Source organism: Bradyrhizobium sp. MI1.11 (genome assembly GCF_055811255.1).
In genome coordinates, this window is the sequence record NZ_JBVVPM010000022.1 from 1 (window position 1) to 57671 (window position 57671).

General features: G+C 64.5%; 49 protein-coding genes (1 of these 49 running past the window's edge). 13 read left to right on the plus strand and 36 right to left on the minus strand.

The features are described from left to right. Positions 1–43 precede the first annotated feature (43 nt). The 7 genes from AC0L30_RS21805 to AC0L30_RS21835 form a co-directional block, all read right to left on the minus strand. Positions 44–1240 (minus strand): integrase core domain-containing protein, encoded by a 1197-nt coding sequence (locus tag AC0L30_RS21805; RefSeq protein WP_473405186.1) that lies wholly within the window; start codon positions 1238–1240, stop codon positions 44–46. A 166-nt stretch (positions 1241–1406) separates the two neighbouring features. Then, the gene (locus tag AC0L30_RS21810; RefSeq protein WP_473405187.1) at positions 1407–2345 is read right to left on the minus strand and encodes an ABC transporter substrate-binding protein; all 939 of its coding nucleotides are present in this window, start codon (positions 2343–2345) and stop codon (positions 1407–1409) included. Next, complete coding sequence (locus AC0L30_RS21815) at positions 2342–3442, minus strand: LLM class flavin-dependent oxidoreductase (RefSeq protein ID WP_473405188.1); 1101 nt, start codon at positions 3440–3442, stop codon at positions 2342–2344. The genes AC0L30_RS21810 and AC0L30_RS21815 overlap by 4 nt, the downstream gene beginning before the upstream one ends. A 29-nt stretch (positions 3443–3471) precedes the next feature. Further along, positions 3472–4644 (minus strand): acyl-CoA dehydrogenase family protein, encoded by a 1173-nt coding sequence (locus tag AC0L30_RS21820; protein ID WP_007601092.1) that lies wholly within the window; start codon positions 4642–4644, stop codon positions 3472–3474. Beyond that, entirely contained in the window at positions 4638–5438 is an 801-nt protein-coding gene (locus AC0L30_RS21825) for an ABC transporter ATP-binding protein (protein ID WP_219683498.1), read from the minus strand. Before AC0L30_RS21825 ends, AC0L30_RS21820 begins: the two co-directional genes overlap by 7 nt. Continuing rightward, positions 5432–6454 (minus strand): ABC transporter permease, encoded by a 1023-nt coding sequence (locus AC0L30_RS21830; protein ID WP_007601088.1) that lies wholly within the window; start codon positions 6452–6454, stop codon positions 5432–5434. The genes AC0L30_RS21825 and AC0L30_RS21830 overlap by 7 nt, the downstream gene beginning before the upstream one ends. Further along, positions 6432–7535: an ABC transporter substrate-binding protein gene (locus AC0L30_RS21835; protein ID WP_473405189.1), complete on the minus strand. Its 1104-nt coding sequence runs from the start codon at positions 7533–7535 to the stop codon at positions 6432–6434. Before AC0L30_RS21835 ends, AC0L30_RS21830 begins: the two co-directional genes overlap by 23 nt. 466 nt (positions 7536–8001) lie before the next feature. Between AC0L30_RS21835 and AC0L30_RS21840 the strand changes: the two genes are divergently transcribed. Together AC0L30_RS21840 and AC0L30_RS21845 are read left to right on the plus strand one after the other, a co-directional pair. Continuing rightward, positions 8002–8982 carry an ABC transporter substrate-binding protein gene (locus AC0L30_RS21840; RefSeq protein WP_473405190.1) on the plus strand — a complete coding sequence of 327 codons (981 nt, stop codon included), beginning with the start codon at positions 8002–8004 and terminating at the stop codon, positions 8980–8982. A gap of 362 nt (positions 8983–9344) precedes the next feature. Further along, positions 9345–10439, plus strand: coding sequence for a catalase family protein (locus AC0L30_RS21845; RefSeq protein WP_473405191.1), 1095 nt, complete (start codon positions 9345–9347; stop codon positions 10437–10439). Positions 10440–10444: 5 nt separating this feature from the next. On the opposite strand, the gene AC0L30_RS21850 is transcribed toward AC0L30_RS21845, so the two are convergent. Next, positions 10445–13516 (minus strand): ATP-binding protein, encoded by a 3072-nt coding sequence (locus AC0L30_RS21850; protein WP_473405192.1) that lies wholly within the window; start codon positions 13514–13516, stop codon positions 10445–10447. A 202-nt stretch (positions 13517–13718) separates the two neighbouring features. Between AC0L30_RS21850 and AC0L30_RS21855 the strand changes: the two genes are divergently transcribed. Then, positions 13719–13898 carry a hypothetical protein gene (locus tag AC0L30_RS21855; protein WP_007601079.1) on the plus strand — a complete coding sequence of 60 codons (180 nt, stop codon included), beginning with the start codon at positions 13719–13721 and terminating at the stop codon, positions 13896–13898. A gap of 204 nt (positions 13899–14102) precedes the next feature. Here AC0L30_RS21855 and AC0L30_RS21860 read toward each other — a convergent pair whose 3' ends face one another. Next, on the minus strand, positions 14103–14540 hold the full coding sequence (locus AC0L30_RS21860) for a hypothetical protein (RefSeq protein ID WP_473405193.1): 438 nt from the start codon (positions 14538–14540) through the stop codon (positions 14103–14105). Between the two features lie 335 nt (positions 14541–14875). Here AC0L30_RS21860 and glgC point away from each other — a divergent pair, with 335 nt between their 5' ends. Genes glgC through AC0L30_RS21875 form a run of 3 tightly spaced genes read left to right on the plus strand, consistent with a single transcriptional unit; the run spans position 14876 to position 17886 of the window. Further along, positions 14876–16138 (plus strand): glucose-1-phosphate adenylyltransferase, encoded by a 1263-nt coding sequence (gene glgC, locus AC0L30_RS21865; protein ID WP_007601076.1) that lies wholly within the window; start codon positions 14876–14878, stop codon positions 16136–16138. After that, positions 16135–17589, plus strand: a complete 1455-nt coding sequence (gene glgA, locus AC0L30_RS21870) for a glycogen synthase GlgA (protein WP_473255976.1) — start codon at positions 16135–16137, stop codon at positions 17587–17589. The genes glgC and glgA overlap by 4 nt, the downstream gene beginning before the upstream one ends. 36 nt (positions 17590–17625) lie before the next feature. Continuing rightward, positions 17626–17886, plus strand: a complete 261-nt coding sequence (locus tag AC0L30_RS21875) for a SemiSWEET transporter (RefSeq protein ID WP_007601071.1) — start codon at positions 17626–17628, stop codon at positions 17884–17886. Positions 17887–17982: 96 nt separating this feature from the next. Here AC0L30_RS21875 and AC0L30_RS21880 read toward each other — a convergent pair whose 3' ends face one another. Beyond that, positions 17983–18777: a DODA-type extradiol aromatic ring-opening family dioxygenase gene (locus AC0L30_RS21880; protein ID WP_007601070.1), complete on the minus strand. Its 795-nt coding sequence runs from the start codon at positions 18775–18777 to the stop codon at positions 17983–17985. Positions 18778–18934: 157 nt separating this feature from the next. Between AC0L30_RS21880 and AC0L30_RS21885 the strand changes: the two genes are divergently transcribed. After that, positions 18935–19114, plus strand: coding sequence for a hypothetical protein (locus tag AC0L30_RS21885; RefSeq protein ID WP_007601069.1), 180 nt, complete (start codon positions 18935–18937; stop codon positions 19112–19114). A gap of 17 nt (positions 19115–19131) precedes the next feature. Here the strand turns inward: AC0L30_RS21885 and AC0L30_RS21890 are convergent, their stop codons facing one another. Both AC0L30_RS21890 and AC0L30_RS21895 read right to left on the minus strand, forming a co-directional pair. Further along, positions 19132–20592 carry a carboxylesterase/lipase family protein gene (locus AC0L30_RS21890; protein ID WP_473405194.1) on the minus strand — a complete coding sequence of 487 codons (1461 nt, stop codon included), beginning with the start codon at positions 20590–20592 and terminating at the stop codon, positions 19132–19134. An 81-nt stretch (positions 20593–20673) separates the two neighbouring features. Further along, entirely contained in the window at positions 20674–20919 is a 246-nt protein-coding gene (locus AC0L30_RS21895) for a hypothetical protein (protein WP_007601066.1), read from the minus strand. A 191-nt stretch (positions 20920–21110) separates the two neighbouring features. On the opposite strand from AC0L30_RS21895, the gene AC0L30_RS21900 reads away from it, so the two are divergent. The 3 genes from AC0L30_RS21900 to AC0L30_RS21910 all read left to right on the plus strand — a co-directional run bounded on the left by AC0L30_RS21900 (position 21111) and on the right by AC0L30_RS21910 (position 24596). Next, complete coding sequence (locus AC0L30_RS21900; protein ID WP_473405195.1) at positions 21111–23801, plus strand: flavin-containing monooxygenase; 2691 nt, start codon at positions 21111–21113, stop codon at positions 23799–23801. A 129-nt stretch (positions 23802–23930) separates the two neighbouring features. Beyond that, positions 23931–24203, plus strand: a complete 273-nt coding sequence (locus AC0L30_RS21905; RefSeq protein WP_018457466.1) for a hypothetical protein — start codon at positions 23931–23933, stop codon at positions 24201–24203. Positions 24204–24290: 87 nt separating this feature from the next. Continuing rightward, positions 24291–24596 (plus strand): hypothetical protein, encoded by a 306-nt coding sequence (locus tag AC0L30_RS21910; protein ID WP_354170671.1) that lies wholly within the window; start codon positions 24291–24293, stop codon positions 24594–24596. Positions 24597–24616: 20 nt separating this feature from the next. Here AC0L30_RS21910 and AC0L30_RS21915 read toward each other — a convergent pair whose 3' ends face one another. The 18 genes from AC0L30_RS21915 to AC0L30_RS22000 all read right to left on the minus strand — a co-directional run bounded on the left by AC0L30_RS21915 (position 24617) and on the right by AC0L30_RS22000 (position 45971). Further along, entirely contained in the window at positions 24617–24772 is a 156-nt protein-coding gene (locus AC0L30_RS21915) for a hypothetical protein (protein ID WP_198288273.1), read from the minus strand. Positions 24773–24883: 111 nt separating this feature from the next. Then, positions 24884–25399 carry a septal ring lytic transglycosylase RlpA family protein gene (locus AC0L30_RS21920; protein ID WP_354170668.1) on the minus strand — a complete coding sequence of 172 codons (516 nt, stop codon included), beginning with the start codon at positions 25397–25399 and terminating at the stop codon, positions 24884–24886. Between the two features lie 94 nt (positions 25400–25493). Further along, positions 25494–25718: a hypothetical protein gene (locus tag AC0L30_RS21925; RefSeq protein ID WP_007601051.1), complete on the minus strand. Its 225-nt coding sequence runs from the start codon at positions 25716–25718 to the stop codon at positions 25494–25496. Between the two features lie 30 nt (positions 25719–25748). Further along, positions 25749–26999: a DUF1501 domain-containing protein gene (locus AC0L30_RS21930; protein WP_473405196.1), complete on the minus strand. Its 1251-nt coding sequence runs from the start codon at positions 26997–26999 to the stop codon at positions 25749–25751. Positions 27000–27001: 2 nt separating this feature from the next. Then, the gene (locus AC0L30_RS21935) at positions 27002–28453 is read right to left on the minus strand and encodes a DUF1800 domain-containing protein (RefSeq protein WP_007601047.1); all 1452 of its coding nucleotides are present in this window, start codon (positions 28451–28453) and stop codon (positions 27002–27004) included. Positions 28454–28616: 163 nt separating this feature from the next. Continuing rightward, positions 28617–31136, minus strand: coding sequence for a M56 family metallopeptidase (locus AC0L30_RS21940; RefSeq protein ID WP_473405197.1), 2520 nt, complete (start codon positions 31134–31136; stop codon positions 28617–28619). Beyond that, the gene (locus tag AC0L30_RS21945; protein WP_007601043.1) at positions 31133–31525 is read right to left on the minus strand and encodes a BlaI/MecI/CopY family transcriptional regulator; all 393 of its coding nucleotides are present in this window, start codon (positions 31523–31525) and stop codon (positions 31133–31135) included. The genes AC0L30_RS21940 and AC0L30_RS21945 overlap by 4 nt, the downstream gene beginning before the upstream one ends. A 330-nt stretch (positions 31526–31855) precedes the next feature. Beyond that, the gene (locus tag AC0L30_RS21950; RefSeq protein ID WP_473405198.1) at positions 31856–33508 is read right to left on the minus strand and encodes an NAD-dependent malic enzyme; all 1653 of its coding nucleotides are present in this window, start codon (positions 33506–33508) and stop codon (positions 31856–31858) included. Between the two features lie 476 nt (positions 33509–33984). After that, complete coding sequence (locus tag AC0L30_RS21955; RefSeq protein WP_473405199.1) at positions 33985–34983, minus strand: tripartite tricarboxylate transporter substrate-binding protein; 999 nt, start codon at positions 34981–34983, stop codon at positions 33985–33987. Positions 34984–35081: 98 nt separating this feature from the next. Continuing rightward, complete coding sequence (locus AC0L30_RS21960; protein ID WP_473405200.1) at positions 35082–37412, minus strand: mechanosensitive ion channel domain-containing protein; 2331 nt, start codon at positions 37410–37412, stop codon at positions 35082–35084. A 1046-nt stretch (positions 37413–38458) separates the two neighbouring features. After that, positions 38459–39418 carry a polyphosphate kinase 2 family protein gene (locus AC0L30_RS21965; protein ID WP_007601037.1) on the minus strand — a complete coding sequence of 320 codons (960 nt, stop codon included), beginning with the start codon at positions 39416–39418 and terminating at the stop codon, positions 38459–38461. Continuing rightward, entirely contained in the window at positions 39378–40397 is a 1020-nt protein-coding gene (locus AC0L30_RS21970) for a branched-chain amino acid ABC transporter permease (RefSeq protein ID WP_473405201.1), read from the minus strand. The genes AC0L30_RS21965 and AC0L30_RS21970 overlap by 41 nt, the downstream gene beginning before the upstream one ends. After that, the gene (locus AC0L30_RS21975) at positions 40394–41275 is read right to left on the minus strand and encodes a branched-chain amino acid ABC transporter permease (RefSeq protein WP_027519515.1); all 882 of its coding nucleotides are present in this window, start codon (positions 41273–41275) and stop codon (positions 40394–40396) included. The genes AC0L30_RS21970 and AC0L30_RS21975 overlap by 4 nt, the downstream gene beginning before the upstream one ends. A gap of 13 nt (positions 41276–41288) precedes the next feature. Then, positions 41289–41993, minus strand: a complete 705-nt coding sequence (locus tag AC0L30_RS21980) for an ABC transporter ATP-binding protein (RefSeq protein WP_473256020.1) — start codon at positions 41991–41993, stop codon at positions 41289–41291. After that, complete coding sequence (locus tag AC0L30_RS21985) at positions 41993–42763, minus strand: ABC transporter ATP-binding protein (protein ID WP_473405202.1); 771 nt, start codon at positions 42761–42763, stop codon at positions 41993–41995. Before AC0L30_RS21985 ends, AC0L30_RS21980 begins: the two co-directional genes overlap by 1 nt. A gap of 31 nt (positions 42764–42794) precedes the next feature. Beyond that, a complete protein-coding gene (locus tag AC0L30_RS21990; protein WP_473405203.1) occupies positions 42795–44117 on the minus strand; it encodes an ABC transporter substrate-binding protein in 1323 nt (440 codons plus the stop codon). Positions 44118–44211: 94 nt separating this feature from the next. Continuing rightward, a complete protein-coding gene (locus AC0L30_RS21995; RefSeq protein ID WP_473405204.1) occupies positions 44212–44916 on the minus strand; it encodes an NUDIX hydrolase in 705 nt (234 codons plus the stop codon). Between the two features lie 29 nt (positions 44917–44945). Then, complete coding sequence (locus tag AC0L30_RS22000; protein ID WP_219683481.1) at positions 44946–45971, minus strand: ABC transporter substrate-binding protein; 1026 nt, start codon at positions 45969–45971, stop codon at positions 44946–44948. A 137-nt stretch (positions 45972–46108) separates the two neighbouring features. Here AC0L30_RS22000 and AC0L30_RS22005 point away from each other — a divergent pair, with 137 nt between their 5' ends. Then, entirely contained in the window at positions 46109–46558 is a 450-nt protein-coding gene (locus AC0L30_RS22005; protein WP_007601007.1) for a cupin domain-containing protein, read from the plus strand. Between the two features lie 44 nt (positions 46559–46602). Here the strand turns inward: AC0L30_RS22005 and AC0L30_RS22010 are convergent, their stop codons facing one another. Both AC0L30_RS22010 and AC0L30_RS22015 read right to left on the minus strand, forming a co-directional pair. After that, the gene (locus AC0L30_RS22010; protein ID WP_007601005.1) at positions 46603–47388 is read right to left on the minus strand and encodes an ABC transporter permease; all 786 of its coding nucleotides are present in this window, start codon (positions 47386–47388) and stop codon (positions 46603–46605) included. Next, positions 47388–48206, minus strand: a complete 819-nt coding sequence (locus AC0L30_RS22015; RefSeq protein ID WP_007601003.1) for an ABC transporter ATP-binding protein — start codon at positions 48204–48206, stop codon at positions 47388–47390. The genes AC0L30_RS22010 and AC0L30_RS22015 overlap by 1 nt, the downstream gene beginning before the upstream one ends. A 142-nt stretch (positions 48207–48348) precedes the next feature. On the opposite strand from AC0L30_RS22015, the gene AC0L30_RS22020 reads away from it, so the two are divergent. Together AC0L30_RS22020 and AC0L30_RS22025 are read left to right on the plus strand one after the other, a co-directional pair. Continuing rightward, positions 48349–49131 carry an ATP-binding cassette domain-containing protein gene (locus AC0L30_RS22020; protein WP_473405205.1) on the plus strand — a complete coding sequence of 261 codons (783 nt, stop codon included), beginning with the start codon at positions 48349–48351 and terminating at the stop codon, positions 49129–49131. Beyond that, on the plus strand, positions 49128–50687 hold the full coding sequence (locus AC0L30_RS22025; RefSeq protein WP_473366991.1) for a glycine betaine ABC transporter substrate-binding protein: 1560 nt from the start codon (positions 49128–49130) through the stop codon (positions 50685–50687). The genes AC0L30_RS22020 and AC0L30_RS22025 overlap by 4 nt, the downstream gene beginning before the upstream one ends. Before the next feature lie 34 nt (positions 50688–50721). Here the strand turns inward: AC0L30_RS22025 and AC0L30_RS22030 are convergent, their stop codons facing one another. The 4 genes from AC0L30_RS22030 to AC0L30_RS22045 form a co-directional block, all read right to left on the minus strand. After that, the gene (locus AC0L30_RS22030; RefSeq protein ID WP_473256011.1) at positions 50722–52434 is read right to left on the minus strand and encodes a sulfatase-like hydrolase/transferase; all 1713 of its coding nucleotides are present in this window, start codon (positions 52432–52434) and stop codon (positions 50722–50724) included. Positions 52435–52870: 436 nt separating this feature from the next. Then, entirely contained in the window at positions 52871–53722 is an 852-nt protein-coding gene (locus AC0L30_RS22035; RefSeq protein WP_473405206.1) for an SDR family oxidoreductase, read from the minus strand. 59 nt (positions 53723–53781) lie between these two features. Further along, the gene (locus tag AC0L30_RS22040) at positions 53782–54882 is read right to left on the minus strand and encodes a DUF2336 domain-containing protein (protein ID WP_007600994.1); all 1101 of its coding nucleotides are present in this window, start codon (positions 54880–54882) and stop codon (positions 53782–53784) included. Positions 54883–54933: 51 nt separating this feature from the next. Continuing rightward, positions 54934–57671, minus strand: the 3' portion of a protein-coding gene (locus AC0L30_RS22045; protein WP_246649119.1) for a bifunctional diguanylate cyclase/phosphodiesterase. Its footprint extends 646 nt past the window's final position; only the last 2738 of its 3384 coding nucleotides appear in the window; its start codon lies off the right edge, out of view; its stop codon occupies positions 54934–54936.

Sequence of the window (57671 nt, forward strand, 5' to 3'; positions counted from 1 at the left end):
TTTGCTTGTTTCTTTTTAATATTAAAAAAAACACGGGCTTTTCTCATCGGCCCCCTTTTTTTTTTTTTTTTTTTTCTTTTTTTTTTTTTTTTGGGGGGGGGGGGGGGGGGCCCCCCCCCCCCCCCCGCAGCTTGCGTGTTTTCTGGTCGATGATGCCGATCGGCACGTCGAAGAAGCGCACTTGCCAGGATCCGTCCTCGGTCTCCTCGACGGCAACGGCTTCGCCAACGAGAGCGCTGCAAATGTGGATGAGCTCGCCTCGCCATTTGATCTCGCCATTGGAGCGAACCTGGCGCACCGCGGCTTCGGCCGGGTAGTCGGGCTCTGGAAGCCGCCTTGGCATCGCACGAGGCGAGGGCTGATAGACGCTGGCGGGTGGGAGCTGGCCAAGCGACTCATGGGGCCGTTCTTCGTTGTAGTCGCGCACGAATGCCGCAAAGCGACGGGCCTGCGCGATCTGGTTTGGCGGCGGTGGCTGCATGGCTTCCAGAAGCGTGAGGTGGAAACGCTCGTGCCGGCCGTTCTGTTGCGGATGGCCGGGGTCAATCCGTTCATGGCGAATGCCAAGCTTGATCCACCATATCGACAGCGCGGTCAGACCGGTGATCCCGGTCGAGGCGAACGGCGAGCCGTTGTCGGAGCGGATGATCTCCGGCAAGCCGTACTCGCGAAACGCCCGTTCCAGCGGCGCTTGGCACTCGGCATATTGCGTACTGCCCGTCGCCGCCAGGCTGATCAAATAGCGGCTGAAGCCATCGGTCGCCGTGAACGGTTCGACGCGAGAGCCGTCGCCCAACCGGATCCAGCCCTTGTGATCGAGCGCCCAGACATGGTTGGCATGCTGAGGAACGGTCAGTTGCCTCATGCGCGGCGGCGCACGTCGCCGAACCCTGCGGTCGCCGACCAGTCCCGCCCGTTTGAGAATCTCCCCGGCCGTCGAGGCCGATGGCCAATCCACATCCCCTTGACGAGCCTCAAGCTTGCTCACGATCTTGCGCGGCCCCCAGCTCGGCCGCTCAAGCCGCAGCCCCACAATCGCATTCACGATGTGCCGTGGCGTCGCGCGCCCATGCACCCGCGCGGCATGCGAGCGATCCCCAAGCCCTCCAGGTCCTTCCAGCCGGTAGCGCTCCAACCATTTGTAACCGGTCTTGCGACTAATCTCGTAACGCTCGCAAAGCTCCGTCATCGTCCACAAGCCGGTTCGCTGTTCCGAAATGAAGTTAACCCGTTGGTCCATTGCGCAGCTCTCTCTCCAAGGCATCGGCTGATCCTCCCAGCCGACAGAGAACTGTCACCCATCCATCTGGTCTACTGTGTTACCTATCTATCCGGTCTGGACAGGCGAGCCACCCTCTCCCACAAGGGGAGAGGGTGAGCACCGCGTTCGGAACACGAGAGAACGACTACAACCCCGCCTTCGCAATCGCATCCGAGAACGAGCGATCCACGATCTCGGCCGCATCGAGCTTCTGCTTGATCAGGCCCCAGCGAAAATAGAGATCGATCGTGCTCTGCTCGTCCGCCACCACGCCGTCATCGATCGGCGCGATCCGGATTTTTGCGCGCGACAGCCAGTTCTGCGGCACGGCTGTCGGGATATTCATCAGCCTCCCCCAGGTCGCGGCATAGCTATCGACATTGTTCAGCGACCACGCCCGCGCCGCGGTGAGGCGCCGGATGAAGTCGGTCAGCTCCGCGCGCTTGTCGCGGATGGCATCGGGCCGCGCGACCTGAAAGCTCAGCCCGGGTGTCAGGCCTTCCGAAGTGATGACCCGGCGCGACTTGAACAGAACCTCCTCCTGGCTGACATAGGGCTCCCAGGTCGACCACGCGTCGACGGCGCCTTGCGTGTAGGCGATCTTGGCATCGGTCGGCGCCAGAAACGCAATCTGCACGTCAGCCGCAGCCCAGCCGTTCTTCTCGAGCGCGGTGAGAATCAGTTGATGCCCGATCGAGCCACGACCGGTCGCGATCTTCTTACCGCGCAAATCGGAAAAACTCTTGATCGGCGAATTCTCCGGCACGAGAATGGCAAGCCCTTCGCGGGTCTGCCGGATCGCGGCAATCGCTTTCACCGGCGCGCCGGAGGCGGCGGCGAAGGTGAACGGCGCGTCGCCGACGAGACCGGTCTCGATCGCCCCGGCGCTCAATGCTTCCAGCAGCGGCGCAGCCGCCGGAAACTCCTTCCACTCGATCTTGTAGGGGACGTCCTTGAGTACGCCGGCGGCTTCCATCACCGCCTGCGAATTGCCCTTCTGGTCGCCGACGCGCAGGGTGGTTTGCGCCGCCGCCAGCTCGACCGAGCCGAGCAGCAGCGCGCCGGCCAGCATCAGGCGGATCATTCCGCCGCCTCGCCGCGTGCGGTCTGGCGCTTGGCGATCAGCTCGCGCGTCAGCGGAATCAGCTCGCGGCCATATTCGATCGCATCGGGAAGCGGATCGAAGCCACGGATCAGGAAATGGCTGACGCCGAGGTCGTAATAGTCGCCGAAGACCTCGGCCACCTGCTCCGGCGTGCCGACCAGCGCGGTCGTGTTGCTGTTGGCGCCCGTGAGCTTTGCGATCTCGGTCCACAGCCGCTTGTCGATGCGGCTGCCCTGGTCGGCGAGCGAGAGCAGCCGCCGCGCGCCAGCCGTGGCATGGCCGTCGGCGGGCTTGCGATAGCCGGTCTTGTCCTGGAGCGCGGTGGCGCGCGCAAGAATCTCTTCCGCCTTTTCCCAGGCCTGCTTTTCGGTCGGAGCGATGATCGGCCGCACCGAGAGGCTGAAGCGCGGCGTCGGACGGCCCCGCCTGACGGCCGCATTGTGAACGCGCGAGGTGACGTCGCGCACCTGCGCATAGGATTCGCCCCACAGGGCAAACGTGTCTGCATGCTTGCCTGCGACGTCGATCGCCGCGTCGGAGCCACCGCCGACGAAGGTGTAGATGCCGGCCTTCTGCAGCGGCTTCACCTGCGAAAAACCGTTCTCGACGTTGTAGTACTTGCCGCTGTAGTTGAACGGCTTCTCGCTGGTCCATTCCAGCCGCACCACATCGAGAAACTCGCCGGTGCGAGCGTAACGCTCGTCCTTGTCGTCGAGCGTGTTGCCGTCTTGCCTCAGCTCGGCTGCATTGCCGCCGGTGATGACGTGCAGCGAGACGCGGCCTCCATAGAGTTGGTCGAGCGTCGCGAGCTGCCGCGCGAGCAGCGTCGGCGCGGTAAAGCCCGGTCGCTGCGCAATCATCACTTTCAACGACTTGGTGATCGTTAGCACATGCTGAGCGACCTGGAGCGCATCGGGCGTAGTCGAATGGAACGCCAGCAGCGCGCGGTCGAAACCCGCGAGCTCATGCGCCTTCGCCACCGTCTCGATATAGGCGGGATCGAGCACCGGACCCTGGCGCACGATGATCTCGGAAGCATTGCTGTTGGCGATAAAGCCGATGAACTCGATCGACATGATGTTCTCCCTGAATGTTTGGCGGAAGGCTAGAAGCCCAATGCGGCACGGCCGAGGCCGGTGCGCGTGGAATCGTCCTGCGGCGTGTGCACGCGGCCGCACAGGACGTCGCGATAGTGCCGCTCCAGCGGATTGGCGCGGGACAGGCCGTGATTGCCGGTCAGCGACAAGGCATCCTCGACCGCGGCGACGGCGTTGTTGGTCACGGTCAGCTTGATGACGTTGGACTCGGCCGCGGAAAGCGCGACACCGTCATCGAAATCACCGGCGAAGGATGCGATCAGCCGCGCATTGACGGCGAGCCGAGCCTCGATCGCGCCGAGGATCTCCTGCGCCCGCGGCAGGGTCGCAAGCGGCGCGCCCAGGCTGGCGGGCGCGCGCTGCTTCAGGAACGCGACTAGCCAGTCACGTGTAGCCCGCGCAACGCCATCATAGATCGCGGCGACGAAGATCGTGTGCACGGTCGCCTGCGCGACATCGGGTACGCGCCAGTCGGCCGGCTTGCGCACGTCGATCTCCGCATCGAGAGGAATCACGACGTCCTCGAAGATGACGTCGTGGCTGCCGCTGGCCCGCAAGCCGTGATGATCCCATGTCTCGACGATGCGCGTGCCCGGCAGGCCCGCCGGCACGAGGAACTGTCCGACGCGCGGCTCGGCTTCGTCCGTGCGCGCCCAGACCAGATACCATTTCAGGATCGGCGATCCCGTCGAATAGATCTTGTGCCCCGAGAGCCGCCAGCCGGTCTCGGTCCGACGTGCAATGGTCGCGGGCAGGCCGCCGCGCGCGGGCGAACCCAGTTCGGGCTCGACGCGGAGCGCGTTGACGAGCGAAAGGCCTTCGACGCTCTCGCGCGCAAGCTTGCGCGACAGCCGTGCCGGCCAGGTCGGGCTCCGTGCCATCACCAGATGGTTGATGTAGTGCATCGACAGCACCAGCGCGGTCGACGGATCGGCCTTGCCGACGATGCCGAGGACGCGTGCGGCATATCGCGCGCCCGCTCCGGCCCCGCCATGGGCCGCAGGCACCGTCAGCGACAGCAGGCCCGCCTCGGACAGCTCGCGAAAGTTCTCGAACGGGAAGCTGCCGGTGCGGTCGTGCTCGGCCGCCCGCGCGGCGAAAGCCTCGGCCAGCACCTCGGCACGTGCGATGTAGTCGGGCTCGTGATGGGCCGCGCGCCCCTTGGCGATCGAACTCACCATGTCGCGTCCAATCCGAGCAGGCCGAGAATCTGGCGGCGTAAATCGGCCAGATACGGATCGCCGCGATGGCGCGGATACGGCCGGTCGACGCGGATGTCGGCCTTCACACGCGCCGGGCGGTCGCTGAACACGATGACGCGATTGGCGAGCACCAGCGCCTCCTCGGCGTCATGCGTCACCAGCAGCGTGGTAAAGCCCTTGCGCTGCCACAGCGAGACCAGCTCGGCCTGCATGGTGATGCGGGTCAGCGAGTCGAGCTTGCCGAGCGGCTCGTCGAGAATGAGGATTTTGGGATCGTTGACCAGCGCGCGGGCCAGCGCGACGCGCTGCGCCATGCCGCCCGAGAGCTGGTGCGGATAGGCATTGCGGAAGGACGACAGCCCCACGAGATCGAGCGCGGCATCGACGCGATGACGCTGGCTCTTCAAGATGCCCTGTGCCTCCAGCCCCAGCGCGACGTTGTCCCAGACCGTGCGCCAGGGAAACAATGTCGGATCCTGGAACACGACAACGCGCGACGGGTGCGGTCGCGTGATGCGCGCCTCGTCCTCGCGGAGCGTTCCGGATTTGGGCTTGTCGAGGCCTGCGACGAGGCGCAGCAGCGTAGACTTGCCGCAGCCGGAGGGGCCGAGCAGCGCAACGAACTCGCCCGGTTCGACGGAGATGCTGACGTCGCTGAGCACCGGCAGATCGGCGCCGTCGATGTCGAAGGCGTGGCTGACCTGCTCGATGTCGAGCGCGGCGCCGGCGGCCGGGTGAGCGTCGATCTCAGTCAGTGCAGTCGCGGCTACCATTTGACGGTCCCCTTCTGCCAGACCAGCAGGCGATCGCGGATCGAAAACAGCAGCGTGATCGCGCCGGAGCAGAGCAGCGACATCACGATCAGCGCCGCATACATGTTGGCGTAGGCGGCCCAGCCCTGCGCCCATTGCAGGTACCAGCCGAGCCCGGCCTTGACGCCGATCATCTCGGCGACGACGAGCACGGCAAAGGACGAGCCGAGCCCCATGAACAGGCCGACGAAAACGTGCGGCAATGCCGCGGGAATCGCGACCTTCAGCACCAGGAAGGACGGCTTCGCCCCGAGCGTGCGCGCAACGTCGTAATAGGCGTTGCTCACACTCGCGACACCCGACCAGGTCAGCACGGTGACCGGGAAGCCGGTTGCGAGCGCGATCAAAAAGGTCGACGCGCTCCAGCTCGATGGGAAAGTGAAAAAGGCGATCGGCAGCCACGCGGTCGCCGGCAGCGGGCCAATGAACCGCAGCACCGGATGCACCCAATAGCCGACCGCGCGCGACCAGCCGATCGAGACGCCGGTCAGGAACCCGACCGTCGCGCCGATCAGATAACCGCCCAGTTGGAGCTTGACCGAGGCGAACACGCTGTCGAGCAGTTTTGGCAGATCGTCGGTGTAGACCTCGATGATCGACTGCGGCGGCGGGAAGAACGGCAACGGCAGCCAGGCGAATTTCGCCGTCGCGACTTCCCACAGGGTCAGGACAACGCCGAGCACGACGAGCCATGGCGCGCGCTGGCGTAAGGCGCGGCCCGCCGAGCCGAGGTAGTCGGCGCCGACGGTCCCGAACAGCGCGATGGCCGCGATGACAAACGCGGCAATGCCGAGCGAGTGGGTCCGCGACCAGTCGCCCACGTCCTCCCACCACAGGCAGGACAGGCCGAAGGCAATCCACGCCATACTCGCGAGAATGCCGGCACCGGATTCCCGGATCCAGCTCGCAAGCCACGGTGCGCGCGAGAGACGCGGCGCGCCGGAAGCAAGGCCGTCAGACAGCGAATACGTCGACATAGATGCGCTCCGCGAATCTGGCCGTGTCCGTGCTCTGCTTGAACACCTGCACGCTCTTGAGATCGTCGGCATAGGCCTTGAGCTCGCGCTTCAAGACTTCGCCGACGGGATGATGATGATGGGTATGGTAGCGCACCATGCCTTCGATATCCGCGAGCGACGCCGTCTTCGGCGCGTAAGGCTGGAACGATTTCGCCGTCACGGATGGATTCTGCGCGGTGAACATCGCGGCATCGAGCAGCGCCTGCGTCAGGGCGCGCGCGACCTGCGGCTCCTCGCGCACCAGGCTGCCGCGCAGGCCGAGAATGCAGCAGCTCTTGTCGCGATATTCGCCGTCGAGATTGGAGGCGACCTCCTTGTACTGGGTGTCCTTGAGCCAGAGATAACCCAGCGGGTCGGACGACAGGAAGGCCTGCACCTCGCCCTTCTCGACGGCGACGTTGAGAAGGTTGCCGGGATAGGCGCGCCAGTCGACATCCTTGTTCGGATCGATGCCTAGCTTGGCGAGCTGAATGGAGAAGAAATTCTTGTCAGGACCGCCGAGATCGCCGACCGCGACGATCCTGCCCTTGAGATCGGCGAGCTTGTTCACGCTGGAATCGGCGCGCGTCAGCACGCGCATGCAGCCACCATGAGTGCCGGCGGCGATCTTGACGTCAAAGCCCTGCTCCAGCGGCTTCAGCCAGCGGAGCGCCATGCCGAGCCCGGCATCGCTCTTGCCGGTCGCGATGGCCTCGAGCAGCTGGTCGGTCGAACCGGAATAATTGATGAGTTCGATGTCGAGATTGTGCTTCCGGAAGAAGCCGTGCTCGATGGCGACCGGCACCGGGGCGAGACAGACCGCGCCGGCGTTCCAGGACAGCTTGAGCTTGCGCGGCGCGCCGGTGAGCGCGGGCACATCCGACGCGGTCCGGCACAGCGGAAACTCCGAGAGATCGACGCCGGGCGCGATTGCCCGTGGCGCAAATGCCTGTGCCGCACCGAAGGCGCCGAGCGGCGCGGCGAAGGCCGCAGCTAACCCCGCCTGGAGCAAATGGCGCCGGTCGAGCCTCGATCCGCCGTGCTTGTCGTCGTCGTTCATCCGTTTCCACTCCTGCACTTGCACGGCTCCGCCATCGGCACAACGGCTTGCGTTGCGCCTGTCCCATGCGGAGCTGCGTCGAGAGAAAATCTTTTCGCCGGCGCCTGCTGCGCCGCCTTGATGCGATGCGCAAATCATGCGGCGCGTTCGCCGTGTCGTCAATGAAATGGAATTTCGAATGTAGCGCGAGGCGAAGTCATTCTCTCCATCGGCACCTGCGGGGACGATGAAAGGATTTCCACCGATGCATCGGTTGAAGGAGTGCGGGGCTACTCCCTCTCCTGCTTCATTCTTGCACAGCGCATACCGCACGTTCTCGAAATCAGCGCCCCTCTGGAACGTCCTTGCCGATCGCGCGCGCAATACGGTTGGCCATTTCATTGACTGGGCATCGCACAACCATAGACTTGATCGTCTCGCTGCATCGTTCGCTCACGCGTCGTGAGCAAAGCAACAGACAGGCCACATGAGCATCAACTCCCTCGATCATTCCGTCACGCGTCGGCTCGCTGCATCGCTGCTTGCCGCTGCCATCACCCTGTCGACTGCCGCGGCCTCGTTCGCGGCCGACGCAATCGTCCTGCGCGTCGGCGATCAGAAGGGCGGCAATCGTTCGCTGCTCGAGATCTCGGGCTACGCAAAGGATCTGCCTTACAAGATCGAGTGGTCGGAATTCCCCGCGGCCGCGCCGATCCTCGAGGCGCTCAACGCCGGCGCGCTCGACGTTGGCTACACCGGCGATCTCTCCTTCCTTTCGGTCTATGCGGCCGGCGCCCCGCTCAAGGCGATCGGCGGCACCAGGTCGAATGCCAAGACGCAAGCCATTCTCGTACGCCAGGATTCGCCGATCAAATCGGCCGCCGACCTCAAGGGAAAGCGCCTCGCCGGCACGCGCGGCGGCTGGGGCCAGTTCCTGATCGACGCCACGCTGGAGAAGGCGCAGATCAAGCTGGAGGATGCGACCTTCGCGCCGCTCGGTCCGGTCGACGCCAAGATCGCGTTGGTCGCGGGCTCGATCGACGCCTGGGCGGTGTGGGAGCCCTACGTCTCGTTCGCCACTTTGAAAGACAAGGCCCGCGTGATCGCCGATGGTGAGGGCCTGACGCCGACCATCACATTCATCGTCGCCTCCGACAACGCCATCGCCACCAAGCGCACGGCGGTGCAGGACCTGGTGCAGCGGCTGAACAAGGCGCGGCTGTGGTCGCTGGATCATCTCGGCGAATATGCCAAGAGCACGGCCGAGCTGACCAGGCTGCCGGAGGACGTGCTGCTCTCGGCCTATACCGCGCAGCGCACCAGCCCGATTCCGATCGACGAGAACGTCGTGAAGGAGGTGCAGGAGGCCTCCGACCGCTCGACGCGCTATGGCATCCTGCCGAAAAAGCTCGACGTGAGCAAAGCCGTCGACCGCAGCTTCACTGCTGCGGCCGCGGGATCGAACTAGACGGAGCCGGCGGGATGCCCGGGCTTCGTCTCAACGCAGGCCCGCTGCATCTCGCCGCGATCGTGCTCGCGCATTTCGCCTGCATGAGCTTGATCGTATGGCTGTCGCTTTAGATGCCGGCCAGGCCTTAAGGAAAAGATCAGGACAACATAAGGAGCCCATAAGGACTTACGAGACGCCGTTGGCCTAGCATCGACCGTGTGATCGCGTCGGTAACAGGATGCCTCATCCCCGGCCTGTCCAGGCAATCACAACTCGCTCTCGGGTTGCCGATCCCGACCGGACGGGCTTACAGTGGCATTCACCCTGCGGCCGTCGACGCTTGCAATGGGAAGGCGACCTTCGGGCTGGAGATCAGCGCCATGTCAGCCGATCAGTATCTTCGTTACGATCCGTCCGTCGAACAAATCCGGCCGGAGGAAGCGGCGGCCGTCGAGGAGATCGTTGCCTCGATTTCGCGAACGAGCGATCGCACTTTTCACAAAGACAAGCACGGAACCCGACAGCAGCACGCCAAGGGCGCCGGCTATCTCCGGGGCGAGCTGATCGTCTACGAGGATTTGCCGGATCATCTGCGCCAGGGCCTGTTCAAGCAGGCTGGCCACTTCCCGATCATCGTCCGCCTCTCCACCGCATTCAACAGGAGCGATCGCGTACGCTCGCCGCGGGGGTTTGCCATCAAGGTCTTGGGCGTGACTGGGGCCAAGGCGCTCGGCGACGACGATTCGACGAACCAGGATCTTCTGCTCGTCAATCACCCCAGCTATTTCGCGGATGCGATGGCCTATATGCGCGCACAGCACAACGTCGAGCGCACCCTGTTCCTGCCTGATCTGGCGTACGTACCCATAGGCTTTCTCGCGCGCGTGCTGGTCGCCGCATCGGACAGAACAGGCATTCCGATCCCGATCGTCTTGAAAGCGCTCGGTGATGCCGGCAGCAACATCCTCGGAGAAACCTTTCACACGGAGGGAGCATTGCGGTTTGGCGATTATATCGCAAGGCTTCGCCTGGTGCCGATCTCGGCGTCGGTTCGACAACTCACCGGCCAACCCTGCCACGATGCCGATCATGCCGTGCTGAACAGCGTCGTCGCCTTCTTCAAGGACAATGCGGCCGAGTACGAACTGTTTGCCCAGCTCTGCACCGACCTGGAGCGAACACCGATCGAAGATGCCTCGATTGACTGGCCCGAAGACGTCGCGCCGCCGCAAGCACTCGGCAAGATCACGCTTCCGCGCCAGACCGCCGACAGCCCCGCGCGTCGCGTCTATTCCGACGAGGTGCTTTCGTTCGACCCATGGCGATGTCTCGCCGCGCATCAGCCGCTCGGCTCGATCATGCGGTTGCGCAGGGATGCCTACAGTGCCTCCCGCACGCTGCGGCAGCAGCAAAATCATTTCAAGGTCAAGCAACCGCCCGGTGAACCGCGAGAGATTGCGGACCTGCCGAACTGAGCCGATCACCGTCCCTCATGATGAGGCCCTGTGTCCCGGCCTGCGTCGAAAAAAGACGCCGACCGCAGCGGATCGCCGGTATCAAGCGTCTCTGCCAGCGATGCGATCACCTGGCTGGAGCGGTCCCGCCACTTGGCAGCCCTTTGCGCTTGTCCGAGGCTTTCATAGACCACCGCGGTCGTGCGATAAACCCGCCAGGCGGCGTGCGGTAGCCTGGCATGGCGGAGAATCGAAGTGGCCGCCGCCAAATGCCCGCCGGCGAGTTGCGTATCCTGCTTCACGATCGCAATTCTCGCCATGGCCTCGTAGCACAGCGCGAGAAACGGCCGGTCGGGTGCCGCGCTCGTCACCTCGTGAAATTGGTTGGCCGAGCTCTGGGCGCGGTCCAGATCGCCAATCGCGATCCAATAGTCGCAGCAAGTCAGCAGATAGTGGGGGATGACCAGCGACTCCATCGGCACCCGGTCGACCTCCATTCGCCGCTCCATCGCATCGAGATGCTGCCGCGCCCGAGGCAGGTCGCCCATCCTGACATAAGCTCGCGCCAGCAGGTTCCTGCCAACGAAGAAGGTGAACGGATTGGCCTCGATCATCGGGCCGAGCGCATCCTCCGCACGCCGTGACGCGCTGCCATATTCCTCCGCCTCGGAATACAGCCATCCGATCGTGAGATGACACAGCGCGACGGCCTGCGGATTTGCATTCCGCTCCGAGATAGCCAACGCGGAGACGACGTTTCGTTGCGCCCGTCCCCATTCACCGAGATAGATCTGGGCAAACGCCTCGACCGATTCATAGAGGACGAACAGATAGACGTCACCGACCAGGCGGGCGAGCTCCTTTCCCCGGGTCGTCGCATCGCAGCAGGCCGGATAATTCGCGCGCAGAAACTCCAGCACCATCTCCATCGAGCAGCGTCGCAGCCGCATGCTCAGATCCTGCTCTCCGGTGATCAGCGCTGACGCATGCTCGGCAAGATCCGCATTCTCGCGATCCCAGCCGCGGAGCATCAGCTTCAAATTGGCAACGTTCCCCTGGACCAGAGCACTGAATGCGGCGTCGTCGATCGCCCTGCTCTTGACAAGGGCCTGTTCCGCAACAGGCAGGCTCTGGCGTCGATCGACGTAAAGACAAAATCTGCTGAGATCGACCAGCGCGTTCACCTCTTCGCGCACGTGCCCGTTCTCCGCCGCGTGCGCGACGACGGCGCTGAGATCCTGCAGGGAATTCAGGAAATCTCCACTGGCCCGCCAGGCCCAGGCGCGCTGAAGCAGCAACTTCAGACGTGTCGCCACCTGAAACTCCGGCGGCAGATGCGGCACCAGTTCCAAGGCGCGGGACAGGTAATTGGCGGCCTCGCGCGTGCTGAACCTTCGCGCCGAGCCCTCGGCCGCCGCGCCCAGATAATGCATCGCCTTCGGGAAATCGCGGCCCAGTTCGAAGTGGCGCGCGACAATCGCGGCGATCTCCGCAGCCTGCGGCCCGTAGCCCTGCTCGAGCCCCGCCCCAAGCAGCGCATGGGTTTTCGTGCGGCGCGCCGGCGCGAGCCGCTGGTAGAGGATCTCCTGGTAAAGCGCGTGCTGGAACGCATAGCGACCGGAGACGCCTCCGTTCGGCCACTCGGTCATGCCAGCCACGACGATAATGCGATCGGTCCGTGCCAGGTCCTCGCACATCTGCTCGACATCCAGCACGGGACGGTCCAGCGCACCGGCGATATGAAGCGCGGAAAACTCCGCTCCCGCCGCACTGGCGACCTCGAGCAGGCAGCGCTCGTCCACGGTGAGGTGATCGATCTGCTGCTTGATCATTCCTTCCAGATCGCGCGGCATGCTGTCATGCGAGGCCGCGTCTTCGCTGACCAGCCGCCAGCCCAATTCGTGCTCGACCAGCGCGCCTTGCGCCACGAGATGATCGAGCAGAGACGACACGAACAGAGGATGCCCGCCGGTTCGCGCGAAGATGCGCTCGACCAGCTCTCTGGCGAAATCGGCCGAGTTGAAGCGCAGCGAAAGATAGCGTTCGACGTCGATGCCGGTCAGTCGATCGAGCGCGAGCTCGGTGGCGTGTCCATGAATCCGCAAGTCCTGGTGAACGGCACGGATAGGATGTCCGCCGACGGCGACTTCCATCGGCCGGTAGGTGGCCAGCACGAGGATAGAAGCCCTCCGATCCCGGCGCGCAAGCCGGGAGAGCACATCCACGGTGGCAAAGTCGCTCCAATGCAGATCTTCCAGGATGATCACCCATGGTCGCGTGACAGCGAGATGTTCCATGAGATCGGCAAATTCGCGCAGCATGCGCTCCCGGGTTGCGCCAAAGACCTCATGCTGGAATGCGGCCCGGTCTGCTTCTCCGAGGAATCCGGGCATTTGCGCGAGCCAGGTCGGCGCGTGCTCGCGGATGGACGTCAGCAGCGATGCTCCGTCGGTTCGACGGCAGCACTCGTTCAGCGCTCCGATCAGCGGAAGAAAGGCCTCATGGGTGCCGAACAACTCGTTGCAGCTACAGTGCAGCACGCCCAGTCCCTGCTGGTTCATCCTGTCGAGCGTCATCTGCAAGAGGGTTGTCTTGCCGATCCCGGCCTCGCCGGTGATGAAGACGACCTGACGCTGTCCGGTACGAGCGAGTTGCAACGCCTTGTCCAGCGTGTCGAGTGCGCCCGTGCGCCCGACCCTCCAGTGCCGCCGTCGATCAACGACTTGCTCCGTGGCGGACGCCGCCGCCTCTTCGGGCGCCCGCTCGATCGCGGGCGAGTCGGCGGTCGCGACCGCCGCAATGAAGCGATAGCCGCGCCGCGTGACGGTCTCGATGTAATTAGGGGACTGCCTGTCGTCGCCGAGCACCGAGCGTAGCGCATTCACGGCAACGGCGAGGCTCGACTCGCTGACGTGCAGATCGGACCAGACTGCGTCGAGCAACTCTTCCTTGGTGACGAGTTCACCGGGCCGACCGACGAGATAGCAAAGAACCTCGAACGGCTTCGGCGCCAGCGCGATCCGCTCCCCGCCTCGCCACAATAGCGCGTTGGACCGGTCGAGGCGGAATTCACCAAAGGCAAGCGCGTCTGTACGCACGGCTCCGACCCCCGGATGATCCCTGATCTTAAGGCAAAGCTCAGCCAAATGTAAGGGCACGCTAAAGACCTGCGCCCTGCGCCGGTACTAGCGTCGGCCTGTCCATTTCAGAGACGCCGGTAAGTCGTCGGACGGCCTTTTCATCACGCTGTCATTTCAGTCGACAGGCAGTCGATGCCTGAATTTTGGCAAGGAGTTGGCCATGAGCATTTTAAAACATTTGGCGATCCCGCCTCTCGCTTTGGCCATTCGCCATTACGACGTCAGGGTCATATTGGGCGTCACCGTCCTCAGCCGCATCTTCCTCGTCGCCATCTACCTTGCGTGCGGCGGCCCGGGCCTGTCCGAGTTCGATCTCGCCAACACGATCGCGCTGCCATGAGCTCGGGACCGCTCGAATGGTGCATCGAGATCGCGATCATCGTCGCGATCTGCATCGGGATTGTCGCGGGCGGGCATGGCCGGCTCGTCGTCCCGCATCACCGGGTTCAACGCGCGCAAGCCGATCGGGCCGCTTGCGTCCAGCAGCCCCCAAACCTCTTCAGCGTCGCCGCCCTGCGGCGAGCGGGTCCGCCCGTTTGATCGATCACCAATACGCGCGGTGATAGTGCCGGTAATACGGCCGGTAGTAGCCGTAACGAGGGCCGAAATACGGGCGGTAAGGCCGATAGTAGCGCGGATAAGCATAGGCCGGACCATAGCCGTAATAGGCCGGCGCATAACCATAGCCGTAGCCATAACCCGGATATCCGTAGCCGCCGTAGTAGGGCCCACCGCCATAGTAGACATAGCCGTAAGGCGCGCTGCTGGCGATGGCTCCTGCGATGATCGCGCCAGCGGCAAGGCCGCCGAGACCCCATCCAAAACCTCGGCCGCGCCAGTGCACCTGCGTGACGTCATCGCCGACGGCGGCCTTCATGGTTGCGACATTGGTGGGCAGCGGAGCCGCCGCGGCTTGCTCCATTCCTCCCGCTATGACCGCAGCGGCGAGCGAACAGGCGACTGCCGTTTTCCAGATCCTCATCGTCTTACTCCTTTCTGACGTTTGGCTTGGACATGGATCGCAGCGCCATCCTCGGGCATCCTGGCGCGAGGTCAAAGCCTCGAGTTTTGCGTGCACCGCACAAGACGCATGCCTCCATTCTGATCAACCGGGTCCCGACGGGCTCGACAACCTCACCGCGTGTGACACCGGCAAGACGGTGTCTGGGGCCCGATCACCGCGGCAAAGCATTAAGCTTCCGGCGCATTCGCAACCAACAACCACCTTCCCGATTTACTATTCGTGCCGTTACTATCGGTTCCAAATGAGCGCGGCCGGGAGGCTTCTCGCGAGCGCCAGAGTTGTGGGAGAATGACATGAGTGCCGCGAGACCCGAGCCGCTTGCCCGTCAGGCGCTGGCGTTCGTCCTGGCCGGCGGACGCGGCAGCCGGCTGCTGGAGCTGACCGATCGGCGCGCCAAGCCCGCGGTCTATTTCGGCGGAAAATCCCGCATCATCGATTTCGCGCTTTCAAACGCGGTGAACTCGGGCATCCGCCGCATCGCCGTCGCCACCCAGTACAAGGCGCACAGCCTGATCCGGCACCTTCAGATGGGCTGGAACTTCTTCCGCCCCGAGCGCAACGAGAGCTTCGATATCCTCCCGGCGAGCCAGCGCGTCTCCGAAAACATGTGGTACGTCGGCACGGCCGATGCGGTCTACCAGAACATCGACATCATCGAATCCCATGCCTGCCGCTTCATCGTCGTGCTCGCCGGCGACCATATCTATAAAATGGACTACGAGGTGATGCTGCGCCAGCATGTCGACAGCGGCGCCGACGTCACCGTCGGCTGCCTGGAGATGCCGCGCCAGGAATCCTCCGGCTTCGGCATCATGCATATCGACGAGAACGGCTGGATCAAAGAGTTCCTGGAAAAGCCGAAAGATCCGCCGCCGATGCCCGGCAAGCCGGACGTCTCGCTCGCCAGCATGGGCATCTACGTGTTCGACGCGAAATTTCTGTTCGAGGAGCTCAAGCGCGACGCCGAGGATCCGAATTCCAACCACGATTTCGGCAGGGACATCATCCCCTACCTCGTCAAGAACGGCCGCGCCATGGCGCACCAGTACTCGACCTCCTGCGTCCGCTCCGGCAGCGACCCCCGCGCCTATTGGCGCGATGTCGGCACCGTCGACGCCTATTGGGCCGCCAATATCGACCTTACCGACGTAGTGCCCGAGCTCGATTTGTTCGACAGCGCCTGGCCGATCTGGTCCTATTCGGAGATCACACCACCGGCAAAATTCGTCCACGACGAGGAGAGCCGGCGCGGCCAGGCCGTGAGCTCGCTGGTCTCGGGAGGCTGCATCATTTCCGGCGCCTCGCTGCGGCGCTCACTGCTGTTCACCGGCGTGCGCGTCAACTCCTACGCCAATGTCGAGAACGCCGTGATCATGCCCTACGTCAATGTCGGTCGCGGCGCGCGCCTGAAGAACGTCGTGATCGATCGCGGCGTCGAGATCCCGGAAGGGCTCGTCGTCGGCGAAGATCCCGAATTGGACGCAAGACGCTTCCGCACCACCGAGCAGGGCATTTCGCTCATCACCCAGCCGATGCTCGACAGGCTCAATACATGACGCCTGTTCGCGTCCTCGCGGTCGCCTCTGAAGTTTATCCCATCGTCAAGACCGGCGGCCTCGCCGATGTCGCGGGCGCGCTGCCGATTGCGCTCAAGGCGCATGGCGTCGAGATGCGCACGCTGATGCCGGGCTATCCGGACGTGATGCGGGTGCTGGGCGGAGCCGACGAAATCCGGCGCTGGCCGGATTATTTCGGCGGACCCGGACGTCTGCTCGCCGGCTCGCATGACGGCCTCGATCTGTTCGTGCTCGACGTGCCGCATCTCTACGCACGGCCTGGCAACCCCTACGTGACGGTCGAAGGCGTCGACTGGGCGGACAATGGCGTGCGGTTCGCCGCGCTGTCGCGCATCGCGGCCGATATCGGCCACGGCCTCGTTCCTGCCTTCGTGCCCGACGTGGTGCATGCCCACGATTGGCAGGCCGGGCTGGCGCCGGCCTATCTGCACTACGACAATCGGCCGCGGCCCGCCACCGTGATGACCATCCACAACATGGCCTATCAGGGCAAGTTCGCGCCCGAGCTGATCGGTTCGATTGGCCTGCCCTGGCGCGCCTATGGCGTCAACGACCTCGAATATTTCGGCGGCATTAGTTTTTTGAAGGCCGGCCTGCAATTCGCCGATCGCATCACCACGGTCTCGCCGACCTATGCGCAGGAGATCCAGACCGACGAGGGCGGCATGGGGTTCGGCGGCCTGCTTCGCGCCCGCGCCAACGTGCTGAGCGGAATCCTCAACGGCATCGATGTATCCGTTTGGAATCCGCAAGAAGATCCGCACATCGCCTACCGCTTCGGCGCGGAGGACCTCACGTTCCGGGCCGCCAACAAGGCGGTGCTTCAGCAACAGTTCAATCTGGATTCCTCGGACGAAGCGCCATTGCTCGGCGTCATCAGCCGCCTGTCCTGGCAGAAGGGGCTCGATCTCCTGCTCGAGGCCATCCCGACCATTTTGCGCGAAGGCATGCAGCTCGCGCTGCTCGGCAGCGGCGACCGCGATCTCCAGGATCGCTATCAGGCCGTTGCGCGCGCGCACCCTGGCCGGATCGGAGTCGTGATCGGCTACGACGAGATCATGGCGCATCTGATCCAGGCCGGCTCGGACGCGCTCATCGTGCCCTCGCGGTTCGAGCCGTGCGGCCTCACCCAACTCTGCGCGTTGCGCTACGGCGCCGTGCCCATCGTTTCGCGCGTCGGCGGCCTCGAGGATACCATCGTCGATATCGGCGAGGCCGATAAATCGGGCCAGGACGCCACCGGCTTCAAGTTCGGTCCTGTGACTGCGGATGCTCTCGCCGGCACGCTGCGCAAGGCCAACATCGCCTTCCACGACAAGCTGACCTGGCGCCGCCTGCAACTGAGCGGCCTTGCGACCGACGTGTCCTGGCGCAACCGCGCCGGTGACTATGCCGCGCTCTATCGCGGCCTCATGACCGCGCGCGCCTGAGGCACGACATCGTCGAATCAATGCTATAGAGCCGTCATGGACCCGTTCTTGATCAAGCTGATCGGCTTTGCCGCCGCGACCTGCACCACCGTGGCCTACGCGCCGCAAGCCATCAAAGTGTGGAAGACCCGCTCCACCGGCGATATTTCGCTCGGCATGTTCCTGGTCATGGTGCTGGGGCTGGCGCTCTGGCTCGTCTACGGCCTGCTGTCGGGCGACGCGCCCCTCGTCGCCGCAAACGCCATCACCATCGTGCTCGCCGGCGGCATCCTGTTCATGAAGCTGAAATACGGGTGAGCTCGAAGCTGCGTAGGGCGGATTGGCCGAAGGCGTAATCCGCCGCCTTCATTGCGGCCCGATGGTGGATTACGCTTCGCTAATCCACCCTACGATTCATCCGAACACATACGACGCCATCGCGACATTCGCGACCTCGTCGACGAAGACGCGCTTGCCCGCGTCGCTGCCGGCGGCGCCGGCGGCTACCATCAGCGGCAGCAGATGATCTTCGCGCGGATGGGCCAGGCGCGCGCTCGGTGCATTCTCCCAGTCAACCAGCATCGCGTTGCGGCGCGCCGCGTCCTTGTGGCTGATCGCCTCGTTCAGATACGCCTCGAAATCATACGAGACCGGCTTCGACTCGGCACGGCCGAACCCGCGCATGTTGTGATAGGTCAGCCCGCTGCCGACGATCAGAATGCCTTCGTCCCGCAGCGAAGTGATGGCCTGGCCCACCCTGATGTGCTCGGCCGGATCGTAAGTCGATCTCAGCGACAGCAGCACGATCGGCATGTCGGCGTTCGGATACATCAGCCCGAGCGGCACGAAGGTGCCGTGATCGAAGCCCTGGTTGGGATCCTCCCGGCAATCGACGCCCGCGCGCATGAGCAGCGCCTTCACCTCGGCGGCGAGCTCGGGCCGCCCCGGCGCCGGATATTTGAGGTGGTAGGTGTGCTCGGGAAAACCGTGATAATCGTACACCATCGGCGGATGCGCCGAGGTGGACACGGTGAAGGCGTCAGCCTCCCAATGTCCTGATATGACGAGCACGGCCTTCGGCCTCTCCGGCAAGAGCTGCGGCAGCTGGCCGAACGCCCCGGCGGTTTTCGCATATTGCACCCGCCTGTCTTCCATGAACGGCCAGGGACCGCCGCCATGCGACAGGAAGAAGGTCGGAAATCGCACCATGAGCGAAGGCTCGTTTCATTGGCAACGCGCGTGCGAGCTGCCCGCGCTATCGGCCGCGAGCATAGGCAAACCCGTATGGTTAGCAAGACGTTAACGATTTTTCGCCCAGAATCCGGGGGGGTAGCCGAAGGAGTCGGCCAGCAGCCAGGGACGTGAAATGAAGAAGTTTGCGTTGGGGGACGTGGTCAACAGCGACAAGGGCCGCCGCGGCGTCGTTCGCGCCGCCTACAAGTCGAAGGAAGGCCAGCAATTCTATGCCGTCGAGAAAGACGGCGCGATGGATTATCTGGAGGAAGACCGGCTGAGCCCGGCGCCGCGCGTCGAACTCGCGGCTTAAATCCAACTCAACCTGCCCTAACGCCCGAACCGGTCCAGGCGCTCCGACCAGGGGTCGTCTCCGCTCGCGATGCGATCGTTCGTGATCAGCAGCAGGCGATCGCTGCCTGCGGCCGCGTCCCAATGGGGCAGGTCCGCACCGTTGGGATCGCCGCTCTTGGCGAAATTGATCCAGTAGGCACGCATGCGATTTGCGACCTCGCGATCGGCTCGTGACAGGATGCCCGCACCCGGCATGCCTTCCACGCCGAAGATGAACTGCAATTCCCGCCCGTGACCGCCCTCGGGGTTGGCGCGCCGTGCCTCCGGCACATAGGCGAAGCGATAGCGAAAGGTGGGCGCACCGCTGGCGGCGTGCAGGCGCGCCAGCAGTCTCACCGGCTCGGAGAAGATCTTGTCGGTGTAAAACCTTGCCGCGCGGCTGGAAGATCTGGCGAGGTCGGAATAGAGCCTGCGCAGCTCATCGCTGGTGGTGCCTGACGATGCCAGCTCTTCCCGGATATCCAGCTCGTCGTCGAAACCGGTCTCGTCGTCGTTCGAGCCGATGATCAAGGGAATGCGGCTCTCATGTCCGGCCGCGAAGCCCGCGGCGACATCCTCGCTCACCAGACTTCCATCGATCGTCGGCCCAAAGCTGCGCGGTGATTTTTCCAGGAGATGTTTTTCGACGGCAAGCAGGCGTCGCGGCTCGGCTGCGCGCAAGTCGGCCTGTCGCCCCAGCGCCGCCATGAATTGCCGACCCACAATCTCGGCCTCTTGTGCCGAACGCAGGCGCGCACGGCCGGGGATCGATTGCAGAATGGCTCTCTGGAAGAGATCGCGCGATTGCTCAGACAGCATCAGCAGCGCGATCGAGGTCGCGCCTGCGCCACTGCCGAACAAGGTGACGTTGGCGGGATCGCCGCCGAAGGCCGCGATGTTGTCGTGCACCCAATGCAGCGCCGCGATCTGGTCCATCAGGCCGTAATTACCGGAGCCGCCTTCCGACAGCGCGGAATCGCTGAGCCAGCCGAACGCGCCGAGGCGAAAATTCACGGTCACCACGATGACGCCGGCTTGCGCGAGCCTGGCACCATCGAACAGCGGATCATTCGCGGTGCCGCTGACGAAAGCGCCGTCGTGGATGAACATCATCACCGGCAGCGGGCCGTCGACCCCAAACGGACGGAACACGTTCAGCGTCAGGCAATCCTCGCTCGAACCCGGCAGCGAGGGCTGAAGACACGGCGCGCCATAGGCATAGGCGGTGCGCATCTCCGAACTCTCGGGCGCGGCCTGCGGCGGACGCCAGCGCAGCGGCCCGATCGGCGCGGCCGCATAGGCCAGCCCCTTGAACGAGGCTATCTCGCCTTCGACGGCGCCAAGCATCTGTCCTTCGCGCGTCAGCGCAAATGGAAATTGGCCGACCGGCTGGGCCACGGCCGAGCCGGCGCAACAGAGGACGAGAGACGTCGCAAACAGCGCGAACACGGACCGCATCTTCGGAGCATCTCGATGCGCGGAAGGATTTTGGGCAGGTTATGTCCGTGGCCCGCTGCGAGGCAAGCGCCGCGGCTGCGCCTAGCTCCGCTTGGCCGCAAGCTCCGCCAGTGCGTGCCGTGCGATGATGCCGAGTTCACCGAGCGTGGTGTGACCGGACTGCGCTGCCTCGATCAGCCGCTGGGCGATGAACCTGCGGCTGTCGTGATCGCCGCCGTGCGGCAGTTGGCGGCACGTCTCCTCAAGGACGACGTCCATGTTCGCTTTGGTCCGTTCACTCAACTCTGTCATGACGCCCGTCGGCACGCGTGGCAAAAACAAGAGCATACACAGGTGGATCGACCCTGATTAGCCCGGGAAATCACGGCCATTGTGCATCGCGATGCGTGTGCTGCCGCAACATTCACGCGGCCATGATGACGCCGCAAATGGCTACCGAAGATTGCACATGCCGTGATGACAAGCCGAACCTGCAGCGATAGCCTGCCGGCAAAACAAAACAGACGGGAGGAAATGCCATGCCTGATGCAATGGTTGCTGCGCGTGCCTCTGACGCGGGGCGCGGAACCAGCCAGCAGGTCGATGTTGCCGTGGTCGGTGCCGGATTTGCCGGCCTCTATCTTCTCCATCGGCTGCGCAAGGCCGGCCTGACGGCGGTCGGCCTCGAAGAAGCCGGCGACGTCGGCGGCACCTGGTACTGGAACCGATATCCCGGCGCGCGCTGCGATATCCAGACCATCGATTACAGCTACACCTTCGATCCCGATCTCGAGACCGCCTGGACCTGGTCGGAGAAATACGCGACCCAGCCGGAGATCCTGCGCTATCTCGGCTTCGTCGCCGACCGCTATGATCTCAGGCGTGACATCCGCTTCAAGACCAAAGTCACGGAAGCGAAATGGGACGAGGCCACCGAACGCTGGCAGCTCACCACCGACGATGGCGCAGCGGTCTCCTGCCGCCATTACATCATGGCCACCGGCTGCCTCTCGGCGCCGAAGCCGCCGGAGATCGACGGCGTCAAGGACTTCAAGGGCGAGGTCTATTTCACCGGACGCTGGCCGCATGACGGCGTCAATCTCGCGGGAAAACGCGTCGCGGTGATCGGCACGGGATCGTCGGCCATCCAATCGATCCCGCTGATCGCCGAACAGGCCGCACACGTGACCGTGTTCCAGCGCACGCCGAATTTCGCATTACCGGCGCATAACGGCCCTGCGCCTTCCGATCGCATGAGCCTGCTGCAAGGCGATCGCGCGGCCTATCGCGAGCAGGCGCGCCAGTCGATGGCCGGCGTGCCCTATCCGCAGCAGACGGTCGTGAGCTGGCAATTAAGCGATGCCGAGCGTCGTGAGCGGTTCGAACGCGCCTGGGCGGCCGGCGACCTCGTCCACATCCTGACCCAGCTCTGGGCCGACCAAGCGGTCGACATCGACGGCAACAAGATCGTCCAGGACCTGATCCGCGAGAAGATCCGCGCCGCCGTCAAAGACCCCGAGACCGCCGCGGCGCTGATGCCGGACGATCATCCGTTCGGCGCCAAACGCCCCTGCCTCGATACCAATTATTACGCGACCTACAACCGGCCGAACGTCACGCTGGTCAATCTGCGTCAGGAACCGATCAAGGCGATCACCGCAAGCGGCATCACGACGTCGAGGCGCATCGTCGACGTTGACGTGATCGTGTTCGCGACCGGCTTCGACGCCATGACCGGCGCGATCCGCGCCGTGCACCCGATCAGCGGACGCGGCGGCAGATCGCTCACCGATGTCTGGGCGCAGGGGCCGCAGACCTATCTCGGGCTCACCGTCGCAGGCTTCCCGAACTTCTTCATGATCACCGGCCCCGGCAGCCCGTCGGTGCTGTCGAACATGGCAGTGTCGATCGAGCAGCATGTCGACTGGGTCGTCGACCGGCTCAAAGCAATGCGCGACGCCGGCTTCACCACGATCGAGCCGACCGAGACGGCGCAGGCCGGCTGGAACAGGCACATGGCCGACTGCTCGATGGTGACGCTGCACCGGCTCGCCAACACCTGGTACACCGGCGCCAACGTGCCCGGCAAGGTGCAGGGCCTGATGCCCTATACCGGCGGCGTCGGTCCCTATCGCGGCATCTGCGACGAGGTCGTCAGCCGCGGCATGCTCGGCTTCAAGCTGACCGGCCCCGATGTCGCCGCGCAATGCAATGACGGCGAGGTGGTGCGCCTCCAGCCAGATGTGCGGCTGGTGCTGAACCTGCTGGCGTCGCTCAACCTGCCGCCGATAGAGTCGATGGGCGCGCTCGGCGCTCGCGCCTTCGTCGACGAGTTCAACAAGGGCCGCCCGGCTGGACGGCCGATCGGCGAGATCGTCGACGGCACCCTGCCCGGCGCCGACGGCCCGCTGCCCTACCGGGTGTACCGGCCGGCAACACCGGGGCCGCATCCGGTCGTGGTCTATTTCCACGGCGGCGGCTGGGTGCTCGGCGACGAGCAATCCGACGAGCCGTTCTGCCGCGACATGGTGCGGCGGACCGGCATGATGCTCGTCAGCGTCGGCTATCGTCATGCGCCCGAGCATCGTTTCCCGGCCGCGGCCGAAGACGGCTACGCGGCGACGCGCTGGATCGCGGAGCACGCCGCCGAGCTCGGCGGCAGGCCGGGCCCGGTGCTAGTCGCGGGCTGGAGCGCCGGCGGCAACATCGCCGCCGTCACCTGCCAGCTTGCGCGCGATCGCGGCGGCCCTGAGATCGCGGGCCAGCTCCTGATCTGCCCCGTCACCGACTGCACCTTCGACCGCCCCTCCTACAACGACAATGCGACCGGCTATTTCCTGACCCGGTCGCTAATGTACTGGTTCTGGGACCTCTATTGCTCGCCGGCCGACCGCACCGATCCACGCGCCTCGCCGCTCCGCGGCAAGGTCGAAAGGCTACCGCCGGCCTTCGTCGTCACCTGCGAATTCGATCCCTTGCGCGACGAAGGCATCGCCTATGCCGAGGCGATGGCAGCCGCCGGCGTCCCGGTCGAGCAGCTCAAGGCGCGTGGCCATTTCCATTCATCCTTCACGATGGTGGACGTGATCATCACCGGCGCGCCGGGCCGGGTGCAGATGGCCGAGGCCTTGCGGCGCTTCGCCGGGCTTCCGCCCGAAGTTGGTCGCGGCGATGAGACCAGCCACAGTCACACCAGCCCAGGGCATAGAATCGCCGCGGCCGCGAGCTGAAAGCGAACATTGGCCGGGAACTATTTCCCCGTCATCGCGTTTGGTGCTGTGGCATTGAGATGCAGTAATGGGTGTAGGCCCCGGTACGCAGGATCGTGTGCCGGGGTTCTTTTTGCGTGAGGCGGGACGATGGGGGACGTAGTTGGGGATTCAAAGGTCGATTTTGGTGTCCTTGCGGTGCTGCATAAATGGCCATCGCTTGCGAACCAGCGACGGTCGGACCGAGCGTCGTACCAGGTGATCGAGGGCACGCTCGACGAATGCATCTCGGCGTTCATGGCGAAGCCGGCGGCGACCCGGCATCTCTATGAGATCCGCACGATCGCGCAGCCGCCGCTGGTCACGGACATCCTCTCGCCTGAGCACATCACCGAGCTGGCGCGCCTGAGAGAATTTCTCTGATCCCCGCAGAAGCACCTCTGAGCGCAGGAACCTTCTTCCGGTTTTTCCCGTTGATGGTGATCGGAAGCGAAGGCGTGAGTGCCTCACATGCTTGAAGCCGGCGTGACAGCCCCGGTCGTGCCCTATGGCGCAGACCAGACCCTGTTCGTGGTGATCGACCGCCTCGACAAGGCGACCGAAATCCGTGTCGAGCGAAGCGATCTCGACGCCACGATTGGCGAACTCGTCGCCGGCTGCTTCAACGACCCCGTCAAGGTTATCTCCTTCAACACGCTCGAGCACTGGATGAAGGACATCTCGACCGACGTCGCCGGCGAGATTCGGGCGCGCTGCGACATCGATGGCGTGACGCTGCCCGACTATCTCAGCGACTTCGTCGAGAGCCATAGCTGAGCGTGCATGGAGGATGAAAATCAGGCGCGCCGGTACTTGCCGGCGATGACCTCGATCTCGCGGCGGCGTTCGCCCGCGAAGGTCAGGAGCTTTTCGATCGTCAATGTATCCGTGATCCGTTTGGCCAGCCGCTCGGCGCGTGCGGCCTGATCTTCGAGATACTGGATCGTGGTCAAACGCCGCCCCCAATTGCTTCGGTGGATTCCCGAATTGCTCGGTATCCATGGTGCGCTGGAGGCGGCTAACAGTCGGTTAAGCACAGCATTTCGGATCGATGTCACTGCAAATTATCGCACCACGTCGAGCCGGACATTGGTGACACCCTTGTCGACCATGCCGAGCGCCTCGGCCGCGGAGGGAGAGATGTCGACCACGCGTCCGCGAACATACGGCCCGCGATCGTTGATCCTGACGGTCACGAACCGGCCGGACGAGACATCGGTGACGCGCAGCTTGGTGCCGAACGGCAGGCTGGGATGGGCCGCGGTCAATTCGTTCTTGTCAAACCGCTCGCCGCTTGCCGTCTCCGTGTCCGAATAGAAGCTGGCGACGCCGTGCGAGACGCTTTGCTTTGCATCACCGTCGGGGACGCGCGCCCGGCTGATCGGACGCGGATGCAGCGCCGCCACCCTGTGCGGTCGTTCGACAGCGGCTTGGCGGTGGGTGCCGAGATCGGCCTTCTGGCGGCCGACCGGCGATTGCGCACACGCCGCAAGCGACGCCGCGCCGATGATGGCGAGCAGGATCCGGCACAGGGTTGCCGGCGAAATCCGGGCAGTTTCGGCACGTGCAAATCGAGACATGATGCGCCCTCCGAACGGCCCCGAGTTTCGGTGGGCAATGAGGGCAGAACCTTGTCGGAACGAAAGCGCGCCTGAGGCCGCAGCCATTTCGCGTTTAGCTGTGACGATTCCACCACACTGGCTTGTCCTGAATCGAGACAGACTCGTCGGAGAGGCCCGATACGACGCGCCAGATCATCGGGCGCATCTGCGGCTGAACCTCGCCAGGCTCGGCGTCGCTCCTCGATAGCCGCGCGAGCTCGCGCCAATAGAGCCGCCGCCAGCCGGTTTTCAGGCTGGCGAGAAAGTCGAGCTCCCGTTGTGTCAGCGTGCACATCATGAACCCGATCCGGTTGCGAGAGCCGCGTCGTCAGCCGACGAGGCCTCCCATCGGCTTGACGTCGGCGCTGCCGGGAAAGACGGTTTCTGCGAGCTCCTTCTCCTCGACACGCAGATGATCCCGCAGCAGGCCCTTCAACACCGCGCGCAAATCCGTGGTCGGCCTGAGATCGCGATCCTCGAAGAGTTGCGCCGGCTTCAGGCCCGGCCAGTCCGCGATCACGCGGCCACCGGTGAGCCCGCCGCCGATCAGGAAAGCGACCGTGCCCGTACCGTGGTCCGTACCCTGCGTCCCGTTGATACGCGCGGTTCGCCCGAACTCCGTGACAACGGCCACGACTGTCTCGCGCCACGCTTCGCCCATGTTGCTCTCGATTGCGGCAAAGGCGCCGTCGAGCGCACCGAGCAGATTGTAGAGCTGGCCCGAGGCCGCGCCCTCGGCGATGTGCGTATCCCAGCCGACGAAGCCCATGGCGCCGACGCGCGGACCGTCGGGCTTGGCGAGATAGCGCGCGGCCGTGCCGGCGGCTTCGGCGAAGTAGGCGCGGACGCGCGCGATGCCGGGCGGCGCCAAGGTCGGATCGTCAGACATCGGATCGCCCGTGCCCGATGCGCCGCCGAGCGAAGCGAGCTTCATGCGGGCCTGGAGCACGGTCGCAAGCTTCGGATCGGTGTGCTGGTAGAGATCGAGCAGGCGGTTCTGCGTGTCCTCGCTCGCCGGCAACAATCGCTGCGGCACCCATGTCATGACAGGCGCCGAACCGCGCACCACCAGCGGCGTCACGGAGCCGATGCCGAGCGCGCGGCTGCCGCGCGGGTCGACACGCCCGCCGGATTCCAGCGCGAGCAGCGCGCGGTTGAGCCATCCCGAGCTGGTCATGCCGGGCTTGACGAGCCCGCTTTCCAGCACGTCCTGGCCGTCGAAATGCGAACGCTCGCGATAGGGCGTCGCGGTGGCATGGACGATGGCAGCCTTGCCGCTCTTGTAGAGCCGATGCAGGTTCGGCATCGCCGGATTGAGCGCGAAGAAGGCATCGAGCGGCAGCGCTGGCGGCTTGCCGTCCAGCACCAGCGCACGATCGCCGCGCAAGGAAATCCAGTCGGGATCGCCGACCGGCGCAACCGCGCCGAGGCCGTCGAGCGCTCCGCGCAGCACGATGACCAGCAGTCGCGGATCGCGCCCTTCGGCGCGCGCGATCCCAGGCATCTGGCTCCACGCGAACAGCGCGCCGGACCCGACCAGAAGCTCGCGCCGCGTGGGCAAATGATTGACGACGCCCATGCTCACCTCCTCTGAAAATCCGCCGACATGAACAAGAGCGCCAACGCCTGCTGCCGGCTCTCGGCACGGCCGACCGCCTGCTTCACCTCGGGCGCGATCTCGGATCCGAAGACGTCCTCGATGATCGCCTGCGGATCGGCCATGCCAGTGATGCGCTCGGCGAAATTGTTGGCGACGTCGAGCCGCCGGCCGACGCCGTCGATCCAGCTGGGCTCGTCATCCGGATAGCCCTTCGGCGCCGACGGACGCCACAGCGCCTCGCCGAGCAGTTCCTGGCCGCCGGTGAAGCGGACGGGATCGACGACCGTGATGCCGGTCGCACGCACCATGCCGACGACCCATTCGCCGGGGCGCTTGAGCTTTGACGGCGGCCCGCGCCAGGCCTCGTCCGAGGACACCATCGCAATCGCGACCTGCTTGAGATCGCCCTCTGTGTCGCGAAAGATTTTTGCCATCTGCTCGACGAGCACCGGCGGCGGATCGTCGGCGACGAAATGGCGCGCGAGCTTGGTCGCGACATGGGTCGCGGTCGCGGGATGCGCGGCGAGATCGCGCAACACGGCGCGGCCCTGCTCGGCATCCTCCTGCTCGTAGCGCTTGCCGAGCACGGTCTGTCCGCCGGGCTCGTGCAGCCGCGGATTGAAGGTGAAATCGCCGCCGTGCTGAGGATCGGCGCCCGGCGGCACCAGCGTCCAGCCGGTCAGCACATTGGCGAAGCTGATGACGTCGTCCTGGGTGTAGCCGGCGCGCACGCCGAGCGTATGCAGCTCCATGATCTCGCGCGCGAAGTTTTCGTTGAGGCCGCTGCTACGGTTGATGCCGGCCGTCGAATTCGCGCCCATCGAACCAAGATTGTCGAGATAGACCAGCATCGCCGGATGACCCTCGACGGCCAGCAGGAGATCGACGAAGCGGCCGAGCGCATTTGCGCGAACGGCTTCGCGCTCATAGGCGCCGGACATGCTCTGGATCCGGTTGGCCGAGACGCAGAAATGGTTGGACCAGAACCACACCAGCCGCTCGGCGAAACCGATGTCGGCGGAAAGCGCAGCTTCGGTGCGCACCTTGGCTTCCTGCAAATAGATCGGACGTCCGGGATCGGGAATGGCGTCGGCTGCCTGCTTGGCCGCCATCTCGGCGGCGTCCTTGTCCGCTACCTGCCCTTGCGTCTGGTCTTCCGACATGGTCGGCGTCGCCGCCACCTGCTGCTTTTTAGCCTGCTGCTGGGCCTGCTTGGCGCGCGCCGTGCGCCGCGCATTGGCATCGGCCACGGTGCGATAGGCCTTTGCGCTGGAGGGGAGGGTGGCGGCAGCGTTCAGGACGAGCGGGCGGTCGAGCTCGGCGATCAGCGCGCCGCGCGGGTCGGTCCCGACAGCCGCGATTGATCCTGGACGCGGCCCCATCCCGAAGCGATGCAGCGCCAGCACAGAATCGGCCTTTGCAGAACTGCTCATGGCGAATGCCCAATTCTTTCGAGCCTGCCGATGGTGTCGGCGCAGGCGACGAACTGTAATGCTACAGATCGTAACATTCACGACGAGAGCCGGCAAGCGGAGATTGAGACAGCGCCGTCAACAACTCGCGAGCCGCCGGTCCCGCGGACCAGCGGCAATCGTCCTAAAAATTCGGCCCGAGCGCGATTTTCGTGATCGTGCCGTTTCTGACGCCGATGCGCCATTCCGCCGAACCGTTGGCGAACTGGGCAACATAGATATCGCTGTCGAGCGCGGTGACCCCGCGGAAGGAGACCGCACGCAGCGCACCCAGCCGCGTCAGAATCGCCTGATCGAACGGAAGCTGCGCGCGTGTGATGTCGGCGACCTCAGACGTCATGCGCTCGTAGTCCGGCTGTCCCCGGCCGACGCCCTCGATGTAACGGCGCAGCATCTCCTCGCCATTGGCGATCGGAACGGCGCGCCGCGCTGCGCGACCCGGACGCGCGCCGAGGTTTGAGGCCTCGACATTGTGGAAGCGCGTTTGCCGACCCGGCACCAGGATCTCCATGCACCGTCCCGACTTGTCGGCAATCACCCACGGATTGTTCACGGTGGTGGTGGAAGCCCAGGTCATGTTGGGCCTGACGACGCTCTGCGTCTTGCGATTGCCGTCGGCATCGAGATTGAAGACCTGGATGTCGTCGCCCATCTCGTTATAGACCATGATCCTGATCGGCGAGGTGCCGGCACGGCCGCGCACGTTCGCCTCCTCCGAGCAAGGCACGATGCCACCGAGCTCGTCGTTACCGTCGGCTCGGAAGATGACATCGCCGGCCTTGCCATCGGGCTCGAGCAGCAGGCGGAATTCGGCCGTGCCGTTCTCGAACTTCGCGCCATAGATGTCGTAGCCGCCGGGGCCGACGCCGCGGAAGAAGATCGATTCCAATCCGCCGAGCGCGACGAACGTCGCGTGCATTTCATTGAGCTGGCGGTGGATCTTGGCGGCGAGCGGCGCGCTCATGCGATCGTAGTTCGGCGTGCCGGCGCGCAGATCCTCGATCCCGCGCACGATCATCTCCTTGCCGCCGACCGCCGGGACCTGCTCCCTGAAGCGATCGGGGACTGCGGCAAGGCGGCGCGCGAAATCCGCTTCGACGGCCTGAGCCACCGCCGCATCGACGCGGGCTGCGAGGCGGGCGCCGAAAACCGCACTTTGGAGCAACACGCGCGAGACCTTCGACTGCTCGTCGCGCAGGAAGATCACGAGATGGTCGCCGCGGAAGGAGAAGGCATCAGTGCCCTCGGCCAGGACTTGCGTCGTACCCTGCCCGGTTTCCTGCAACGAGAGACGGTCGCCATCGCGGCGCACGGTGAGCACGCGGTTCGGCGCAATCCTGTACCAGCCGACATATTGGTCGAGCGAGGCAGGTTCGGTCGTCGGCGCCGGCATCTCGGCGACGCGCAATGCGCGCACGTCGCGGCCGTTGAGCCGCAGCATCAGTTCGGAGGAGCGGCGTTCCGCGTCGAGCGGGAACGTGATCTCGCCGGACGAAGCCATGTAGGACGCGGTGCCGTCACTGCCGACCGTCAGGCGCAGCCGACGTTGCCCGGTGAGCTGGCCGTAGAGATCGTCACCCTCGCGGAAGATGGCGAACACCGAGCCCGGGCCCATGGCGTAGAAGTTGACGAAGGGGCGGTAATGCTGGGCCGGCACCTCTCCACTATCGGCGGCGAGCGGCGCAGGCTCCGGGGTGCGATAGGCGATCATGCCGGCGGACACGATCACGGCCGGGACGATCGCGGCCGCGATCCACAGCCGCTTGCGCCAGCCGACCGCGACCGGCATCACGGCAGTCGCGATGATGCGCTCGACGCGCGCGCGCACGGTCGAGGCCCGCGCCATCGCGAGCTCGACCGGCCGCGGGTTTACCGTGCTTGCGAAATCAAGCAGGATTTCCGCATAGGACAGCCGATCGTCGATCACCTCGATCGCCTCGGCGTCACTGATGATCTCGGCAAGTTCGGCAAGACGCGCGAGCTGCCACCAGGCGAACGGGCTGAACCAGAACACCGCGCGATTGAGGGAAGCGAGCAGGAGGATATGGAAATCGCGGTTGGCGACATGCGCGCCCTCATGCGCGAGCACCGCGAGGCGCTTCTTTGGGTCCCAGCCGGAAAATTGCGGCGGCACCAGAATGGTCGAGCCAAACGTGACGGGACCGCCGACCTCGCGGCTGACGCGCACATCGGCGTCGACCATCTGCAGACCGTTGATCGGTCTTGCCGCGCGCGCGAGGCGCCAGGTCAGACAGAGGCCGATGGCCAGCCGCAGCAGCAACAGGCTGGCAACGCCGGCATGGACGACGGTGGCGATCAGCCACCAATTGATCGAGACGCCGCTCTGCGCCGGAGAAGCAATCGCCGCGCCGGGCGCGATCGGCTGCATGGGCTGCGGCATCTCAAACATCGAGATATCAGCCGGCAGGACATCAGCCGGCACCGATACCGGCAATGGCAGCCGAGTGATCGTGACCGTCGGCCAATGCATCACCAAGGGCATCGCCAGCGATGCCAGCAGCACGACGACCCACGCCGTCATGTGGACGTGCGGATTGCGCACGCGAAACAGGTTGAGACCGAACCAGACGACGCCTCCCAGCACAAGGGAGCGCAGCGCCGCCTCCGCCAGAGTTGCGATCATTCTTTCTTCACTCCCCTCGCCTTCTTCGCCTTGGCCACCTGGTCGGCCAGCGTGCGCAACTGCTGCTGGTCGAGCATTGCATTGTCGACCATGCCGACGAGGACCTCCTCCATCGAGCCGTTGCAGAACCAGTCGACGATGCGCTGCACCGCCTTGGCCGCAACCCGCGCGCGCGCTTCGGCTGCGTGGTAGACATAGGTGCGTCCGTCCACCGTGTGCCGAGCATAGCCCTTTTCTTCCAGCCGGCGCAGCACCGTGCGGACCGTCGATTCCTTCAGCCGACGCGACAGCTTCTCGCGCACAACCTCGGCCGTGACAGGACCATGGGCCCAAACCAGTTGCATGACCTCGTGCTCGAGGTCGCCCAGGTCCGGCAAACGATCGTCCATGGCGGCTTACCTTGATTTCGCATTTTCTTGTAACGCTACAGAGCGTCGCATATACGCCCGCGCCGCGCAACGGAGTTTCTACCTGAAATGGTATCGCGTGCTGACTTAACGAGGGCGCGTTGCGACCTGCGAGGGCGGTGCGCTCCCTCTCCCGCTTGCGGGAGAGGGTTGGGGTGAGGGTGTCTCCCCAGTGGGACTCCCCAAGAGGATAGAGTCCTCACCCGGCGCGCGGGACGACGCTTCGCATCGCCCGGGCACGCCGACCTCTCCCGCAAGCGGGAGAGGTGACTGAGCCAGCCGCCAGATCGAGGCAATCAAAATCATCAGGCCTCAGTACTGCGGCTCGTACATCTGGGACTGAACCAGTCCCTTCACGTCATTGGGCGCGGGTCCGTCCGCAAGCCCGCGCTGAAAAGCGACATCGGCGACGGCGGCGGCGATACGCACCGAGACTTCGCGGATGCGCGGCAGCGCCGGGTAGAGGCTGCCTTGCGCGAGATCGTCCTTGCCGACGCAATCGGCGAGCGTATGGGCGGCCGCCATGAACATCTCATCCGTGACAAGGCGCGAACGGCTGGCGATGACGCCGAGGCCGACGCCCGGGAAGATGTAGGAGTTGTTGCCCTGGCGCGGCACGAAGGTACGACCGTTGAGCTTGACCGGGTCATACGGACTGCCGCAGGCAAACAGCGCGCGGCCCCCGGTGTAGCGGTAGGCGTCCTCCGCCGAGCATTCGGCCTTCGAAGTCGGATTGGAGAGCGCGAACACGATCGGCTGCTCGTTGAGCTCGGCCATCGCCTTGAGCACGTCGGGCGTGAAGGCACCCCCGACCGCGGCAACACCGATGATCGCCGTCGGCTTCAGCGTCCTGATCGCCGTGAGGAAGTCGGCGATCGGCGCCTGGCCGGCATGGGCATAACGGAGCTTGTGGCCGGACAGGCCTTCACGGCCGCCGACGACGAGGCCGCGGGAATCCACCAGCCAGTTGCGGCGGAGCGCTTCTGCCTCAGAGGCGCCCTCCGCCATCATCGCGGACGTCACGAGATCGGCGATGCCGGTCGCGGCCTCGCCCGCGCCGAGGAACAGGATGCGCTGTTCCTTCAGCTTGCCGCCGTTGACGCGCAGCGCCGAAAACAGGCCCGCGAGCGCCACCGCAGCCGTGCCCTGGATGTCGTCGTTGAAGACGCAGGCCTCATCGCGGTATTTGTGCAGCAGCTTGAACGCCGAATGGTTGGCGAAATCCTCGAACTGGATCAGCACTCCCGGAAAGGTCTTTCGCGCGGCGACCATGAACTCGTCGACGAAGCTGTCATAGGCCTCGCCCGTGAGCCGCCGCTCGCGCAAGCCGAGATAATACGGGTCTTTCAGCAGCTCTTCGTTGTTGGTGCCGACGTCGAGCACGATCGGCAGGCACGTTTCGGGATGCACGCCGGCGCAGGCGGAATACAGCGAGAGCTTTCCGACCGGAATGCCCATGCCGTTGGCGCCGAGATCGCCGAGGCCGAGGATGCGCTCGCCATCGGTGACGACGATCAGCTTGGCCGGATAGGGCCAGTTCTTCAGGATCTCGGCGATCTGGCCGCGATCGCGCGAGGAGATGAACATACCGCGCGGGCGCTGGAAGATCAGGCCGTATTTCTGGCAGGCGAGCCCGACCGTCGGCGTGTAGATGATCGGCTGGATCTCGTCGATATTGTCGACGACGACACGGAAGAACAGCGCCTCGTTGCGGTCATGCAACGCATTCAGCGCGACATATTTCTCGAGATCGGTCGGCAGCGTGCGCAGATTGACGAGCACGCGCTCGACCTGGGTTTCCATCGTCAGCTCGCAAGGCGGAAGCAGCCCACGCAGGCCGAGCGCATCGCGCTCCTGCGCGGTGAAGGCGGTGCCCTTGTTGAGCAGGGGATCGCGCAGCAGCGCCATGCCGTGCACGGAATCGGACGATGTCGAATGGGCGCTGACCCGAGCAGGTCTATTCACGAATCCCCCAGGGAGTTTCTTATTGAAGGGCGGTCATTGTCGGCCAGCGCTCACCTGAGATCAAGGACGCAGAAGCCTGCGGCAAGGATCGTGATCCCGCACCGCAGCGAGGTTTTCGCGACAGACGGCCGTCGTGCACGAAAAGGTTAACGCCGCAAAGCTAGACACTCCTCTCATGTGAGGGTGTGCAAGACGCGCCGCGTTGGCGGTGGGGCTCCCTCTCCCGCTTGCGGGGGAGGGTTGGGGTGGGGGTATCTCCGCGTCGGGACTGTCGAGAATCGCGGCGGATGTCCCTGTGTGGTGAGAGCCCTCACCCGCCGCGCGCGGGACGATGCTGCGCATCGCCCGGGGCTCGTCGGCCTCTCCCGCAAGCGGAAGAGGCGGAACAAGCCCGCGCGCTCTCACTCGCGGCCATCCTTTGAGACGGCCGCTGCGCGACATCCTCAGGATGAGGGAAGCGCGTGTGGCGCCGCAAGCTACTCCGCTTTGATGTCAGCGGCCTTCACGATTGGCCACCATTTCTCGGTCTCGGCCTTCTGGAAGGCTCCGAGCGCCGCGGGCGTTTGCTGATCGGGCGGGGGAATCTCCTGCCCCAATTCGCCAAACCGCTGCTTGACGGAAGCGTCGGCAAGCACGGTGACGATGGCCGCGTTGAGCTTTGTGACGATCTCCTTCGGCGTGTTCTTCGGTGCCCAGATGCCGTGCCAGTAGGAGATGTAGAGACCGGGCAGCCCCGCCTCGTCGACCGTCGGGATATCGGGCGCGGAGGCGAGCCGCGTCGGCGACGTCACCGCGAACGCCTTGATCGCACCGTTCTTGTAGTGCGGCAGCGAGTTCGAGGCCTGATCGAACATGATGTCGATCTGACCGGCCACGAGGTCGATCATCGCGGGCCCCGCGCCGCGATAGGGCACGAACTGGAAGTCGGTACCCGTCCTCTCCTTGAAGAAGACGCCGGCGACGTGGGCACCCGTGCCGGCGCCGGCCGTGCCGGCAGTCACCTTGCCGGGATTGGCCTTCAGCCACGCGATCATCTCTTTCAGAGTGTTGGCCTCGATCGACTTCCGGCCGACGATGAGCTGCGTGCCCATCGCGATCGTCGCGACCGGCTCGAAGTCGGCGATCACGTCATAGGGCAGCTTGAAGATCGCGCCGTTGAGCACATGCGTGCCCCAATGGCCGATCGTGATCGTGGTGCCGTCAGGCGTTGCGCGCGCGACGCGGGCGCCGGCGATGCTGCCGGAGGCGCCCGCCACGTTTTCGACCACGATCGTCGCGTGCAACTCGGCAGCGACCCGCTCGGACAGGATCCGCGCCAGAGTATCGGTCGGACCGCCCGCAGCGAACGGCACCACGAGGGTGATGGGACGCGATGGAAACAGCTGGGCGTTTGCCGGTGTGGCCCACGCCGCACATCCAAGCAACGCACAAATGACGATCACATGACCGCGCAGTCCAGCCCACCGCCCCCACATTCCATCCACCCTTTTTCACCGCCCGCATGTCGTCAGCGAACTGGGGCGAAGTGAACGCTGCCGGTTCAACCAAGGCAAGCGGTAAGTTTACCGAGCGACTATCCTGCCGCTCGACGCGGCGTCAGATGAGCGGCGCTGTCAGCCGGCGGTGCGATGTGCATCAGGATGGTCTGGGTGGCGGATGCGACCTCGATGCCGTTGTGCTGGAAACGCTGCTTCATGCGGCGGTTGAATTCGCGCTGCACCGGCCAGCGGCCGGCCTCGGTGCAACGGATCTGGCCGACGATCGACACCATGGCGCCGTCGACCTTGTCGATGCCCCAAAGCTCGAGATCGCCGCGGATCAGGCTGCGGAATTCGACCTCGCGGCGCATCTCGTCGACGATATCCTTGAGGATCTGGCCGGCGCGGTCGGTGTCTTCCTTGTAGGCGACGTTGACGCTGACGGACGCATTGCCGGCGCCGCGGCTGGCATTGGTGATGGTCGTGACCGCGCTGAACGGCACGATGTGCACGGCACCGTCGCCGGCCCGGAGCCTGATCGTGCGGATCGAGACGTTCTCCACCACGCCCGATAGCCCGGACACGCTGACGTTGTCGCCGACCTGGACGGTGTTCTCCAGCAGCAGGAACAGCCCGGTGATGAGGTCCTGCACCAGCTTCTGCGAACCGAAGCCGATGGCGATGCCGACGATGCCGGCACCCGCCAGCAGCGGTGCGACGTTGACGCCGATCTCGCTGAGCGCCGTGAGGCCGACGACGGTGGCGATCACGCACAGCAAGGCCGTCCGCAGCATCGGCTGAAAGGTCCGCAGCCGCGCTGCGCGCGCATAGTGCCCGTCCCGCGACAGCGAATTGATCTGGCGGTCCAGCAGCGCGTTGCTGGCTTCCCAGATCGCAGCTGCAATGAATACGGCAAGTCCGATCGTCACCACCGCCGAGATCAGCCGGCTGCCGATCTGGCCGCCATAGAACCAGACGATGGCGTCGACGCCCCAGACTTCGAGCACGGCCACCAGGCCGATGAAGGCGATGACGCCGGATACGATCTTGCGCAGCAGTGGCAGATAGCGGTTGGCGCGGATCTCGAGGCCTGGAAAGCGCTGGAGGATTTCCGGCTTGATGCGGAAGCCGCGGTCGATCAGGCCCAGCGTCAGCATGATGGCAACGCGCGTGATCAGCGCCACCGCGATGGTGCCGACGAAATATTGCAGCAGCAACGAATAGCCGTTGCGAATGTTCAGCGCCCACACGGCCCACAACGCCAGGTCGAGCGCGATGGCGAGATAATGCCAGCCGCCCGCAATGCGGTTGCGCAGTCCCGCCGCGATCCCCTGCCGGTCGGCCGGCGCGCGGATGGCTTCGGCGACCTGGCGGCGGCATTGCAGGATGATCACGACGATGAAGAGATGCACGACCAGCATCACCATGCGCAGGAGCGCGGCATAGCCGCCGCGATGCAGGCCGAGCAGCAGCGCCACATTCGCAAAGGCGATGCCGGAGACGCCGACACCGACGATACGGCGCGCCCAGATCTCGATATAGGCGGCGGTTTCGGCCTTGACCGGAAACAAGCCGAACGGTCCCGCCAGCACACGGACCACACAGATGAGCCCGCGCGAGAACGCATAGGCATTGACGACGGCGAGGATCACGAGGCGGACGGTGGTGGGCTCGCCGATCTCGGTGCCGAGCAGCGCCGTGGCGACCCCGACAAAGACCAACACGGGTAGCAGCTCGAGCAGGAAGCGTCCCAGCACGAGGGGCAGCCGCAGCATGATTTGCCAGGCCCGCGCCAGGCTGTGGCGGCGCATGTGCAGTTCGGGCGCGGGGGTGACATCGGCCACCGATGACGGGGGATCGGCAATGGGCAATACCTGCACCGGCAGACGCGCCGTTTGCGGCATGCGCCCTTCCAGGAAGGCGACGGGGCGCCGGATCAGACGGAAGATCACCCATTCGGCGCAGAAGGCGCAGCCGAACACCAGCGCGAGCTTCCAACCAATCTCGATCAGGAGATTGTAGGCCGCGGGATCGTTCGCGGTCCGCACGATCCAGTAATAGAACGCCGGGAAGTGCGTGAGCGTCCTGGCCATATCGGCGACGTCTCGCGAAATTTCGCCGATCTCCTCAGACACGGTGAGCATGAGCTGCGCACCGAGGCCGTCGGCCGCGAGCGGGATCGGCGATTTTGGTTCGGGCGCGGGCTGCTGTGCACCAGACGCATTGGCGATCACGCGCAGCGTGTCGATCATCTGCGCGCGCTTCTTGTCATCCTGCAGCGTTTCCAGCGCGCGCTTGGCCTCATCGGGCGATAACGCGGCAGCGCTGTTTGCCGCAGGCGCAGGCGGCGCGGCGCGGACGCTGGAGAGAGACGAGATCGCGATCAAGAGCGCGGCGAGAAGCGCGAAGGCAAGCTTATGCGACACGAGGGATTCCCTGGGAAAAATGAATGCGACGGCGACGTCGGGACCGTCACCGCCGAAGCACATGCATCATGTCGGATCGACGCTATTCGCCCGGGCGCTGTGTCGGAAGTTGGCCAATGAGGCGACATTCTCTTGGCATTTGCCGCGGTGCAGGAAGCGGGAACCACGATTTCAAGGCGGGACGTGCAGCGATCGGAATGCGGACACGCGGCTGGAAGCTCGGCTGCGGCCATCCTTCGAGACGCCCGCCTGCGGCGGGCCCTCAGGATGAGGGGATGCGTATGCGGCAGCATTTCAACGCAGATGGATGCAGCTGAGCCTCATCCTGAGGAGGCCGCGAAGCGGTCGTCTCGAAGGACGAGGCGCTCGCTCAGGCGCCGCCGAGACGTCATGTGCGATCGTGCTGATATGCGATCACCCTGCGTCATTCCGGGAGTCAGCCCGGAATGACGCGATGAGGAGGAGGAGAGAAGCAGGATATCGAAAGCGCGGCGGCCTCGTCACGGCCGTCCGACATGATCGCTGTGATGCAATCGGTGTGATGCAGAATACAGCGCCGGGCAGGTAGGGGCCATGCCACACTGATGCAGCCCACTAGACCTTGGCCCGGCGTGCCGTTCGCGTTTCTGCCGCTATGCGATAGTCCGAACGAGCTCCATCGCACTTAACGCGGCTGGTTCTGCGGAGGTGGTGTCATAGACCTCCCCTTGCTCTTGATGTGGACGTTGCGCGTCGCTTGTTTGCGACCATTGGGATGGTCCTCCCGTGACGCAAGACTGTCAAGCAAGATCAATGGTGCGCAAATCACATTTGAGGGCGCGTTCCATTCCACCGCGACGGATTCGCCGCTGCCGAAACACGAGAAGTGGACGAGTTACGAGACCGCCCTTCCCGCCGCTGTGGAGCGCTTCTGCTACGGTGGCCCGCGGGTCCTGAGGAATTTGGGGATGATGACATCATGCCCCTGTTTTGCCCGACGTGTCAACGATTTCGTTAAATCCGCAAGCGCACGCTATCCTTCAAGTCATTGATTTCGCTATCCCCGGCTACTGTGCATGGGGTTGTTTTCGCGTTTTTTGTTTCTTGCCCGCCTTCTCCTCGTTCTCCTCCTTCTCCAGCGCCTTGCGCACCTCATCGAATTCGCCCAGCGAGGCCTTGTCGGCGCGGGGGAAGCGCAGATCGAGCTTTTCGAGCGCCGCGACGATGGCCGACCCGATCACGACGCGGGCGAACCATTTGTGATCGGCCGGCACGACATACCACGGCGCATGCGGCGTTGCCGTGTGCCGGACGATGTCCTGATAGACCGCCTGGTAGCGCGGCCACAGCGCGCGCTCCTTGATGTCGTCCATCGAGAACTTCCATTGCTTGGCCGGCTCCTCCAGCCGGTCGAGGAAGCGCTCGCGCTGCTCGTCCTTGGACAGGTTGAGGAAGAATTTCAGCACCACGGTGCCGTTGCGACAGAGATAGCGCTCCCACGCAGAGATGTCCTCGAACCGCTCCTTCCAGATGCTCTTGGTGACGAGCTTTGGCGGCAGCTTCTCCTTGGCGAGTATCTCCGGGTGCACCCGCGTCACCAGGCATTCCTCGTAATGGGAGCGGTTGAAGATGCCGATATGGCCGCGCTCCGGCAGCGCGACCGCGTGGCGCCAGAGGAAGTCGTGGTCGAGCTCTCTGCTGCTCGGCGCCTTGAAGGCACTGACTGCGCAGCCCTGCGGATTGATGCCCTCGAAGATCGCCTTGATCGCAGAATCCTTGCCGCCGGCGTCCATCGCCTGGAACACGATCAGCACCGACCAGCGGTCCTGAGCGTAGAGCTTCTCCTGAAACGCGATCAGCCGCTTCTTGTTGGCGTCGAGAAGCTCCTGCGCCTTCTCCTTGTCGAGATCGCCCTTCTCGTCGGTCTTGTGGTCCTTGAGATGAAACTTGCCCGAACCGTCGTAGCGGAATGGCGTGATGTAGCGGTCAAGTTCCTGGGCGAGCGATTTGGACGGCTTCTTGCTCATGAGCGCGGGGCACCTTGCGTTGCGGCTTCAATCGATCGAGCAAGCTACCAAGGATGCCCTTCGGAAGGAATATGATGAAAAGCACCAGCAGCACGCCGTAGACGAGATTGTCCCAGCCGACCGCCTTGGTGCCAAAGCCGATGCGCAGGGTCTCGGCCAGCATAATCGTGATGATGGCGCCGAAGGTCGGACCGAGCGAAACGAACAGGCCGCCGACGATGGCTGCGAACACCATCTGGAGCGACACCGCGATGCCGCTGACGGTGTCGGGCGTGATGAACATCTGGTACTGGCAGTAAAGCGCGCCGGCCAAGGCCGTCATCAGCGCGCTGAGCAGCGTGATCTTCAGCTTCTCCGCCGTGACGTCGACGCCGGCGGCGGCCGCGGCGTCCTCGTCCTCCGAAATCGCCTCCAGCGCATAGCGGGCCATGCTGCGGTCCACCCAGTGCCAGACCACGATGCCGAACAGCCAGACCCCGAGCGCGATCAGGTACCAGGTGATCTTGTCGTCGAATTGCAGCGACCAGAGCTTGTTGCCGGCGGCCCGGTTCGGCGTGTAGCCGAGCGACCCGCCGGTGTAATCGCGCGTCGCCGTGATGACCTGGAGCACGATGCCGGAGAGCGCCAGCGTCACCAGCACGAAATAGTGCCCGGTGATGCGAAAGCGAAAACAGGGATAGCCGACGATCAGCGCCAGGGCGCCGGCCGCGGCCATGCTGACGGGAATGCCGATCCAGGGCGACCATCCCAGGTGATTCCAGAGCAGCGCCGTGACATAGGCGCCGATGCCCATGAACCCGCCATGGCCGAGCGAGACCAGGCCGAACCGCCCCATCATCGACCATGACGTATAGGCGAACGACCAGATCAGGATCAGCACCATGATGTGCAGATGATAGGGATCGCGATAGACGAAAGGCAGCGCGGCCAGCGCCGCCAATCCGATCCCCCAAGCTGCAAGCCGTCCCCGCCCCATCATCGGCGCCTCGCAAGCAGGCCCGCGGGCCGGATGAACATCATGACGATGAAGAACGCGAAGGCGAGCACGTAGCCCCATTCGAGATCGGAGAACAGGCCGCCGAGCGAGATGATCTCGGCGAACACGAAGGCGGCGATGAAGCCGCCGATGAAATTGCCCAAGCCCCCGAGCACGCAGATCAGGAAGGTGATCGGCCCGAACGACAGACCGACGAAGGGATGCACATCATATTGCAGAACCAACAGGCAGGCGGCGAGCCCGGCCAGCCCACCGCCGATCGCGGATGTAATGAGATAGATGCGCTTCGTGTCGACGCCCATCAGCGCCATGATCTGCCGGTCCTGCGAGATCGCCCGGATCGCAGTGCCGGTGAAGGTCCGCGTCATGAACAGATAGACCGCGACCATGCCGACCAGCGCGGCCAGGAAGGACAGAAGTCGTGCGTAGCTGAAATTCATGTCGCCGAAAGCGAGCACCGGCAGGCGGATGCCGAGGTTGCGGAAGTCGATGCCGAAGGCGACGGTGGCAAAGCTCTGCAGCACGAACAGCACCCCGCCGGTCGCGAGCAACTGGTTGATCGGCGGCGCCGTGAGCAGCGGCGCGATCACGAGGTAATGCAGCGCCGCGCCGAGCAACGCGACCAGCAGGATGGTGAGCGGCGCGGCGAGGAAATAGCTGATGCCGTAATACTGCACCAGGAAATACATCGCGTACATGCCGATCATCACCAGCTCGGCGTAGCAGATCCAGGTCACGTCGATGACGCCGAAGATCAAATTGAGCCCGAGCGCGAGTAGCGCCAGCACGCCGCCGAGCAGGATGCCGTTGATCACGGCCTCCAGCAGGTAGATGTCGAAAATGTCCAAAAATGCTTGCATGCCCCGATGAACCTCACACCCCGAGATACGCTTCCTTGACCGTGTCGCTCGCCAGCATCTCGGCCGAGGTGCCTGAGGACCTGATCGTGCCCGCCTCGATCAGATAGGCGCGATCGACCACCCGCAGCACCTGCTGCACATTCTGCTCGACGATCAGCACGGTCAGCCCGCTGGCGCGGATCCGCTTCACCAGCTCGAACACCTGCTGCACCACGACCGGCGCGAGCCCCGCCGACGGCTCGTCGAGCAGCAGCAGCTTTGGATTCGACATCAGCGCGCGACCGATCGCGCACATCTGCTGCTCGCCGCCGGACATGGTGCCGGCCATCTGGTGGCGTCGCTCCTTCAGGCGCGGAAACAGCTCGAACACCACGTCCAGCCGCTCGGCATAGTGGCCGCGCGCCTCCTTCATGAAGGCGCCCATCTTGAGATTGTCGTCGACGGTTAGCTGCGGAAACAGCCGCCGGTTTTCCGGCACATGCGCAATGCCGAGGCTGACGATCTTGTGTGGCGGCGTGGCCACGACGTCGACGGCTTCCATTCTGATCGACCCGCGCGAGGGGCGGATCAGCCCGGAGATGACACGCATCAGGGTGGTCTTGCCGGCCCCGTTGGGCCCGATAACGCCGACGGCCTCACCCGCCCTCACGTCGAGATCGACGTCGAACAGTGCCTGGAAGGTGCCGTAGCCGGCATTGACGCCGCGGAGCTCCAGCATCATTGCACCCCCGCGCGGCGGCGCGCTGCGGCGGCCGCCGCCTGCGTGGTCTCGGCATCGGTGCCGAGATAAACCTCGATGACGCGGGGATCGCCGGCAACGGCACTCGGCAACCCTTCCGAGATCTTCTCGCCGTGATCGAGCACCATGACGCGATCGACGACGCGCATCAGCACGCCCATGATGTGTTCGACCCAGATGATGGTGATGCCGAGTTCGTCGCGGATGTTGCGCAGCATGTCGGCCGCCTGACCCATCTCGGCCTCGTCGAGGCCGCCGAGGCTCTCATCGGCCAGCAGAAGTTTGGGCGCGGTGGCGAGTGCTTTCGCCAGTTCGAGCTTTTTCAGGCCGGCTGCGCCCAAGCCATCGACGCTGGCATGCCGATCGGTCGGCAAGCCGACCATCGCCAGCGATCGCTCGGCCGCCTCCTCCGCCCTGGCACGGCTGTGGCGGCCCTGGCCGTAGAATCCGGCGAGCGCGACGTTCTCGAAGATCGTCAGGCGGCGGAACGGCCGCGGGATCTGGAAGGTGCGACCGATACCGGTGTTGATGATCCGGTGCGGCGGAAGGCCTGCGATCTCGGAGCCGCCGAACAGGATCGAACCGGACGTCGGCGCCAGCGTACCCGAGAGCATATTGAAGATCGTGCTCTTGCCCGAGCCGTTGGGGCCGATCAGACCGAGGATCTCGCCCTGATCGACTTTGAACGACACATTGTTGACGGCGGTGAAGCCACCAAACCGCTTCACCAGCCCGTTGACTTCCAGCACCGTCCCGCTCTCCTCTCTGCGCCCATTTGCGCTACTGGTTGCTGTAGGTGGTGCCCTTCGGCAGCGGCAGCACGGCCTCGCGCTGCGCCTGGCTCTTGGGCCACACCACGGAGGATTTGTCGTCGATGTATTGGATCACGACCGGGAACGAGCGCTCGTTCTGCCCGGCCATCGGCGTGCCCTCGCCGTAAAACTTGACGCCGAAGCCGAGCATGGTGCCGCCCTCGGGAATATCGGTATCGAGCGCAGCCTTGCGCAGCGCATCCGGATCGACCCCGCCATATTTCTTGATCGCGCGCGGCAGCACGTCATTCATGAACACATACGTGTTCGACGCACCGATGCCGACATGCGCCGAGCGAATAGCGACGCCGGGCCGGATCTTGTCGAACTCCTCGCCGACCATCTTGATCACGGGCGGGAGCTTGGGATCCATGGTCTTCTGGTTGGCAAGCCAGATCGAGATCGGGTCGGTGTTGAAGATGTAGGTGGCATCCGCGCCCATGCCTTCCTTCAGCTTCTCATAGACGCCGTAACCCGCACCGTGCCCCATCAGCGCGCCGAACTTCAGCCCCTGTTCGCGCGCCTGACGCAGCAACAACGTGATATCGGGGTTGTAGCCGGTGTGGAAAATGACGTCGGGCTTGGCGCGCTTCAGCTTGGTCACCAGCGCGGAGAGGTCGGGCGCGGTGGCCGAATAGCCCTCCTTCATCACGACGTTGAAGCCCGCCTTCTTCGCGCCGGCCTCGTTGCCCCTGGACACGTCGACGCCATAGGCGCCGTCTTCGTGAATGATGGCGACGCGCAGATCCTTCGGCTCCTTGTCGAACTTCGCTTTGGCGTTCTGCGCGATGAAATCCATCGTCATCATGCCGAACTGATCGCCGCTCGCCTGCGGGCGGAACACGTATTTGTAACCCTTCTCGTTGAAAACGGCGGACGAGATGCAGGTCGTCATCCACATGAACTTCTTGAGCTGCTCGACGCGGGCCGCGACCGGCACGCATTGCGCCGAGGAGAAGAAGCCGAGCACCATGTCGACCTTCTCCTGCTCGAGCAGGCGGACGGATTCGTTGATCGCGATGTCGGGCTTGCTCTGGGCGTCGGCATAGACCGCTTCGATCTTGTAACCCTCGACGCCGGTCTTGGCGAAATGGTCGAGAACGATCTTTGCGCCGATATAGCCGAGTTCAGAGCCGCCGCCGGCGAGAGGCCCGGTCAGATCGAACACGACGCCGATCTTGATCTTCTTCTCTTTGCCTTGATCCTGGGCCTGGACGGACAGCGCCAAGCCCGTCGCTGATATCGCGACCAACAGCCCACGCACCAAACGGGCAGCCATGCGCACGCGCATCAGAACCTCCCTGGACGATTGTGCATTGCATTCTTTTGGTTTTGTATTTTTACCCATCACATGGGCTGGGCGCAGCGATGTCAAGCCTCGCGCATCAGCGCGACGCGAACTGCTGCTCGACAAAAGCCGTGACAAATCGCGGCATGGACGGCGTGAGATCACTCATCCCGCGCACGAGATGGATAGCCGACAGCTCTGGCTCGGCCTCGGCCGCCAGATTGGCTTCGATCCGCGCACGCGCCACATCACCCGGCATGTCCAGGTTGATAATTTGCAGCATCGCAATCGTTGGGCCAGTGACGACGCAATGCCAGTCGGGCTCGATCCGATAGTCGGCCGCGGTCAGGCCGGTCTCTTCCTCGAGTTCGCGGATCACACTGCCGGGAATGTCCAGCGTGTCACCCCTGACGTCGCCGAGATCGGGCGTGCCCGACGGGAAATAGATCCGGCCTGCATTGGCGGTGTGCTGCGCCATCTCGCCCATGACGAAGGCGCCGTCGGAGGTGAGCAGCGCGCCCATGCCAAAGCCGTTGAACACGGCCTTGTCGGGAAAGCCCCAGTCGCGCCAGGCGAGGAAGCTCGCGAAATCCGTCTCGAAATAGGTCGTAGAAAGATGGCCGTCGGCGAACATCGCATCGCGCCCGAGCAGGACGCCACCGTTCCAGAGTTTTGGTCGTTCGCGCTGCTTCTCGGCGAAATGCGCCGCGATCTCGTCACGCCGCTCCTCCGCGAACGGCCAGACGATCGGCCGCACGGCAAGATCAAGCGTCGTGACGCGATGGATTGTCAGTGACGTCATGACGCCTGGTTACCGAGACTTCGCGTCAGTTATTTGGCGCTCCCCGTGGTCTTCTTGGCCTGCTCGACATACTTGTTGGTGAAGGTCTTGCTGACGTCGATCTTGGCGTTGGCGACCTCGGGCGATCCGACGCTGAACACCGCGAGCACGGCGTCAGCGCCCTTCGGATCCATCTTGCCGGTCTCGGAGTACATCGGGATCGTGTTCTTGAGTGCCGCGAGATAGAGGTCCTTGTTCTTGCCCACCGTCTCCTCCGGCATCTTCGCCATGATCTCCTCGGGCGAGTGCGAGTGGATCCAGGCGAGCGTGCCCAGGATCGCGTTGGTGAGCGCCTGCGTCTCCTTCTCGTGGCCGGCGACCCAGGCCGCGGTCGAGTACAGCGCGCCGCCCGGATATTCGCCGCCGAAGGTCTCGAGCGTATCCTTTTGCGTGCGGGTGTCCGAGAGGATGCGCAGATCCTTGTGGCTGCCCTGGAGCACGGTCACGGACGGATCGAGCATCACGGCCGCGTCGATCTGGCCCTGCTCCATGGCAGCGACCGCAGTGGCACCGAGGCCGACGCCGATCACGGCGGTGCTGGCGGGATCGACGCCGTTCTTCTTCAGCATATACTTCAGGAAGAAGTCGGTGGAGGAGCCGGGCGCGCTGACGCCGACCTTCTTGCCGGCGAGGTCCTTGATCGACTTGATCTCGTTGGTGTGCGACGGCGACACCACCAGCACGAGGCCGGGATAGCGGTCATAGACGACGAATGCCTGAAGCTCCTGCTTCTTGGCCGCGAGGTTGACGCAATGGTCGAAATAGCCGGAGACCACGTCGGCGCTGCCGCCGAGCACGGCCTTGAGCGCGTCCGAGCCGCCCTTGAGGTCCACGAGCTCGACATTGAGGCCGGCCTTGTCGTATTCGCCGAGCTGTTTTGCCAGCACCGTCGGCAGGTAGCACAGGCAGGAGCCGCCGCCGATTGCGATCGTGACCTTGCTTTGCGCCGCGGCAAGACCGGTGGTGAGCGTCAGCGCGAGTAGCGCGCCCGCGAGCCTGGCTATCGTGTTCTTCATTGGTTTCCTCCGTTCGGCTGGCGGCACCATAGAGCAGCGGGACTGGCTTGAGAAGCAGGACCGAAGGCGCTGGCCATCGGCCTTTCGGCGCAATAGCATGAGCCCACAAGAACAATTCTTGATGGGGAGGATCATCCATGAATCGCCTTGCAATCGGACTGTCGATCGCCACCGCTTTTGCCGCCGGGTGCGGCGCAACCCACCTGCTGCGGCCGGCGCTGGCTGCGGAAAACATCACTCCGCAGATCATCCATACCAGCGAGATGGAGGGCGACGCGCTCGGAAACGCGAACGCCGTCGGCTTCCGTTCCAAGATGTTCGCGAGCGCCGATGGCGCCACCATCTCGATCCAGGTCGGCAATGTGCCCAAGCACATGCATCCCAACACCAACGAGATCCAGTACATTCTGGAGGGCACCGGCACGATCTGGTTCGGCGACAAGGAAGTCACGGTGAAGCCGGGCGACCTCGTCATCATCCCGAAGGGGACGCCGCATGGCGGCACCAAACCGATCAGCGGACAGGTCAAGGCGATCGCGATCAAGACGCCGCCGCAGGCGCCCGACGACACCAAGTTGCTGGATTGAACTTTCGCGATCCGGGCTCGCGCGACGCGCGGGCCCCTTTCGGCCTAGCCGCGCCCGTCCACGGTCGGGCGCCAGACCAGCAGTCTCCGCTCCACCAATGTCACCCCAAAATCGATCAGGATGACGAAGGCCGACAGCACGAACATGCCGGCGAACACGCCGGCGACGTCGAAGATGCCCTCGGCCTGCTGGATGAGATAGCCGAGCCCCGCCGCGGATCCAAGATATTCGCCGACGACCGCACCGACCACGGCAAAGCCCACCGACGTGTGCAGCGAGGAGAACATCCACGACAGCGCCGAGGGCCAATAGACGTGCTGCATCAGCTGCCGCTCGCTCATGCCGAGCATGCGGCCGTTATCGAGCACGGTACGGCTGACCTCCTTGACGCCCTGATAGACGTTGAAGAACACGATGAAGAACACCAACGTCACGCCGAGCGCGACCTTGGACCAGATGCCCAGCCCAAGCCACAGCGCGAAGATCGGCGCCAGCACCACACGCGGCAGAGCGTTGACCATCTTGACGTAGGGATCGAACACCGCGGCGACCAGCGGCTGGCGCGCGAACCAGAAGCCGATCAACACGCCGCCGGCCGATCCGATCACGAAGGCCAGGATCGATTCCGTCAGCGTGATGCCGAGATGCTTCCAGATCACACCGGACGAGAACCATTTGACGATCTGGGCGAAGACATCGACCGGATTGGAGAAGAAGAACGGCGGTAGCAGGATCTTGCCGAACACGGGCACGGTCGAGAGTAATTGCCACAGCGCGAGGCAGACCACCGCGACCAGCACTTGCAGCGCAAGGAGAGTGACGCGCGACATCACACCGCCTCCGCCGCTTGGGTGGACTGCGCATAGCCCTTCATGACCTCGTCCTTGAGCACGCTCCAGATCTCGCGATGAAGCGCATGGAATTCCTTGTCCAGCCGCACTTCGAAAATGTCGCGCGGGCGCGGCAGGCTCACGCGCCAGTCGCCGATGATGCGGGAGGACGGCCCCGCCGACATGATCACGACGCGGTCGGCGAGCGCGATCGCCTCTTCCAGATCATGGGTGACGAACAGCACGGCCTTGCGGTCGGCGTTCCAGAGGTCGAGCAGCAGGTTGCCCATCACCTGCCGGGTCTGCGCGTCCAGCGGACCGAACGGCTCGTCCATCAGCAGGATCTTTGGATCGCGGATCAGCACCTGCGCCAGCGCCACGCGCTTGCGCTGACCGCCGGAGAGCATGTGAGGATAGCGGTTGGCGAAGGCGCCCAAGCCGACCGAGGTCAGCCATTTCTGCGCCCGCGGGAGTGCCTCGCTACGCGGCGTGCCGCTGACTTCGAGCCCGATCGCGACATTGTCGAGCGCGGTCTTCCAGGGGAACAGCGCATCGGCCTGGAACAGATAGCCGGCATCCCGGTTCAGCCCGGCGAGCGGCTGGTCGAATATTTTGACGCTCCCGGCAGCCGGCTTGAGCAGGCCGGCCGCGACGTTGAGCAGGGTCGATTTCCCGCAGCCGGTCGGGCCGACGATGGCGACGAACTCGCCCTGCGCGACCGTCAGATGCGCCTTCTCCACCGCCGTATAGACCCGCCCGTCCCCTAGCTGGAACGCGACCTTGGCATCGTCCAGCGCCACTGCCGTAGGCGTTATCATGTGTTCCCTCCGAACTTGGCCCGATGCCTTAGCCGCTCGCGCGGCCAAGTTCAATCAAGCCGCCAAGCGTGCTACGCATGGGCGTTGTCATCCCCTCCCTCCTCCAATCCTTGGGGCGGGTCAGCGCAGTGAGGCCCGCCCGATGCCGTCCAGGCCGATGATCGGCTATGCCCACGTCACCAAGAGCTTCGACGCGCTCAAGGCCGTGGACGATGTGTCACTCGATATCGCCGAAGGCGAGTTTGTGGCCGTCGTCGGCGGCTCGGGGTCGGGCAAGACGACGCTGCTGCGGCTCGCCAACCGCCTGATCGAGGCGGATGGCGGCACGATCACGGTCGAGGGCGATGACGTGCAGTCGGTCGATCCGGTCGCGCTGCGGCGCCGGATCGGCTACGTCTTCCAGAGCGGCGGGCTGTTCCCGCATCTGAGCGTCGCCGACAATATCGGGATCACGCCGAAGCTGCTCGGCGTCCCGGCAGCGGATATCGCGACGCGAGTCGATGAGTTGCTCGAGCTCGTGCAGCTCGACCGGGCCGCGCACCGCGAGCGGCTGCCGGATGCGCTCTCGGGCGGCCAGCGCCAGCGTGTCGGCGTGGCGCGGGCGCTCGCGGCACGGCCCCGGATCGTGCTGATGGACGAGCCATTCGGCGCGCTCGACCCCCTCACCCGCGATGCGCTCGGCGACGATTTTCGCGAGCTGCACCGCAAGCTCGGCCTGACCACCGTGATGATCACCCACGACATGACGGAAGCGATTTTGCTGGCCGACCGCATCGCGGTGATGCGCGGCGGAAAGCTGCTCGCGCAGGGCACGCCAGCGGAGCTTTCGAAAAGCAGCGACGCCTACGTACTGGAGTTGCTGCGGACGCCGCGACGCCAGGTCGAGCGATTGAACGCGCTGCTGCTACAGAGCGGGGCGGCATGAGCCTTTTCACCGATCCGCGCTGGGGCGAGGCGCTGGGACATTTGCCCGACTATCTCGGCAACCACGTCCGGGTGAGTCTCGCTGCACTTGCGCTCGGCCTGATCGTCAGCCTGCCGCTGGCGATCCTGACGCGCAACCGCCCTACCCCGCGCGCAGTCCTGCTCGCGCTCGCCAGTATCGTGCAGACGGTGCCCGGGCTGGCGCTGCTCGCGCTGTTCTATCCGCTGCTGCTGCTCGCGGCCTCCCTGGCGCTGGCCTGGTTCGGCGTCTCCTTCTCCGCTTTCGGCTTCCTGCCGGCGATGCTGGCGCTGGCGCTCTATTCGATGCTGCCAGTGCTGCGCAATGGCATCACCGGCCTCAACGGCATCGATCCCGCGCTGATCGAGGCTGCCAAAGGCGTCGGAATGACCGCACGGCAGTCGCTCGTGATGGTCGAACTGCCGCTGGCCCTCCCCGTGATGATGGCTGGCATCCGTACCGCCGCAGTGTGGGTGATCGGCACCGCGACGCTGTCGACCCCGATCGGGCAGACCAGCCTCGGCAATTATATCTTTGCCGGGCTCCAGACCCAGAACTGGGTGTTCGTGCTGTTCGGCTGCTTTGCCTCGGCCCTGCTGGCGCTCGCCGTCGATCAACTGCTCGGCCTGATCGAGAGCGGCGTGCGCCGGCGCAGCCGCGTGCGTACCGCGCTTGGCGCGGCCGGGATCGCGGCACTGGTCGCCGCAACATTGGTGCCGACGATGGGGCGCTCGTCGCAAAGCTATGTCGTGGGCGCCAAGACGTTCGCCGAGCAGTACGTGCTGTCGGCGTTGATGCGGGACCGGCTGCAGGCGGTCGGTCTTTCCGCCGTCGCACGATCCGGTCTCGGCTCGAGCGTGATCTTCGAGGCATTGAAGGCCGGTGATATCGATCTCTATGTCGATTATTCCGGCACGCTCTGGGCCAATCAGCTTCACCGCACGGACATCAAGCCGCGCGCGGAGCTGTTGGCGGAGCTGCAGACGACGCTTGCGAAGGAGAACATCACGCTACTCGGCGAGCTCGGTTTCGAGAATGCCTATGCGCTGGTGATCCCGAAGAAGCGGGCGGAGGCGCTTGGCATCCGCACCATCGCCGATCTCGCCGCGCATGCTTCGACCCTGTCGATCGCCGGCGACTATGAGTTCTTCTCGCGACCCGAATGGGCGGCGCTGCAAAAGGCCTATGGCCTCTCGTTCCGCGCCCAGCGCCAGATGCAGCCGGACTTCATGTATGCGGCGGTCGCCAGCGGCGAAGTCGATGTCATCGCGGGCTACACCAGCGACGGGCTGATCGCAAAATACGATCTGGTTGCGCTCGACGATCCCAGGCACGCGATCCCGCCCTACGATGCCATCCTGCTGCTGGCTCCGAAACGCGCCGGCGACGAGAGGCTGCGGGCCGCGCTGAAACCGCTGCTCGGCAAGATCGACATCGCGACCATGCGCGAAGCCAATTTACGCGCCGCCGGCAATGATGCGAATTCGTCGCCGGATGCGGTGGCGAGGTGGTTGTGGGAGAAGGTGGGTGGGCGGTAGGCCGTGCCATTCATTCGACGACGTTGGAAAGACGCTACAACCCCCGGATCATCCCCGCATCGATCAGCAGCCGATTCAGCCGGCGCGCTTCGGCACCGTCCTTGCAGCCGTAGAAGATGCCCTTGCAGCGGAGCATGATCTCCTTCTGCTCGGCGAAGGACGGATCGAGCGGGATGCCGGCGGCTTCCTGGATGACCAGCGGCAGATACGGGCCATCGACCGTGTCCATCACGGCCTCGCTCTTCACCGGCTCGAAATTGACGGCGTCGATCGCGTAGTAGGTCGCGTAGAGACGTGGGTCGTAGGCGTCGAGCTTTTTGCCGATTGCACCCTCGTCGAGCCCGGGCTCGAGGATAGCAGGCGCAAACTCGGGCTGATGATCGCCGTAGCGCACGATCAGGAAGGGTTCGCCGGGAAATTTCTTCTTCAGGCCCGCGAGGAAAGCCTTGTATTGCTCGGCACTCATCGCCTGCCGGCGCAGATATTCGTCGATGGACGGCACATTGCCCGGTGCGGGCCAGTTCGGCAGCAGATCCGGGCGGAAGCGCGTCTCCCACGGAAAATGATTGGCGCCGAGGTAGATGAAGGTGAACAGCGGCTTGTTCGGCGTCCGCTCGCCCATCAGCCGGAGCGCCTTGTCGTAGAAGAAGCTATCCGGCTCGACATCCTTGGCGCCGAGATCCTTGGAGTCGAGGAAGCGTTCGACGCCGGTCGTCATCTGAAAACTGCGCGCGGCCATGAAGCCGCCATAGGCGGGGTAGAGCGACATCGTATCGTAGCCGCAGCGGCGCAGCGCCAGCGGCAGACCGCGCTCGACACGGCCTGTCGCGATGCGCGTCACGAAATAGGCGAAGCGGCCGAACGAACGCGACGACAACCCCGCGAGCACATTGTATTCGGTGAACCAGCTCGGCCCGCCATTGCTCTCGGCCAGAAAGGTGCGCTCCTTGCCGTCCCAGGATTTGAAATGGCTGCCGTAGCCAGCCGGCACCTTGATGCCCTGCGCGGCGCGGATGTCGAAGCTCGATTCATCATGGACCATGATGATGTTCGGCCGCCGGCCGGCGGGATGGCAGGCATCGACCAGCGGCATGTTGAGCCGTTCGTTGGTCGAAGCGGCCGACTCCATAAAGCCGTATTGCGCGAAGTCGGAGACCGCGCTGACGCCGGAGCGGAAGAACTTCGAGAGATAGCCGTCGTCGTAATAGCCGCGCCAGGCCTCGTCCGGATGATAGAGCGAATAGCCGACCAGCGCGGCGAGGCAGGCGAGCTTGCAGGCGAGCGCCGGCAGCCTGCGGATGCGGAATGGGTCGAGCCACCACAGCGCATACATCAGCGGCAGCGTGACGAGGCCGGCCCCGATCACCGACCAGCGCAAATTCGGGAAGATCGTGAACAGGAACGCGACCGTGTCGCGGTCGATCATCATCAGGTCGATGAAGTTGACCGTCATCTGCACGACGTCGTGCTTCAGCCGTGACAGCAGCACCAGCACCACGACCATGGTCAGCGACAGCGCACCCGAGAGCGCCGGACGCCGCAGCAGCATGATCCAGAAGAAGTTGAGGATGCCCCAGGCCAGCACGAAGGAGAGCCGTGCACCGAAATCCGTCTCGGTCTCGTACATCAGGACGAGCGCGGCGAGATGCGGCGCCGCAACCGCGAGCAGCCGCCAGATGCCGAGCGCGGCGACGCTCGCCAGTACGGCGGTCGTGGCAGAAGGACCTGGATTGGGCGCGGACGCCATCGACGACACGCAACTGCTGGTCCGGCACGGTGATGCCGAGCCGGCTGACCGGGCCTGCGGCGTTCGGCGCAGCCGGAAGGCCTGCACCGTGTCATAAAACTGTAATTGAACGGTCACGGACAAGCAACGCGTGTCGCGATCCGACCTTCGCTTAATGTTAGCGATGGGCGAATGGGCCGCATGGGCCAGCCACGCTTAAGCTTTGGCGATGCCCGCGATGAAGAGGTCGATGACCCTCTCCGCCATCCGCTCGATCTCGCCTCCTCCGGGTCGGCGGCGGGTGCCTGTTCCAGCGCCACCTCGATCTCGGCCCGAAAGCGCGGCTGCGCCTCCTCGGCCGCCGCTGACATGAACGCGCCGCGGTTGGGGAAGTGCCGGAATGATGCCCCCGGCGAAACCGCGGCCCGACGTGCGGCAGAGGCGGGCTGAACGTCGGTCAGCCCTGCGGCAGCAGCCCGAGCCGCTTGGCGATGATGCGGTCGACCACACGTTTGGGCAGCGTGGCCGTCATCAAATGTCGCATCCGGTCCGGCGTGATCTGGTAGCGAACCTTGGGCCTCTCGGCGGTGAGCGCCTCGAAAACGACCTCGGCGATCCGCTCGGCCGGCAGCCCGGTCTCGCCGAGCTTCATCATGAACGCCCTGACCTTGTTCAGCGCCGGCAGATAAGGCGAGTTCTGGTAGACTGAGAGATCGATCTGCTCGGCCTTACTCCAGATCGGCGTCTTCACCGCGCCGGGGGCGACGATGATGGCGTCGATGCCGAACAGCATCAACTCGCGGCGCAAGCTCTCCGACAGGCCTTCGATGGCGTGCTTGGAGGTGCTGTAAGGCGCCGACAACGGATTGCCGTTCTTGCCCGCGACCGAGCTGATCATCACGATCCGTCCTTTCGGCCCCTTCAGCGACGGATCGGCGCCGAGCAGCGGCCCAAAGGCCTGCGTCGCGATGACCGGGCCAATGACGTTGATCTCCATCTGCCGGCGGAAGTCGTCGACCGACAATTCGAGCACGGGCCCCGCCACCGCGACGCCGGCGTTGTTGACGAGACCGGCCAGCGTCTCACCGCCCAGAGCCTCGCGGACTTTTCGCGCAGCGGCGAGGACCGCCGCCTCGTCGGTGACGTCGAACAGCAGCGGCGTGAAGTTCGCACCGAATTCACCCATGAGCCGATCCGCATCGGCCTGCTTGCGGACACTACCGAAAACACGATAGCCGCGCCCGACCAGAAATTTCGCAATGGCCCAGCCGATGCCGGTGGACGCGCCGGTGATGACGACGGATCGCATGGTCTTCCCCCCAAGAGCTCCCGCATCATGCAGGGGAAAGGTGCTGGGGCGCAACGCCGTTAGTGGACAGGACCCGGGCCGGCACGCTCACGGAGCCTGTAGAACTGGAGTGCAGCCTTCGCCGTATTTGGACTCAACCGAAGGAAGCTCGCGAAGCACTGCTCCAATCGCTCTCGGCTCTCGTGAGCCTCACCGGGGTAAAGCGTCAGGATTGCCTTCGTCGTGTCCCAGGACAGACCGATCGCCTTCGCGAGGATGAGAATCTGCTCGGGCTGCGAACGGACCAGCGCACGCTCAATCGCTCCGATCGGCAGGTCGCTCATGAGCGATAGCGCGACAGCCGTCTTGTCCAAGCTTCGCTCGCCGATGAAGCCGAGTACGCGTGCCTCGTCCAATTGCCCACTCGAATACAAGGACGTCACCTCGGCCAACGCCCGGGCGTGCTCGCTGGAGCCTGCCCGCGCCATCGCTTGCAGCTCATCGGAGCCCTCCGCAATTGCACGCCGGGTCAGAGCTGCCTGGCGGGGATCGGCCGCCTCCAGCTTGGATCTCACCATCTCAGATGCATGGACGAACAACTTCAACATGGTCTCACGAGGAATATCGGGCCGAGCCCAGATGCACATCGCGAGCGCGCCATTGTCCCGCGCCCGGCTGAGGAGCTTGGACATTCCGTTAGTCGAGAAGCTGGCGCCGTCGTTGCCGGCGGTCCGCATGGCGACATCGTTGTTGCCGCGCTCGAGGAGGGCATCGGTGACGGGTTCCGTCAACAGGCTGCGGCCGGCGATAGCCAGCAGATGATCCTGGCTCTTGGTCCGCGCATTCTCCGCCAAGCTCGCCTCGTCGAGCTGTGGTGAGTGCTCCAGGACCGGCGCCGCCACCTCGGGCGCGTCGTCAAAGGCCAGCAAGCGGATCGTCCGACGCGGCGCATCGGGCAATCCTGAAAGCCGGCTCCCGAACGCCGCTCGCGCGGCGCATTCGATATTCTTGAGGAGCGCGCTCATCACCTCGTCGAACAGGTCGATCTGCTCGTCGGTGAACTTGCCTGAGCCGACCACGAAGAGATCGGCGACCTGGCGCAGGAGTTCGGCGCGCTTCGACAGCTCCCGGCTCGCCAGTGCGATCTCGAGCCGGTCGATCAGACCGTTCTCCAGAGTCATCTCTCGTGTCCTGGCGGTTGAGTTGCACGTATTTCGACGGAGGTCATGGGATCACGCGACGTTTCGCGCCTGTAACGGTGAATCGAAACAGATTTCGGAATTCGGCACGGGCCGTCCGATCAGATAGCCCTGTACGTAGTCCACTCCTGCCGCAAGGAGGGCGTCCAACTGCGCTGGGGTCTCGACGCCCTTGGCCACCGTCGTGACATCAAGACCGCGCCCCAATGCCACAGCGGAGGCGACGACCGCGGCGCAATCCCTTCGCGTCGTGCAGCCCTGCACGATCGCCCGGTCGATCTTGAACTTGTCGAATGGGAAACTCTGGAGGTAGCTGGCCGCGGAATAGCCTAGCCCGGAATTGTCGAGGACGACGCCGACACCGAGGTTCTTCAGTTGTCGGACCGCAAGCAAGTGAGCCGCAGGATTCCCGCCCAAGAGCGCAGCGTCGGGAATTTCGAGTTCGAGGCGTTCGGGCGATAATCCCGATTCAACCAGCGCGCACAGCACGACGTCGAGCACATTACTCCTGTGGAACTGGGCGGCACCCATGTTGACGGCGACTCTGATGTGCGCCGGCCAAGCGGCCGCGTCCAGGCAGGCCTGTTGCAAGATCCATTCACCGAGCGGCAGCATCAATCCAGCCTGCTCGGCGACATCGAGGAACTGCGAAGGCGCCAGCACGCCCCTCGATGGATGGTGCCATCGCACGAAGCATTCCAGCCCGGTCAGCGCGCGCGTTCCGGCCTCGATCACCGGCTGGTAGTGCAGCTCGAACTCGTCGCGGGCCATCGCCTCCCGCAACTCGCCCTCCATCGACTTCTGTGTGTCGGCAGCCACGGTCATTTCCGGCTGGAAGATTCGGAAATCATTCCGGCCTGAGGATTTCGTCGCGTAGAGCGCGACGTCCGCCTTCTGTAGTAATATCTCCGCGTCGATGCCGTGCTCGGGCGCGAACGCGATGCCAATGCTGGTACCGACGCTGACACGGTTGCTGCCAAGATCGAACGGTTGCTCGACCAGACGAATGATCTTCAGCGCCAGCGCGATGGCACCTTCTCTCTGATCGCTTTCGTTCTCCTGGATGATCGCAAATTCGTCGCCACCGAGGCGGGCCAGCACATCGGTATCTCGCAGTGATGAGCTCAGTCGCTGCGCGACCTCGATCAGCAGCTGATCGCCTGCGGCGTGACCGAGCGTATCGTTGACGAGCTTGAACCTGTCGAGATCGAGCATCAGCACGGTAAACGTCGTGCCACGACGCTGCGACCGCCTTGCCGCTTCATCGAGCTTTTCCGCAAACACGGCGCGGTTCGCCAAGCCGGTGAGCAGATCGTGCTGGGCCAGATATACGATCCGCTTCTCGTTTCTCGCCCGATCGGTGATGTCCTCGTGGGTCGTGAGCCAACCGCCGTACTGCATCATGTGGCGAGCAATCGCGATCACCCGTCCGTCCGCAAGCTCCCGCGTCTCACTGAGCTGCTTGACGTTCTGATCGAGATAGACCTCCGGCGCGACATCGACGAAATGCGTGCCTTGCTCGCGGCGATATTCGAGAATTTGCGCCAGTGTGGTTCCGCGCCTTATCCGATCGGGGTCAATATGGTAAATGTCGCAATAGCGCGCGTTCGACACCACGATCCTCTGCTCCGCATCGAACATGCAAAGCCCCTGAGCCATGTTGTTGAGGGCGGCATCAAAGCGCATGTTGATCGCCTCGAGTTCAGCGGCCTTCTGCGCCAACATTCTCTCGGCGCTCTTTTGCTCGGTGACGTCTTCGTGCGTCGCGACCCAGCCGCCATCCGGCAACGGCTTGCGCTGGATCAGTATCTGCCGGTGGTCTCTCAGCTCGTAGTCCTGCTGGCGCTGGGTCGGCATCAGCCGGACATGCTGGTCGACGCTGAGCGGACTGGCTTCGCCGCGATCCACGTAGTGCTGCAATATGAGTTGCAGGGGCGTACCGGGCCTGACGAGTTCGTCGGGCAGACCGTACATCTGCTGATAGCGACTATTCGATACCACGAGGTTTTTGTCTGCATCGAACAGGCAGAGCCCTTGGGACATGTTGCTGATGGCGACGTCGAAACGCGTGTTGATGCGTTTTAGCTCGGCAGCATTTTCCGCCAGCAAGGTCTCGTCGCGCCGCTTCTCCGTGATGTCCTCATGGGTCGCGACCCAGCCACCATCCTGCATCGGCGTACGCACGATCGAGATGATCCGGCCATCGGCGAGCATGACGATCTTCGGAGTCCGGTGTCTTGCGCCGTCGAGGAATTCCTTGACGTCGAGATCACCCCCGGCGCTCTTGTAGTGGCCGACGATGCTGCCGAGCGGCGTTCCAGGTTCGACCTGCGCCTCAGTGAGATCATACATCTCACGATAGCGGCTGTTGGCGATCAGCAGCTTCTCATCGGCGTCGAACATGCTGAGCCCATGCGGCATGTTGCTCAACGCCGCGTCGAAACGGGAACTCGCGGCCGCGAGTGCGTTTGTTTGCCGTCGCAGCAGCAAGGTTCCGATCAGGATGATGGTGACGATCGCGGCAGCCGGCGGGCCGAAGGTGTAGAGATGCCGATACCACGGCTGCAGCACGTAATCACGCGAATAGGTCACGACCAGAACCAGCGGCAGCCCGGATACGGCCTTGTAGGCCGCAATGCGGTTGATGCCGTCGACGGGACTCGTCAGTTCGTATGAGCCCGCTTCCGAGACTGGCAGATACTGGGTAAACATCGGGCCGCCAGCAACAGACATGCCCAGCACATCTTTCTGTTCCGGCACGCGCGCCAGGA

Bases quoted from the DNA above. Each gene is read 5' to 3' on its own strand.
- AC0L30_RS21805 (WP_473405186.1), bottom strand. From the start codon at position 1,240: ATGGACCAACGGGTTAACTTCATTTCGGAACAGCGAACCGGCTTGTGG.
- AC0L30_RS21810 (WP_473405187.1), bottom strand. From the start codon at position 2,345: ATGATCCGCCTGATGCTGGCCGGCGCGCTGCTGCTCGGCTCGGTCGAG.
- AC0L30_RS21815 (WP_473405188.1), bottom strand. From the start codon at position 3,442: ATGTCGATCGAGTTCATCGGCTTTATCGCCAACAGCAATGCTTCCGAG.
- AC0L30_RS21820 (WP_007601092.1), bottom strand. From the start codon at position 4,644: ATGGTGAGTTCGATCGCCAAGGGGCGCGCGGCCCATCACGAGCCCGAC.
- AC0L30_RS21825 (WP_219683498.1), bottom strand. From the start codon at position 5,438: ATGGTAGCCGCGACTGCACTGACTGAGATCGACGCTCACCCGGCCGCC.
- AC0L30_RS21830 (WP_007601088.1), bottom strand. From the start codon at position 6,454: ATGTCGACGTATTCGCTGTCTGACGGCCTTGCTTCCGGCGCGCCGCGT.
- AC0L30_RS21835 (WP_473405189.1), bottom strand. From the start codon at position 7,535: ATGAACGACGACGACAAGCACGGCGGATCGAGGCTCGACCGGCGCCAT.
- AC0L30_RS21840 (WP_473405190.1), top strand. From the start codon at position 8,002: ATGAGCATCAACTCCCTCGATCATTCCGTCACGCGTCGGCTCGCTGCA.
- AC0L30_RS21845 (WP_473405191.1), top strand. From the start codon at position 9,345: ATGTCAGCCGATCAGTATCTTCGTTACGATCCGTCCGTCGAACAAATC.
- AC0L30_RS21855 (WP_007601079.1), top strand. From the start codon at position 13,719: ATGAGCATTTTAAAACATTTGGCGATCCCGCCTCTCGCTTTGGCCATT.
- AC0L30_RS21860 (WP_473405193.1), bottom strand. From the start codon at position 14,540: ATGAGGATCTGGAAAACGGCAGTCGCCTGTTCGCTCGCCGCTGCGGTC.
- glgC (WP_007601076.1), top strand. From the start codon at position 14,876: ATGAGTGCCGCGAGACCCGAGCCGCTTGCCCGTCAGGCGCTGGCGTTC.
- glgA (WP_473255976.1), top strand. From the start codon at position 16,135: ATGACGCCTGTTCGCGTCCTCGCGGTCGCCTCTGAAGTTTATCCCATC.
- AC0L30_RS21875 (WP_007601071.1), top strand. From the start codon at position 17,626: ATGGACCCGTTCTTGATCAAGCTGATCGGCTTTGCCGCCGCGACCTGC.
- AC0L30_RS21880 (WP_007601070.1), bottom strand. From the start codon at position 18,777: ATGGTGCGATTTCCGACCTTCTTCCTGTCGCATGGCGGCGGTCCCTGG.
- AC0L30_RS21885 (WP_007601069.1), top strand. From the start codon at position 18,935: ATGAAGAAGTTTGCGTTGGGGGACGTGGTCAACAGCGACAAGGGCCGC.
- AC0L30_RS21890 (WP_473405194.1), bottom strand. From the start codon at position 20,592: ATGCGGTCCGTGTTCGCGCTGTTTGCGACGTCTCTCGTCCTCTGTTGC.
- AC0L30_RS21895 (WP_007601066.1), bottom strand. From the start codon at position 20,919: ATGCTCTTGTTTTTGCCACGCGTGCCGACGGGCGTCATGACAGAGTTG.
- AC0L30_RS21900 (WP_473405195.1), top strand. From the start codon at position 21,111: ATGCCTGATGCAATGGTTGCTGCGCGTGCCTCTGACGCGGGGCGCGGA.
- AC0L30_RS21905 (WP_018457466.1), top strand. From the start codon at position 23,931: ATGGGGGACGTAGTTGGGGATTCAAAGGTCGATTTTGGTGTCCTTGCG.
- AC0L30_RS21910 (WP_354170671.1), top strand. From the start codon at position 24,291: ATGCTTGAAGCCGGCGTGACAGCCCCGGTCGTGCCCTATGGCGCAGAC.
- AC0L30_RS21920 (WP_354170668.1), bottom strand. From the start codon at position 25,399: ATGTCTCGATTTGCACGTGCCGAAACTGCCCGGATTTCGCCGGCAACC.
- AC0L30_RS21925 (WP_007601051.1), bottom strand. From the start codon at position 25,718: ATGATGTGCACGCTGACACAACGGGAGCTCGACTTTCTCGCCAGCCTG.
- AC0L30_RS21930 (WP_473405196.1), bottom strand. From the start codon at position 26,999: ATGGGCGTCGTCAATCATTTGCCCACGCGGCGCGAGCTTCTGGTCGGG.
- AC0L30_RS21935 (WP_007601047.1), bottom strand. From the start codon at position 28,453: ATGAGCAGTTCTGCAAAGGCCGATTCTGTGCTGGCGCTGCATCGCTTC.
- AC0L30_RS21940 (WP_473405197.1), bottom strand. From the start codon at position 31,136: ATGATCGCAACTCTGGCGGAGGCGGCGCTGCGCTCCCTTGTGCTGGGA.
- AC0L30_RS21945 (WP_007601043.1), bottom strand. From the start codon at position 31,525: ATGGACGATCGTTTGCCGGACCTGGGCGACCTCGAGCACGAGGTCATG.
- AC0L30_RS21955 (WP_473405199.1), bottom strand. From the start codon at position 34,983: ATGTGGGGGCGGTGGGCTGGACTGCGCGGTCATGTGATCGTCATTTGT.
- AC0L30_RS21965 (WP_007601037.1), bottom strand. From the start codon at position 39,418: ATGAGCAAGAAGCCGTCCAAATCGCTCGCCCAGGAACTTGACCGCTAC.
- AC0L30_RS21970 (WP_473405201.1), bottom strand. From the start codon at position 40,397: ATGATGGGGCGGGGACGGCTTGCAGCTTGGGGGATCGGATTGGCGGCG.
- AC0L30_RS21975 (WP_027519515.1), bottom strand. From the start codon at position 41,275: ATGCAAGCATTTTTGGACATTTTCGACATCTACCTGCTGGAGGCCGTG.
- AC0L30_RS21980 (WP_473256020.1), bottom strand. From the start codon at position 41,993: ATGCTGGAGCTCCGCGGCGTCAATGCCGGCTACGGCACCTTCCAGGCA.
- AC0L30_RS21990 (WP_473405203.1), bottom strand. From the start codon at position 44,117: ATGCGCGTGCGCATGGCTGCCCGTTTGGTGCGTGGGCTGTTGGTCGCG.
- AC0L30_RS21995 (WP_473405204.1), bottom strand. From the start codon at position 44,916: ATGACGTCACTGACAATCCATCGCGTCACGACGCTTGATCTTGCCGTG.
- AC0L30_RS22000 (WP_219683481.1), bottom strand. From the start codon at position 45,971: ATGAAGAACACGATAGCCAGGCTCGCGGGCGCGCTACTCGCGCTGACG.
- AC0L30_RS22005 (WP_007601007.1), top strand. From the start codon at position 46,109: ATGAATCGCCTTGCAATCGGACTGTCGATCGCCACCGCTTTTGCCGCC.
- AC0L30_RS22010 (WP_007601005.1), bottom strand. From the start codon at position 47,388: ATGTCGCGCGTCACTCTCCTTGCGCTGCAAGTGCTGGTCGCGGTGGTC.
- AC0L30_RS22015 (WP_007601003.1), bottom strand. From the start codon at position 48,206: ATGATAACGCCTACGGCAGTGGCGCTGGACGATGCCAAGGTCGCGTTC.
- AC0L30_RS22020 (WP_473405205.1), top strand. From the start codon at position 48,349: ATGCCGTCCAGGCCGATGATCGGCTATGCCCACGTCACCAAGAGCTTC.
- AC0L30_RS22025 (WP_473366991.1), top strand. From the start codon at position 49,128: ATGAGCCTTTTCACCGATCCGCGCTGGGGCGAGGCGCTGGGACATTTG.
- AC0L30_RS22030 (WP_473256011.1), bottom strand. From the start codon at position 52,434: ATGGCGTCCGCGCCCAATCCAGGTCCTTCTGCCACGACCGCCGTACTG.
- AC0L30_RS22035 (WP_473405206.1), bottom strand. From the start codon at position 53,722: ATGCGATCCGTCGTCATCACCGGCGCGTCCACCGGCATCGGCTGGGCC.
- AC0L30_RS22040 (WP_007600994.1), bottom strand. From the start codon at position 54,882: ATGACTCTGGAGAACGGTCTGATCGACCGGCTCGAGATCGCACTGGCG.